Below are 57,671 nucleotides of genomic sequence, written 5' to 3'. Positions count from 1 at the left end.
CCCGGCCGGGCCTCCGCTCGGAGCGGATTGTTCCGGGACCACGGTTCCTCCGCGTCTCGCGGGAGGCAACCTCGGAAGCGCGTTCGTGCGTCTGTGGTCGACAGGACGAACGCGGAAAGTGGGGAGACGCCGGTGCGTGTCACGTTGGGTGAGGAGATCATGCTGTTGTCGCTGGACGACGAGTCCGGTGCGACGCAGGACTGGTCCTCCACGGGCTGGGGGGTCGCGGGCGGCATCCTGCTGGATCTGGTCATGGCGGGCCGCGTCGCGGTGGACGACGGACGGCTGACGGTCGTCGACCGCACCCCGACCGGTGTCCCCCTGCTCGACGGACGCCTGGAGCGGATCGCCGACTGGCTGGGGGACGGGGGTCGGAAGAAGACGTCCGGCTGGTTGACGAAGGACCAGCCGAAGGCCGTGGCGGACGCGGTGGACAGCCTGTGCGAGCGCGGTCTCGTCGCCGAGCGGCGCCACCGCGTGCTCGGCCTCTTCCCCGTGCGGCGTTATCCGGAGGCGGACGGTTCGGTGGAACGGGAGGTGCGCGAGCGTCTGGTCTCCGTGGTCGTGGACGGCGCGGAGCCCGACGACCGCACCTGCGGACTGGTCGCCCTGCTGCACGCCACGCGCCTGTACCGGCAGGCGTTCCCGGATCTGCCCCGCAAGCGGGTCGAACCCCGGATGGCGGAGATCGCCGAGGGCAACTGGGCCGGTGAGAGCGTCCGCGGGGCGATCCGCGACGTGCAGACGGCGGTCGTGGTGATCATGGCGGCCACCGTGGTCACGACGACGTCCTGAGAGCCGACCTCGGCTCCGTTCCCGTTGGGCTCCCCACGGAGGCGTGGTGGCGCGCCCGAACGGCGAGGGGCCGGGGAGACGTCCTTCCGTCTCCCCGGCCCCTCGCCGTGTCCCGCCCTTCCGGCCTCGCGGCTCCGGCGGCTCAGAACAGGCCCTTGTAGCCTCCCCAGCCGGCGGAGATCTCGTACCGGCCGGTGAAGGTGCCGTTCCCCTTGCCGTTGTTGCGGTACAACACCCCGGCACGGTCACGCACCACGATGTCGGCGTGCCCGTCCCCGGTGATGTCGCCCACCCCCACCAACGTGTCGTAGGACAACCCCCAGTTCGCCACCAACAGCACCCGGTCCTCCAACAGACCGGTACCGGTGCCGTCGTAGCGGAACAACGCGCCGTCCCCACGGTGGGCGAGCACCTCACCGTGACCGTCACCGTCCAGATCACCGACCCCGACGATCTTGGTGTACGACGTCCACGCCGACCGGATCTTCCGACCCGCCGCCAGCGTGCCGTCGCTCCGACCGGCGAACAGCTGGATGTCGCCGGTGGCGGACCGCCGCCCCAACAGATCGGCGCGCCCGTCCCCGGTGATGTCACCCGGCGAGGTCAACACGTCATAGGCGTTCCACCCGGTGCCCAGGCTCGTGTACGGCGTCTCCGGCCCCACCGGATCACCGCACTCGGGCCGGTACCCCCGCAACTCGCCGCCGTCCGTCCGCACCAACACGTCGTTGCAGCGATCCCCGTCCAGATCCCCGAACGAGACCACCAACACCGAGTTCGACCACCCCAACGCCGAGGTCTTGCCCGAGAAACCGCCCGCACCGTCCCCCTGCTGGAACGTCAACCAACCACCGGTACTGACCGTGATCATGTCCGCCACACCGTCCGGCTGCTTCGCGCCGGCGTGGTCGTGTCGCACCTTGTTCGCGCCGCGCAGCACGACCGTTCCGTCGTACGACAGGGCGGCGCCGAAGCCGTCCGCCGCAGTGACCGACAGCGTCCAGTCGTACGCGCCGTCCGGGAGGAACACGTCGCTGGTCAGGCCCGGATGGAGCCCTCTCCAGCCGACGGAGAGCCTCCCCTTCGCCGAACCGCCCGTGACCGTGTCCACCGTCCGGCCGGTCACGGCGTCGCGCACCGTCAGCGTCCAGCGGTCGGCCGGCTTGGACAACAGCACGGAGGTGACCCGGGACGGTGTGGCGTCGGCGGTGGCCGCCCACACCTCGGGGGCGTTGTCGGGAGCGCCGAGCGCGGCCAGCGGCCGGGTCGGGACCCCGGAGGGCACGAGGTGCACGCGCTCTTGGTCGTCCACCCACGCCACGTGCCCGCCGAACTCGTCCACGGTCCAGCGCACGTTCCGCTGCGAGGTTCCGGTGTCGGGCAGCTCCGCCAGGACCCGGCCGGAGGCCGTCCCTCCCGCCACGGAGGTGAGCGTCAGCTGCCCCGAGGACCGGTCGTGGGTGACGACGTAGCCGTCGCCGAGCAGCGCCTCACCCGACGGCACGGTCACGGTCCTCTTCGCCGCCGGGTCGTGGACCACCGACGGCCCGTCCCCGGCGCAGTCGACGTACAGCCGGCCTCCCACGGCCTGGAGTTCCTCGGGAACGCAGCCCGCCCCGGTGTCCACCGTCCGCACCGTCTCTCCCGTGCGCAGGTCGTACGCAGTGACCGCGCCCGCCGTGCCGCTCGGGCTCCACAGCAGATCGCCCCAGACGGCGGCGGCGCCCGGGGCACGGGTGAGGACCGGGCCGGCGTGGTGACCGATCCGGTGGACCGTCTGCTCCCCGGGGGCGGTGTGGACCAGGTACTCCCCGGACACGTCCGTGATCCGGCCGCCCGTCCGCACGGAGTAGGAGAAGTCCTCGTACGTGCCGGGGCCGTCGACCCGGATCGTGTCCCGCCCGTCCGTCCCCCGGTCCAGCCAGACGATCCGTCCGTCCGCGAGGCCGTGGACGCGCGAGCACTCGGCGTCCTGCTCCGGACAGGGGGCGAACCGCGTGGCCGAGTCGGTGAACAGGGTGCGCTCGCCGAACTCGGGGGTGCCGGTCTCGGCGACCGTCCGTTGCCAGACCTCCCGCCGCCCACGGCTGTCGTCGGCGACCATCAACCGCCCGTGGGCCAGCGACACGCCCCGGATCGTGACGCCCGGACGCGGGAGCGGCTTGACCGTGACGACCGTCGGCCTGCCGTCCTCGCCCTCGACCACGCGGTGGACGCCCCAGTCGTCCTCGTCCTCGGTGCCGGTGCGGCCGACGACGACGGCGGTGTGACCGGGGGCGGCGGAGATCTTCGGGCGGACGTCCGTGAAGAGCGTGACCGCCTCGCCGCCCTCGGCCGGTACGGCCCTGACGGGTGCCGTCGCGTGGGAACGCCGGTAGAGCAGCCAGTCCCCCACCGCCGTCAGGTGGTGGGCCGGATTGACCGAACCGCCCTCCAGCTCCACCTCGACCGGGGCGGCGGACGGGTCGGCGCGCGGCACCACCAGGAGGGCGTTCTCGAAGGTGCTGTACAGCACCAGGTGGCCGGAGGTCAGGACGGCGTACTGGTAATCGACGGGGACCGGAGCGGTCCAGCCCCGGACCCGTCCCGTCCCGCGGGCGACCAGGGCGATCCGCTGCCGTCCGTCCACCCTGACGAGGAAGGCGATGCTCTCCTCGTCGGCCACCACGGGCCGGCCGATCTGCGATCCCGCCGGCAGCCCCCCGACCACCGTGTCCTCGGTGGTGCCGCCGGCTTCCGGGGTCAGCAGGTGCACCTCCCTGACGACCGTCCCGTCCTCGGCCGTGACCGTTCCGAAGGTGACGACCGTGGTCCCGAAGACGCCCAGGAACCCCTGTTCCCCGGGGATGTCCACCGTGTGGGTCGTCCCCTCGGGCACATCCCGCAGGGTGACCCGGTTCCCGTCCCGGTGGGCGAGCACGTCGTCGCCGGTGGACTGCGGCGCGGGCAGGTCGTCCCGGTCGGGGACGGGGACGGTCTCCCCGTCGGAGTAGCGTGTCCACTGACGGCCGGAACGGCCCTCCAGGGTGTGGAGGACGCCCCGCGCTCCGGCGCCGTCCGTGCTCCACGGGGATTCCGCGCCGTAGAGGACCGCCGAGACGTCGGAGGTGCGTTCGGTGGCCGGCACCACCGTCTCCCGCGGGACGTCCGTCGGTGCCGCGAGCGCCGGCGGGCCGAGCGCGGCGACCGTGGCGGCGGACACGACGGCCGCGACGGCGGCGACCGCCGCGCGTCCGACCCGTCGACCGCGCGCGAAGGTGTGGCGGGCCACAGAGATCCCCTCCCCGAAGAATCCGGCCGCGTGGGGAGGGGAACGGTCACCGTCGAGGAGACCGGAGCCCCGGACGAACTCCCGTACGAACCCCATGCGTTGTGTGCCGGGATCGTAACAGTGTTCGGAGGGTCCACGGCTGTCGACGGACCGCGCGAAGGCCCCTGCCGGACGGGGTGGCCCCCGTCAGCCGGCCGGGAAGTCCACCACCCGGTCGCACCAGCGCTCCAGGAGCACCCGATCGTGACCGACCGCGAGGAGCGCGGCGCCGTGCTCCCGACGGTACCGCTCCACGGTGGCGACGAGGGCGGCGGTGGTGGAGGCGTCCAGCATCGCGGTCATCTCGTCGCAGACCAGCAGTCCCGGACGCAGCACCAGCGCGCGGGCCAGGCAGGCGCGTTGGAGTTGGCCGTCGCTGACCTCGTGGGGGCGGCGGGTGAGGAGGTCGTCGCCCAGGCCGACGGAGGCGGCCAGTTCCGGGAGGCGCTCGGGGATCTCGGCCCGGCGTCCGGTGGCGCGCAGGGGTTCGGCGATCAGGTCGGCGAGGGTGAGGCGGGGGTCGGCGGCGAGGCGGGGCTGTTGGAAGACCACACCGACACCGGTGCGCAGCTCGCGGGGGGCGCGGTGACGGAAGCCGCGCGCCGTCCGGCCGGCCAGCCGCACGGTGCCCGACCAGGGGCGGTGGAGCAGGGCGGCGACACGGGCGAGGGTGGACTTGCCGCAGCCGCTGGGGCCGAGCAGCCCGACGGCCTCACCGTCGGCGACGGTCAGGGACACCTCCCGCACCACGGGCACGCGGCGGTCGTACCCGGTGGTGATGTCGCGCAGTTCGAGCGCCGGGGCGGACGCCGGTTCGAGCGCTGTGTCAGGCATCGGCGGTCTCCGGTTTCCGGGAGTGCGCGTGGTGACAGGCGACCGCCCGGTCGAGGCCGCCGGACCCGGCCCTCAGGGCGGGTACGGCGGCGCAGGCATCGGTGGCGCGGTCACAGCGGGGGGCGAAGGCGCAGCCGTCGGGCAGGGCGTCCAGTTCCGGTGGCATGCCGGGGATGGGGACGAAGGAACGCTCGGGCAGGGCCTCCAGCAGACCGCGGGCGTAGGGGTGTCCCGGCCCCGGCTCGCCGAAGAAGTCCTCCGCGGCGGCGATCTCGACGACGCGGCCGGCGTACATCACCGCCACCCGGTCGGCGACGCGCTCGGCGGCGGCCAGGTCGTGGGTGATGACGAGCAGTCCGTGGCCCGCGTCCACCTGGCGGCGCAGTTCGTCGACGGTGCGGTCGACCAGGTCGCGGTCCAACCCGGTGGTGGGCTCGTCGGCGATCAGCAGGGGGGCGTCGCCGACGAGGGCGAGGGCGGTGGCGGCGCGCTGGGCGAGACCGCCGGAGAGCTGGTGGGGGTGCCGGTCGAGGTGGTCGGCGGGGAACGCGGCGCGTTCGGCCGCCCGCTCGACGGCGGCGCGCAGTTCCGGTCCGCGGGCGTCGGTCAGCTCCCGCACCGTCTCCTCCAGGTGGGAGCGGACGGTGCGCACCGGGGTGAGGTGGGCGGCGGGGCTCTGCGGGATCAGGGCGATGCGGCGGCCGCGCACGGTGCGGGCCAGGGCGCGCTCACCGGCGGTGAGCAGGTCGAGGCCGTCCAGCAGGGCGGCGCCCCGCGTCTGCGCGTTGCCGGGCAGCAGGCCCAGCAACGCCGAGGCCAGCACCGACTTGCCGCACCCGCTCTCGCCGACCAGGGCCAGGCACTCCCCCGCGGCCAGGTCGAAGGACACGTCCGTCACGGCGGCGACGGTGCGCCCGCCGCCCATGCGGAACCGTACGGACAGCTCCCGTACGGAGAGGTGGCAGGAGTGCGCTGTCACAGCATCAGCTCCGATCGGCGACGCGGGTTGATCCGCTCACGCCAGGCGCCGGCGAGCCCGGCGACGGCGAGAGTGGGGACGACGATGAACAGCCCGGGCCAGAGGGCCGGCCACCAGGCGCCGGCGAGCAGGGTGCCGCGCGCGGACTCGACCATGGTGCCGAGGCTGGCCTGGTGGGCGGGGATGCCCAGGCCCAGGAAGGAGAGCGCGGACTCGTGCCAGATGGCGTGCGGGACCATCAGCACGGCCGCCAGCCCGGCCTGCGGCAGCACCCCGGGCAACAGGTGCCGTACGGCCACCCGCCGGCGCGACGCACCGCCGGAGATCGCCGCGTCGACGAAGGGACGGGTGCGCAACGAGTGCACCTCGGCACGGACGATGCGGGCGGTGGACAGCCAGTGGGTGAGGCCGACGGAGGCGATGACGGGCCAGACGCCGGGCCGGAACATCGCGACGATGAAGATGCCCAGCAACAGGTGGGGCACGGCGGCGAAGACGTCCACGATCCGCATCACCAGCCGGTCGACGCGGCCGCCCAGCGCCCCGGCCAGGCCGCCGACGGCGATGCCGACGACCGTGGCGACCAGCGCGGCCACCACCCCGACCAGCAGGGAGACCCGCAGTCCGTAGACGCAGCGCAGCAGCAGATCGCGCCCCATCTCGTCGGTGCCGAAGGGGTGGTCCGGGGAGGGGGGCCGAAGTTTGGCGGCCAGGTCGACGGCCTGTTGGTCCAGGGGGAAGAGCGGCGGTACGAGCACCACGGCCAGGACGGTGACGGCGACAAGCGCGGCCGAGCCGCGGGTGCGCAGCGTGCGGGCGCGGGTGCGGCCCGGACGTCCCCCGTCGGCGGGGGTGTGCCAGTCGGCCGGGGGCCGGGCGGGCCCGGTGGGCCCAGTGGGCGCGGACGAGGACGGGGCGGGGGCGGTCACATCGCCTCCAGGTCGATCCGGGGGTCGGCCAGCGCGTACAGCAGGTCGGCCAGCAGGTTGCCGGCCAGCACGGCGGCGGTGGCGAGCACCGTGACCGCCGCCAGCAGCGGGAAGTCGCCGGCGGTGGCGGCCTTCACGGTGGCCGAGGCGATGCCGGGCCAGCTGAAGACGGTCTCCACCAGCAGGGCGCCGGTGATCAGTTCGGGGATCCGGGTGCCGACGAGGGTGAGCACCGGCAGCAGCCCGGAGCGCAGGGCGTGGCCCAGCAGGACGGTCCGCTCGCGCAGGCCGCGGGCGCGGGCTCCGCGCGCCGGGTCCTCGTGCAGGGCGTCGGCGACGCCCTGGCGCACGTAGAGGGCGAACCAGGGCAACTGGGAGAGGCCGAGCACGGTGGCGGGCAGCACCAGGTGGCGGATCAGCGACCCGGCGGTGACGGTGTCCTCGCCGGTGTCGGTGAGTCCTCCGGCGGGCAGCACGCCGAGGTGGAGCGCGAAGAACCACACGGCCAGCAGCCCGAGCCAGAACGGCGGGGCGGCCTGCAGGACGTACGCCGCGCCGGTGACGCAACGGTCGAGCCATCCGCCCTGGCGGCGTGCGGCGGCGACGCCGAGGGCGGTGCCGAGCGCCACCGCCAGGGCGAACGCGACCGCGCACAGCAGCATCGACCAGCCCAGCCGCTCGCCGACGACCTGGGTGACGGGCTGGCGCAGGGAGATCGACTGGCCGAGGTCGCCTCCGAGGGCGGAGGTGAGCCAGCGCCACCAGTGCTCGGTGAACGGGCCGTCCGGGGCGAGGTTCTCGCGGAGCTGGTCGAGGGTGTCCTGGGAGGCGCGCAGTCCGGCGCTCCCGGCGTACTGGCGCACCGGGTCGAAGGGGGAGGCGGCGGCCAGCGCGAACACGCCGAGCGTCACGGCGACCAGGACGGGGACGGCGGCCAGGGCGCGCCGTCCGACCAACCGGGCCATGGGGACCCAGGCCAGCCCCGCGCGGGGGCGGCGGCCGTGCGCTCCCGGTTCCGCTCCCGCCGGCGTCGGGGCCGGTTCCTTCACGGGCGATGTCACCGCTTGGGCCGCCAGTCCTCGACGTTCCACCAGGGGCCCGCGCCCAGGCCGTGGTCGTGGGGCTCGACCTGGGTGGTGACGCCTTCCCAGGCGTCGTCCATCACGTACACGTGGTCGATGTGGGTGAGGAAGGTGTAGCCGGGGTTCTCGGCCAGTTCGCGCTGGACGGTGGCGTAGGCCTCGGCGCGGGTGTCGCGGTCGCCGGAGCGGCGGCCCTCCTCCAGCGCGCGGTCGACGGTGGGGTTGTCGTAGGCGGCCATGTTGTTGAAGCCGTCCAGGGCGAGGGAGGAGTGCAGCAGCGGGTAGAGGTCGAAGTCGGGGTCGGCCGGGCTGCCGCCGCCGGAGAGGACGGCGTCGTGTTCCATGCGCGGCTCGATGACCTCCCAGGTGCCGGACTCGACCGTGATGTCGATGCCGATCCTCTTGGCGTCGGAGGCGTAGGCGAGGGCGTGCTCCTGGCGGAGCCGGTCGCCGGAGGGGTACCAGAGGGTGAAGGCGGCGCGCCGGCCGTCCTTGCGGCGCACTCCGTCCTCGCCCGGCTGCCAGCCGGCCTCGGCGAGGATCTCCTCCGCCCGCTCGGGGTCGTGGCGGCGCTCGGTGCCCTTGGCGAACCAGGGGCTGTCGGTGGGCACGGGCCCGTAGGCGGCCCGCCCCGCGCCGTTGAGGACGCTGTCGACGATGGCGTTCCGGTCCACGGCGACGTCCAGGGCGCGGCGGACGGCCCGGTCGCCGGTGACCGGGTTCGCGGTGGGCAGGGTGACGGCGCGGAAGTCGGCGGTCCTCGCCCGTATCACGCGCTTCCCCCCGTCCTCGCCGAAGGTGTCGGCGAGGGCGGGCGGCAGGACGGCGGCGTCGAGGTCGCCGGAGCGCAGTCGGGTGGCGCGGACGTCGTCGTCCTTGATGATGGCCATGGTGAGCTTCTCGACCTTCGGCGCACCGCCCCAGTAGTCGGGGTTGGCCTCGAAGGTGAGCTTCTCGCCCTGACTCCAACCGGTGAGGACGTAGGGCCCGGTGCCGATCGGATCCGTGTTGTACGGGCCGGTGTTGACGTCCTGTCCCTCGACCGCCTCCTTGGAGACGATGGGCAGGACGGTGCGCTCGGCGAAGGCCGCGTAGGGGTACTTCAGCCGGAAGACGACGGTGTTCTCGTCCCGGGCGGTGACGCTCTCCAGGGCGTCCAGTTCGCCCTTGGAGGGGTTGTTGGTCTTCTCGTCGAGGATGGTCTCGTAGGTGAAGACCACGTCCTCGGCGTCGAAGGGGCTGCCGTCGCTGAAGGTCACCCCGTCGCGCAGGGTGTAGGTGTACGTCAGGCCGTCGTCACTCACCTCGGGGAGCTTCTCGGCGAGGGCGGGGCGCAGCTCCATCTCGGCGTCGTGCCGCAGCAGTCCGTCGAAGATCTTGGAGTTGCCGTCCTTGCCGTAGCCGAGCAGGGGGCTGAGGGTCTCCGGTTCCTGGGCCATGCCCACGACCAGGGAGGCGCCCGCTCCGTCGGCGCCTCCACCGCCGCCGGACGGCGCGGAGCAGGCTCCCGTGCCCGCCAGCACCGCCCCGGCCACCGCGGCGACGGCGGTCGTCCGTATCGCCCGGACTCGCATGATCCACACCCCTGTTGCCCTTGGTCTCCTGTTGCAAGCAGGTTGCAATTAAACATCAGGAACGCGCCACCCCGCCCGCCACCCCTCCCCGCCCGTGCGACGCGCGGACGGGATCGCGACGCTTTGATCACCCTCCGGTCACCCGACGGTCACAAACGGGATTCCGAACCGGTTTATCTGAGCCGGCTTTGGACTAGACCTTGACCCCCTCATTGGTGTGTGCCAAATCTGTGCAGGCCCCCCACACGCCCATGTACCACGGCAACCTCCAGGGGACTGTCATGCCCGTTCGCCAGCCCGTCCGGCCCCTCGCCTCCGTCCTCGCGTCCACCGTGCTGCTGCTCGGCGGCTGCGGCCTGCTCGACGACACCGCCGGGGACGAGAGCAGGACCCTCGACGTCTGGTTGATGCGGGGCAGCCTCTCCGAGGACCTCACCGACGGCCTCGTCCGGGACTACGAACGGCGCAACCCCGGCGTGGAGGTGAAGGTCACCGTCCAGGAGTGGCCCGGCATCGACAAGAAGGTCACCGCGGCCCTCGACTCCGGTGACGCCCCGGACGTGATCGAGGTGGGCAACACCCAGGTCGCCCAGTACGTGGAGGCCGGCGGCGTCCGCAACCTCACCATCGAGGTCGGCGACCTCGGCGGCGACCACTGGATCCCCGGCCTGGAGGAGCCGGGGAAGATCGACGGATACCAGTACGGCGTCCCCTTCTACGCCGCCAACCGCGTCGTCATCTACCGCGAGGACCTCTTCGAAGGCGCCGGCATCACCTCGCCGCCCACCACCCGCGAGGAGTGGATCGAGGTCACCGAGCGTCTCGACCGCCCCGGACAGCAGGGCATCTACCTGCCCGGACAGAACTGGTACGTCCTGGCGGGCTTCATCTGGGACGAGGGCGGCGAGCTGGCCACCGAGCTCAGCGGGCAGTGGTCGGGGGCGCTCCACACTCCCGAGGCGCTGCGCGGGATGGAGTTCTACAAGCAACTCCAGGCCCTCGGCGCCGGCCCCGTCGACTCCGACGAGGCCGACCCCGAGCAGCGCGGTGTCTTCGCCGAGGGCGGGATAGCGCAGTTGATCGACGTGCCCGGCGCCGCGGAGCTGATCACCGAGGCCAACCCCGAGCTGACCGGCAAGCTCGGTTTCTTCCCCATCCCCGGCAAGACGAAGGACGAGCCCGGCGCGGTCTTCACCGGCGGCTCGGTGCTGATCATCCCCGAGAAGGCCGCCGACCAGGAGGAGGCGTACTCCTTCGTCAAGCTGGCCACCGGCGAGAGGTGGCAGCGGGAGTTGGCCCGGACGATGAGCGTGGTGCCCAACAGCACCGAGCTGACCGACGCGCTGCGGGACGACCCCGGCGCGGCGGCGATGGCCCAGGGCGCGCGCAACGGCCACGCCACCCCCAACTCGCCGCGGTGGGGCAGGCTGGAGGCCGACAACCCGATCAAGGAGTACCAGACGAAGGTGCTGCTGGGCGCCGACCCGGCCACCGCGGCGCGCGAGGCGTCCGAGGAGATCACCAGGATCCTGGGCGGCCGCCGCTGAGCCGGCCTCCCAGAACCCCTCGTCCTCCGGGGCCGGGCCCGGCCACCGCGGCGGCCGGGCTCCCGGAGGTCAGGCCGTCAGACCGCGCTCCCGCAGCCACAGCAGTTGCTCGTACGGCTGCGAGGCGCGGCCGCCGCCGTGGTCGCCGAAGTGCCAGACCCGGATGTCGCGGTCGGTCCCCGCGTAGCGGTGGTAGGCGGCGAAGACCGTCGAAGGCGGGCAGACCGGGTCCATCAGGGCGACGCTGAAGAGCGCGGGAACGGTGGCGCGGGGCGCGAAGTGCAGCCCGTCGAAGTAGTTCAGGGTCGCGAAGACGGACTCGGGATCGGTGCGCTGGTGCACTCCGAGGTAGTGGGCGATCTCCGGGTAGGGGCCGGCCGAGGCCACTTCGGCGCTGCGCCGGTAGTGACACATGAAGGGCACGTCCACCAGCGCCGCCGCCACCTGCCGCGACGCCAGCCCCGCCACGGCCAGGGCCAGTCCGCCGCCCTGGCTGCCGCCCGCGACCACCACCCGCTCCGGGTCCACCGCGGGGTGGTCGCGCACCGCGTCCACCGCGCGCACGCAGTCGGTCACCAACCGCCGGTAGTAGTGGTTGGCCGGGTCGTCCAACCCGCGCGTCATGAACCCGCCCACGTACTGCGGGGTGGTCGCCGGCTCCGGGTCGGGGGTGTCGTGGCCCTGCCCCCGGCTGTCGACCACGAAGGTGGCGTAACCGGCCGCGCTCCACAACAGGTGCTCGATGTACAGGCCGCGGCCCCCGCCGTAACCGATGTAGTTGACCACCGCGGGCAACGGCCCGTCCGCGCCGCGCGGCAGGATCAGCCAGGCGGCGACGGGCTGGCCGCCCCAGCCGGGGAAGCGCACGTCGAACACCTCGACGGTGGTCAGCGGCGCGTCCTCGACCCGCCGGTACTCCGCCGGGCCCGACGCGGCGGCCCGCGCGGCGGCGAGGGTCTTGGACCAGAAGTCGTCGAAGTCCTCGGGTTCGGCCACCTCGGGTCGGTAGTCGCGCAGTTGGTCCAGCGGAAGATCGGTCAGCGGCATGCGGGTGTCCCGTCCCCTCGTAGCGACAAACGACAGAAAGCGCTTTCCCCGGAGAACCTACGACCGGGCGCGTCCCAGGTCAACGACTACCCGGGGCACCACGGGACAGGCCGGTCTCCGACGTCCGGCGTCGGCGCGCACGGCCCCCGCGAGCGCTCCGCGCCGCTCCCGCGCTCCCCTGAGGTCCACGGTGCCTCCGCCCAGCCGTTCGAACCGACGGCTGTGGGATCGACCACGCGTCCCGCCCCGTCCTGGTCATCCGGGGACCGCCCTGCCAGGATCACTGCCATGGCCAACGATCTCCTCCGTGATGTGTATGTGGTGGATGCGGTGCGTACCCCGGTGGGACGGTACGGCGGGGCGTTGGCGGGAGTGCGCCCGGACGACCTGGCCGCGCACGTGGTGCGCGCACTGGTCGACCGCACCCCCGACCTGGACCCGGCCCGCGTCGACGACGTGGTCTTCGGCAACGCCAACGGCGCCGGCGAGGAGAACCGCAACGTCGCCCGCATGGCCGTCCTCCTGGCCGGCCTGCCCGTCACCGTCCCCGGCGTCACCGTCAACCGCCTGTGCGCCTCCGGTCTGGAGGCCGTCGTCCACGCCGCCCGCGCCATCGCCGTCGGCGACGCGTCGGTCGCCATCGCCGGGGGCGTGGAGTCGATGACCCGCGCCCCCTGGGTGATGCCCAAGCCCGACCGCGGCCACCCCGCCGGCCACGCGCAGATGTACTCCACCACCCTGGGCTGGCGCATGACCAACCCGAACATGCCGCCCCAGTGGACCGTCTCCCTGGGCGAGGGCGCCGAACAGGTCGCCGACAAGCACCACATCACCCGCGAGGACCAGGACGCCTGGGCCCTGGCCAGCCACCACAAGGCCGCCCGTGCCTGGGCCGACGGCCACTACGCCCGCGAGGTCGTCCCCGTCGACGGCGTGGACCTGGACCGCGACGAGACCATCCGCGACAACACCTCCCTCCAGGCCCTGGCCCGCCTCAAGCCCGCCTTCCGCCCCGAGGAGGGCACCGTGACGGCCGGCAACTCCTCCCCCCTCAACGACGGCGCCGCCGCCCTGCTGCTGACCGACGCCGCCGGTCTGAAGGCCACCGGACGCGAGCCCCTGGCCCGCGTCCGCGCCTCCGCCACCACCGCCGTCGAGCCCAACCTCTTCGGCCTGGGCCCCGTCGACGCGGTGCACCGGGCCCTGGAGAAGGCCGGCCGCGCCTTCACCGACCTGGCCACCGTCGAGCTCAACGAGGCCTTCGCCGCCCAGGTCCTGGGCTGCCTGGCCGAGTGGCCCGAGCTGGACCCGGCCCTCGTCAACCCCCACGGCGGCGCCATCGCCATCGGCCACCCCCTGGGCGCCTCCGGCGCACGCCTGGCCGGCGCCGTCGCCCACCACCTGGCCGCCACCGGCGGCGGCACCGGCCTCGCCGCCCTGTGCATCGGCGTCGGCCAGGGCCAGGCCCTCGTCCTGGAACGCTGAGCGCGCGGGGCCGACGGTCACCCGTACGGCCCCGCGCCGCGCCCGGTGCCGCCGCATGACGGCGGCACCGGGTGGTATCCATCTGCGCCATGGAGTGGTTCGCGGCACCCGAGTACTGGCTGAGCCGGACGGTCCTGCAACGGGCCCTGGCCGCCGTCTACCTCGTCGCGTTCGTCTCGGCCGCCCTGCAGTTCCGGGCGCTGATCGGCGAGCGCGGCCTGACCCCGGCCCCGGCCTTCCTGCGTCGGGTCCCCTTCCGCGCCTCCCCCAGCCTGTTCCACCGGCACTACTCCGACCGCTTCTTCGCGGCCGTGGCCTGGACCGGCGCCGCGCTGTCGGCCGCGGTGACGCTGGGCGCGGCCGACCGGGTGCCGCTCGCGGTCTCCATGGCGATGTGGGCGCTGCTGTGGGTGCTCTACCTGTCGATCGTCAACATCGGCCAGACCTGGTACTCCTTCGGTTGGGAGTCGCTGCTGTTGGAGGCCGGCTTCCTGGCGGTCTTCCTGGGCAACGCGGGGGTGGCGCCGCCCCTGCCCACGCTGCTCCTGCTGCGCTGGCTGCTGTTCCGGGTGGAGTTCGGCGCGGGGCTGATCAAGTGGCGGGGCGACGCCTGTTGGCGCAGGCTCACCTGCCTGGACTACCACCACGAGACACAGCCGATGCCGGGCCCGTTGAGCTGGTTCTTCCACCATCTGCCCAGGCCCCTGCACCGGGTCGAGGTGGCGGCCAACCACGTCACCCAGCTCGTGGTCCCGTTCCTGTTGTTCGCCCCCCAGCCGGTGGCGACCGGCGCCGCCCTGGCCGTGCTGGGCACCCAGCTGTGGCTGGTGGCGTCCGGCAACTTCTCCTGGCTCAACTGGCTCACGATCGTGCTCGCCCTGTCCGCCGTGGACACCTCGTCGGTCCACGACGCCCCCGCGCACGGCCCGACGCCCCTGTGGTTCGAGGTCGCCGTGATCGCGGTGACGGTCCTGGTGGCGGTGCTCAGTTGGTGGCCGGTGCGGAACATGCTCTCGCGCCGTCAGGAGATGAACCGCTCCTTCAACCGGCTCCACCTGGTCAACACCTACGGTGCCTTCGGCAGCGTGACGCGGCTGCGCCACGAGGTGGTGATCGAGGGCACCGACGAGGAGGAGGTCACCGACACGACGCGGTGGCGGGAGTACGAGTTCCGCGGCAAGCCCGGGGACGTGCGCAGGCTGCCGCGCCAGTGGGCGCCGTACCACCTGAGGCTGGACTGGATGATGTGGTTCGCCGCCCTCTCGCCCTCCTACGCCGCCCCGTGGTTCACGCGGCTGCTGCGGAAGCTGCTGGAGAGCGACCGGGACGTGCTGCGGCTGTTGCGGACCGATCCCTTCCCCGACGCGCCGCCCGCCCATGTGCGCGCCCTGCTGTACCGCTACCGCTTCACCACCTGGCGGGAGCTGCGGTCCACGGGCGCCTGGTGGGACCGCGAGTTGGTCGGGCCGTACGGCCCGCCGGTCTCCCGGCGGGCCTCGGAGCCCGGGTGAGAGCGGGCCTCAGGGCACCACCACGATCTTCCGTCCCGCTCCCGCCGCGAACCGCTCCAGCGCCTCCGGGTAGCTCTCCAGCGGCAGCCGGTCGCTGATGAAGACCTTCGGGTCGATGATCCCCGTCGCGAAGAGCTCGGCGGCGCGCTCGTAGCTGTGGAGCACCGCCATGGAGCCGGTGATGGTGATCTCCTGGTTGTAGATCCGGTACGGCTCGATGGTGGCCGTCGTGGCGTAGTCGGAGACCCCGAACTGGAGGAACGTGCCCGCCTTGGCCACCCGTCCCAGCCCGTCCTGGATGGCCGCCGCGTTGCCGGTGGCGTCCACGACGACGTCCCAGCCCCGGGGGCGGTCGAACTCGTCGGCCCCGAGCGCCGCGCCCGAACAGCCCAGCGCCCTGGCGGTGGCCAGGCGCTCGGGGTTGACGTCGACGACGTCCACGCCCGCCGCGCCCGTGCGCTTGGCCAGCTCCAGCATCATCAGGCCCATCGTGCCGGAGCCGTAGATCAGCACGTGGGCGCCCATCCGCGCGGACAGCACGTCGTAGCCGCGCACCGCGCAGGACAGCGGTTCGATGAGCGCCGCGTCCTGGACGTCGACGTGGTCGGGGAGCCTCACGCAGTTGGCCACCGGAGCGACGGCGTACTCGGCGGCGCCGCCCGCCACGGTGACGCCGATGGCGGCCCAGCGGTCGCACAGGTTGTTGCGGCCGTTGCGGCAGTAGCGGCACTCGTGGCAGTACAGCGAGGGGTCCACCGCCACCCGGTCGCCCACCGTCACCTCGGTGACCTCACCGCCGACGCCGACGACCTCACCGGCGAACTCGTGGCCGGGCACGATCGGCAGCGAGGGCGCGAACTCCCCCTGCATGATGTGCAGGTCCGTTCCGCACAGTCCGCAGGCGGCGACCTTCACCACCACCTCGCGCGGCCCCGGGGCGGGGTCCGGGACGGTGGTCAGGACGGCCTTGCCGACGGACTCGATGACGGCGGCTTTCACTTGACGGCTCCTAGCGACAGGCCCTGGACCAGCTTGTCCTGGGCGGCGAACCCCGCGGCGAGCACGGGCAGGGAGATGGCGACCGAGGCGGCGCACACCTGCGCCAGGAACAGCCCCTGGCTGGTGATGAACCCGGTCAGGAAGACGGGCGCGGTCTGCGCGGTCACCCCGGTGAGGACCCGGGCGAACAACATCTCGTTCCAGCTGAAGATGAAGCAGATCAGCGCGGTGGCGGCGATGCCGGGCCCCACGACCGGGGCGATGACCCGGCCCAGGACCGTGGGCAGCCGCGCCCCGTCGAGTCGGGCCGCCTCGATGAGGGCGACGGGTACCTCGGCGAGGAAGGACTGCATCATCCACACCGCGATCGGCAGGTTCATCGAGGTGTAGAGGACGACCAGCAGCCAGATGTTGTCGAGCATGCCGACGTTCCTGGCGAACAGGTACACCGGCAGCAGACCGGCCACGACCGGCAGCATCTTGGTGGACAGGAAGAAGAACAACACGTCCCGCCACCTGCGCACCGGCCGGACGGACAGCGCGTACGCCGCCGGGAACGCCAGCAGCAACACCGCCGCGGTGGAGAACACCGAGGCCATGGCCGAGTTGATCAGCGGCGGCCAGGGGCTCGCCCCGCCCGTGGCGCCGAAGAACTCGCGGTAGCCGTCCAGGGTGAGGGACGCGGCGACGGAGGGCGGGTTGGTGGCGGCGTCGGCCTCGGAGTGCAGCGAGGTGAGCACCATCCAGGCGACCGGCAGGAAGAACGCGATTCCCACCAGCCAGGCCAGCACCCCGAGCGCGGCGCTCCGGCGCCGGGCACGGCGTACGGCCGGCGGCACGGCGGTGGCCCGGGCGGGGGCCGGGGAGGGCGCGGTGACCGTCATGACCGGGATGCCTCCTCACCGAACAGGGACGAGACCACCCGCAGGGCGAAGGTGGCGATGACGATCGAGCCGATGACGACGAGGACGCCCGCGGCGGACGCCAGTCCGTACTCGTGGGCCCGGTAGAAGGTGTGGTAGATCGTGTACGGCAGGTTGGCGGTGTCCAGCGCCCCGGCGGTGATGGTGAACACCGCGTCGAAGTGCTGCACGATGTGGATCGACCCCAGCAGCGCCCCCAGCTCCAGGTAGCGCCGCAGGTGCGGCAGCGTCAGGTGGCGGAAGATCTGCCAACTCCCGGCACCGTCCAGCCGGGCCGCCTCGACCATCTCCGGTGACCGGCTCTGCAGTCCGGCCAGCAGGACGAGCATCATGAACGGCGTCCACTGCCACACCAGCGCCGCCTCCACCGCGGCCAGCGGCAGGTCCGAGATCCAGTCGGGCTGGACGGGGCGCTCCACGCCCACCAGCGAGGCCGCCCAGGACAGGGAGCCGTTGAGCAGCCCGTACTCGGGGTTGTACAGGGCGTGCTTCCACAGCAGCGCGGCGGCGACGGGGACGATCAGGAAGGGCGCGATGAGCATGGTGCGCACCACGCCGCGGCCCCGGAACGCGCGGTCCATCAGCAGCGCCAGGGCGAGTCCGAGGGCGAGAGAGACCAGGACCACGGTGGCGGTCAACAGCGCCGTGGTGACCACCGAGGACCGCATGGCCGGGTCGGAGAGCACCGAGCCGTAGTTGGCCAGGCCGGTGAACTCCCGGGCGGCGGGGTCGAGGGCGTACCAGTCGAAGAAGGAGATCACCAACGTCGCCGCGAACGGCAGTTGGGTGACCACGACCAGGAAGACCAACGCGGGCATCAGAGGGGCGCGGCCGGCCCAGGCCCGCAACCGTCCACCGGGGGCGGGGGACGGCCGCGCCGGGGCGCGGGGCGGAACGGCGGTGGGCGAGGAGGGCGCCGCCGGGGGTGTGGTGGTCGTCATCGGTTCCGGTACTCCCCACCGACCTCCTCGGCCAGCCGCTGCGAGGCCCTGAGCGCCTCGGCGACGGACTGACGCCCCGCGATGGCGGCGCTGATCTCCTGGGAGACCTTGGTGCCCAGATCGGTGAACTCGGGGATGCCCACGAACTGGATGCCGGGGGCGGGCCGTTCCTGCACTCCCGGGTTCTCCGGGTCGGCCCCGGCGATGGCGTCGCGGGTCACGTCGGCGAAGGCGCCGGCCGCCCGGCGGTACTCGGGACGCTCGTAGGTGGAGGCGCGCTTCCCGGCGGGAACGTTGGCCCAGCCGATCTCCTCGCCGACCAGCTCCTCGTACTCCTTGCTCGACGCCCAGGAGATGAACCTCCAGGCGGCGTCGGGGTTCTCGGAGGCCTTCTGCATGCCCCACGCCCAGGTGTAGAGCCATCCGGAGCCGTCCGTCCTCTCCACGGGGGCCGGCACGTAGCCGATCTTCCCCTTGACCGGGGAGCCGTCGGCCTCCAGCGACCCGGCGCCGGCGGTGGCGTCGTACCACATGGCGGTCTTGCCCTGGGTCATGTTGTTGAGGCACTCGGCGTACCCGGCCTGGGCGGCGCCCGCCTCGCCGTGCTCGCGCACCAGGTCGACGTAGAACTCCACGGCCTCGGTGGTCTCGGGCGAGGTCAGCCGCGCGTTCCAGTCCTCGTCGAACCAGGTGCCGCCGAAGGTATTGACGACGGTGGTCAGCGGGGCGATCACCTCGCCCCACCCGGGCAGGCCGCGCAGGCAGATGCCCTCCATGTCCTCCTCCGCGGCGTCCACCTCGGCGGCGAGGTCGGCGACCTGCCGCCAGGTGGGCTTGTCGGGCATGGTCAGGCCGTGCTTGTCGAAGACGTCCTCGCGGTACATCAGGAAGGACGACTCGCCGTAGAACGGCTGGGCGTAGAGCCTGCCGTCCTCCCCGGTGAGCGAGAGCCGCATCGGCGCCAGGATGTCCTCCTGGTCGAACTTCTCGTCCTTCTCCACGTACGGGTCCAGCGCGTGCAGCCAGCCGTTCGCGGCGTAGATGGGCGTCTCGTAGTTGCTGATGGTGGCGACGTCGTACTGGCCGGCCTGGTTGGAGAAGTCCTGGCCGATCTTGTCGCGGACGTCGTTCTCGGGCAGGACCGTGAAGTTGACCTCGATGCCGGTCTCCTCGGTGAAGTGCTCGGCGGTGAGCTTCTGCAACTCGACCATCGGCGGGTTGTTGACCATCAGCACGTTGATGGCGTCGCCGCCGGACGAGCCGGTCCCACCGGCTCCGCTACAGGCCGCGAGGAGGGTTCCGGCCGCCGCTGCGGCGGTCAGCGCGCGTGCCGCGTGTCGGGTCTGTCTGCGCATGACGGTGCTCCTTGCCTGGTGGGGAAGTGCCGGTCGCGGGCGTGCGGTGCCGTGCCGCCCGCGGGGTGCTCGCGTGCGGTACGGGGGTCGGGATGTGGGGATCGCGGCGTGGAGGTGTCGGAGAGGGGTCAGACCCGGATGACGTTCGGGCCCATGAGCGAGTAGCGGTGGGCCTCGGTGGGGGGCAGCGCGACGCCGGTGACGATCGTCTCGAAGTCGGTCACCTCCGCGAACCGGCAGAAGCCGACCGCCCCGAACTTGGTGTGCGTTCCGACGAAGATCCTGCGGCGCGCGGACCGGACGGCCGCGGCCTTCACCTCGCCGACCGCCGGGTCCGGCGTGGTGAGCCCGTGGTCGCGGGAGATGCCGTTGGCCCCGACGTACGCCAGGTCGATGACGAACCCGGAGAGCATGCGGGTCGTCCAGTGGTCGACGGTGGCCAGGGTCCCGCCCCGCACCCGGCCGCCGAGGAGCAGGACGGTGAAGTTCTCCTCCTTCGCCAGCGTCCCGGCGGTGACCAGGGAGGTGGTGACGACGGTCAGCGGGCGGTCGCGCGGCAGCGCGTCGGCGATGAGCTGCGGGGTGAAGCCCTCGTCGACGAAGACGGTCTCGGCCTCGCCCAGCAGGTCGGCCGAGGCTGCGGCGATCCGCCGCTTCTCGGGTACGTGCAGGGTGGTGCGGAAGGCCAGGGTCGTCTCGAAACCGGCGCTCTCCACCGGGTAGGCGCCCCCGTGGGTGCGCCGTACCAGACCGTGTCCCTCCAGGATCCTCAGGTCGCGCCGGATGGTCTCCCGGGCGACGGACAGCTCCTCGGCGAGCGCGACGACCTCCACCGAGCCCGCGCGGCGGGCCCTGGAGAGGATCTCCCGCTGCCGCTCCTCGGCGTTCACCCCGCACCTCCCTGCGTCGACTTCCCTCCGAACACACGGTCCCGAAGGCGCCCGTTCGGGCCCGTGGGGAGATTTGTACAGTCCGTGGGAGGGCCTGGCCAGGCTCCTCCCCACGGGGATGGTGACCGTTTGTGCCCGTTTCGCGGAGACCTCTCGTCGACGAATCCGCAGCCGAGGCGCGCCGCGCGACATCCGGGCGTGCCCGCATGCCCGCCCGCGGGTGCCCGATCCGCGCCCGTTCACCGTCCACAGCGCGACACACGGATGCCCGCCGCGGGCCGTTTCCGGCCCGCGGCGGGCATCCGTGGCACGGGCGGGGTCCGCCGCCCCACCTGCTTCCCTACCGGTTCCGTGCGGCGGTCCCTCCCCCGCCGGGCAGCCGGGCCGTCTCGGGCGAGGCCGTGTCCAGCGGCACCGACCAGGCGTCCAGCACCCCCAACTGGACGGCCTGCCGGCGCTGCACGGCGTCCAGCAGCCAGTCGGTGGCCACCCGTACCCGGTTCCCCGGCATCGCCGCCAGGTGGTAACCGCGGGTGACGAGGCTGGCGATCGGCCCCGACAGCGGCACGCCCAACGGGTTGGCGGCGGCCTGGAGACCGCCGAGATCCACCACGAACCCCAGATCGCTGTGCTTGTACGGGCGGCGGGCACCGACGCCGTAGGAGGCCAGGATGTTGTTCGCGGCCGTCTTGCCCTGCCGGTGGGCGTGCTGGGCGGTCATCGCGGTGTACTCACCCGGCTTGGTCAGATCCGGCACGGCGGCCGCGTCGCCGCAGGCGAACACCTCGGGGTGACCGGGGACGTTCAGGTACTCGTCGACGATCAGCCGGCCCTTCTCGGTCGGCAGCCCGAGCTGCTCCACCAGCGGGTCGGGGCGCACACCCACGCACCAGATCAGCGAGCGGGTGGGGACGAACTCCCCGGTGTTCAACAGGACCCCGTCCTTGGTGGCCTCCTTCACCGAGGTCCCCGTCCGTACCTCCACCCCTCGCTGGCGCAGCACCCGGTCCGCCGTCCGCGCCAGCTTCTCGTCCAGTCCGGGCAGCACGCGGTCGGCGATGTCGAGCAGCATCCACCGGGGCCTGGCGTCGGCCCGCATGCCACCGGGGCTGCGGGAGTGCTGACGGGCCAGGGAATCGGTGAACATCTTGCCGTGCGCGGCGACCTCGGTGCCGGTGTAGCCCGCGCCGACGACCACGAAGGTGGTGCGCGCCCGGCACTCCTCCGCGTCCTCGGCGTTGGCGGCGAGGGCGACCTGCCGGCTGATGTGGTCGCGCAGGTACAGCGCCTCCGGCATGCCCCGGAACCCGACCGCGTGCTCCGCCACACCGGGGATGGGCAGCAGCTTGTTGACGCTTCCGACGGTCAGGACGAGACGGTCGTAGTCCAGCCGCCGCTCGCTCCCCTCGGGGTCGGTGTAGGTGATCGTGCGTCCGTCCATGTCCACCCCATGGACCTCGCCGAGCACCAGCCGCACCTTCGGCAGCGTCCCGGCCAGGGACACCGAGACCCGGCGAGCCTCCAGAAGCCCGGCCGAGACCTCCGGCAGCAGCGGCAGATAGAGGAAGTAGTCGTTGGGGTTCACCAGAACGATCTCGGCCGCCCCGCGGAGTTTCCGCGACAGCGTCCTGGCGGTCTGGTAGCCGGCGAAGCCGGCTCCGACGATCACAATCCGGGAACGGCTCACGTGCGAACTCCAGTCCTCGGGACCAACGGGCCAGGGCAACCGCGTTTCCCACCAGAGCCAGGGCAAACCAGACGGAAACACCGTCGACGACAACGGCGTCCCGACCGGACACACACCGTGACCACTCGGGGGAACCGCTCCCACGCCCGGCCGGGGCGGTGGGGCCGCGCCCCTCCGCCCCCCGGTGATCGCCACCGGGCGCGCCCCGCGCCCGTGCCCGAGGAACGACCGCCTCCGCGATCGCCCCGGGCCGCGAGGGCCGACGGGCACTCCCGCGCCACGGCCGGGAGAGGTGCCGCTCAGGGCGGTCCCGAAGACGTCCGCGATCTTCCCCTTCCCGCCCCGGGCGTGCACGAGCACCCCGCGGAATGCGGTATGGTTTCTGTGCGCGCTCGGCGAGGGGCAAGATCCCGAACCGAGGGAGCAACGGGACGTGGCGCAGCTTGGTAGCGCACTTGACTGGGGGTCAAGGGGTCGCAGGTTCAAATCCTGTCGTCCCGACATTGTGACCAGCGGGTCCACCGGATACGGCGGGCCCGCTGTTTCGCGTTCGGGTGACGGTGATGCTCAGGTGATGCCACCGCCCAGGTCGGCCGGTCACCCGTCATCGTCCGGCGCCGCAGCTCACGCGGCCTGGACCGCTCCGGTCGGCCCGTGGTCGCGGTCGGCGCGCTCCAGTGCGCGGCCCAGGGCCCGCACCGCGTCTCGGGCGGCGTGGGGCAGCAGGTGGCCGTAGAGGTTGACCGTGGTGGACAGCGTCGAGTGCCGTAGCGTCTTGGAGACCACCGCCGGCGGTACACCGGAGCTGATCATGATTGTGGCGGCCGTGTGCCGCAGGGTCACCAGCACCTGCTGAGGACGCAGCGGTGAGCCGTCGGGCCAGCAGAACACCAGCCCCTCCAGCGGAGCCTGCGGCCCCAGCGCCGCGCGGGCGGCCTCGGTCCCGGCGCGGGTCGCGGAGCCGCTACGACACCGCCCGCGGCGGCGACCACCCGGCTGCGGCAGGGACACTGCGAACGCCCACGAGTCGTATCTGACCCCCGCGTGTAGCCGCCAACAACGAGTCCCCGGCTGTCCGCCGTCCGCATCACGACAGCCATAGCGCCGGTACACCGGCCGCCCGCAGCCTGGTACGCCACCGGACTCGCCTCCATGGTCGAGGACGCTCTCTCGCCATGTGGGCAGCCGCCTCCTGGGACAGAGAGTGGACCACGGCGCGTGCAACGCGATCACCCCGCCCTGCCCACTAGTACCACCAGGGTCACCCCCTTGACGGATGTGAGGGGATGCGCTGCTGCCCACTGCTCAACGTGTCCGGGTGCAGCGGCCGGACAGCAGGGCCTCGCGCACACTGCTACCGGCGCGCGCCAGATTCCTTGTCTTTCAGCAGATTGATCGACACGCGCCCTCGCCTGGCACCATCGAGTTGCGAAAGCTCTGATCGGATCGTTGGATCTCGGATCGAGGCCGCACACCGTTGACCATGGGCGCGTCTGGCGGTCAGGGCTGGTGCATCACGATGCCGGCGGAAAAGGCTTGTCGCGGTGGGCACGGGGATGGCAGTCTCCTGGACATGATCAAGAGAATCGAGTCCTCCGTCCGCCGGTGAGCAAGACACCCGGGATTGAGCTTCCCGGATCCAGGACCGCGCTGTCCGAGCACACCCTCCGGCTGCATCAACTGACCCCCGGCGCCCCGCTGCCACGTGACGGCGAGCCGCACCCGACGAGGAGCGCCGCCGCCATAGGCCGCGACCGGAACAGCCACGCGATCGTGAGCAGGTCGGGGCCGAGGTCGCGGACATCCTCGGTGAGCACTTCACCGATCGCACTCCGTATCCGGTCGACCAGTGCCGCATCAGGCAGTGTTTGTCCTGACGACCACGGCGCTTAGAGGTCGTTTTCTCCTGGTGTTTCATCCCGGAATATGCAGTTGGTGCGGCTTTGTGGGGTCGCGCCAGGAGATGGTGTTCTCGCCGGTGAGGCGGCGGGCCATGAGGTCGGTCATGGCCAGGTGGATCATGGCTTCGGAGCGGATGGGCAGGGTTTCGTAGTCGCGGGCGAGGCGGCGGTGGAGCATGAGCCGGCCGTAGGTGCGCTCGACGGCCCACCGCTTCGGGATCGGGATGAAGCCCCTGGTCCGCGGTGCGCGTGCGCTGATCTCCATGTCGATGCCGAGGGCGGCGGCATGTTCGACGAGGTGTTGGCGGTAGCCGCCGTCGACCCAGGCCTTGCGGATGCCGGGGGGGCTCGGCGGCAACCTGGTCCAGGAGACGGGTGCCGGCCGCGGAATCCTGCACACTCGCCGCGGTGACCAGCACCGCGAGCAGGAGTCCGAGCGTTTCGGTGACGATGCTCCGTTTGCGTCCCATGATCTTCTTTCCGGCATCGGTGCCCTGGCTGGAGACGGGGACGCTGGTGGAGGTTTTGACGCTCTGGGCGTCGATCACGCAGGCCGATGGCTCGCCGTCCCGTCCTTCCTTCTCCCGTAGCAACTGCCGGAGCAGGCCGTTGAGCTGGGCGAATACGCCGTCCTGCCGCCACTTGGCGAAGTAGCCGTAGACCGTGTTCCAGTGCGGGAAGTCGTGCGGCAGGTAGCGCCACTGCACCCCGGTACGGTCCACGTACAAGATCGCGTTCAGGGTCTCGCGCAGCTCGTGGGTGGGCGGGTGGCCGATGGCAAGGGCATGCCGGCGTCGCTCGGCCTGCCAGGCGGTCAGCACTGGCTCGATCAACGCCCAGCGGGCGTCGGACAGATCACTCGGATACGCACGACGCTCGGCCATGCCCCGGACATACCGCCGCTCGGGGGCGTACGCCCAGGCGTGCGGTGCGACCGGCGGGAGCACGCTCTGCCAGCGTCTTGGGATGAGACAGGCGCAAGCCACACTCCGCCTCAGCTGTCACCCCGCCCAGCCCTTGAGACCCACTTGCACCGACAGTCTCACCCACACCACGCCATCGCACCGCAGAAACCAGAAAAAGCAGCCCATCAAAGATGAAACCGAACGCCGGGCAGCGCTTCCCGACTGGCTGGACTGATACAACCACCACCGGCCCCACACCGGCATCGGCGGCCACACACCAGCCGGCCGCGTCACCAATGCGCGGTCAGTGCCCGCAGGCCATCGGCGAGCTGGCCGGCGGCCTTCTTCTTGCGGTTGGCGGTCTGGTCGCTCTCCGGGACGACGGCCTTGATGTTCCGTCTGCGCAGGCGCGCGGCTGGTGCAGGAACCACCACCGTCTACCGCTACGTCCGTGAAGCTGCCGAGTTCTTGGCCGCCCTTTCGCCGACTCCCGCCGAAACGATGAAAATCACCTCCACCAAGGCATCCGTGATCCTGGACGGCACGCTGCTACCGATCGGCCGGATTGCGGCAAGTGGTCCTTCCACTCCGACGAACACATCAAGCACGGTATGGAGCGCAGGTGATCACCGATCCTGCGTGGCGGCTGCGGTGGGCCTCGCCCGCGCTGCACTGCGCGGCCCACGGCATCAAGGCCGTGCGGACTCACGGCATCGTCGATGCCCTGGAGGAAGCCGGCGTAGAGGGCTGGACTGGGCCGGGCTGCCGGGACGCCGGCGGCGCCCTACCCGGACCGCTGGGAGACGCTCTCCGCAGGACAGCAGGCCGTCGATCACTCGCACGCGAGGATTCGCGTGTTCATCAAGCAACCTGTGGCCACTCTGAAGACCTGGCGAATCCTGCGCAGGCTGCGACGCTCCACAACCCGCATCACCGGTTTCGTCCGGACCATTCTCACCCTGCGCTTGGCCCCTCAGACTGAGGTTGGAAACAGCTCACTGCCCCGGCACCGTGGCCGCCGAGGGGGGACGCTGCTCTGGAAGTTCGCGGATGACACTGACGACGGCCCGGGCCTCCTCATGGCGTCCCGTCTGCTCCAGCCAGGTTCGGAGGTTCGACAACGACCGCGCCAGATCCGGCTCATGAGCCGCAGGGTTCTCCGCCACCAACCGCCGCCGAATCTCCAACGCCTCCTCCTCCCACCTCAACGCCTCCTCACGCCGCCCCACCTGCGCCAACCGCACCCCGAAGTTCGACAACGACCGCGCCAGATCCGGCTCATGAGCCGCAGGGTTCTCCGCCACCAACCGCCGCCGAATCTCCAACGCCTCCTCCTCCCACCTCAACGCCTCCTCACGCCGCCCCACCTGCGCCAACCGCACCCCGAAGTTCGACAACGACCGCGCCAGATCCGGCTCATGAGCCGCAGGGTTCTCCGCCACCAACCGCCGCCGAATCTCCAACGCCTCCTCCTCCCACCTCAACGCCTCCTCACGCCGCCCCACCTGCGCCAACCGCACCCCGAAGTTCGACAACGACCGCGCCAGATCCGGCTCATGAGCCGCAGGGTTCTCCGCCACCAACCGCCGCCGAATCTCCAACGCCTCCTCCTCCCACCTCAACGCCTCCTCACGCCGCCCCACCTGCGCCAGATGGTTGGCAAAATTCGATGCCGACGTGGCGTAGTCCGCCTCGAAGCGCACGGGATCTTCAGTGGCAAGGCGCTGCCGGACACCAATGGCGACCTCTTCGGTGGCGAGTGCTTCGATGTGCCGCCCGACCTCCGCCAACCTGACGCCCAGATTGGACAGCGCCTGAGCGAAGTCGGGCCGGTGCGTCTCCGGAGCCTGGTCGACGAGCTTCCGGCGAATCCACACCGCTTCCTTCGCGCACTCCAGGGCCTCTGCGTAGCGGCCGACCTGCGCCAGCCGATTGCCGAGGTTCGATAGTGACGCTGCCAGGACGGGCTCGTGGAGGTTCGGATCCTCCCCTACGAGACGCCGACCGATCTCCACCGCAACCTCTGCGGTGCTCACAGCCTGTTGATACATCCCTGCGTAGGCCTGTCGCGTGGCGAGCGAGCTGTGCAGACTGGCACGTTCCGCCAGATCGCTAATGGCGTGGAGACGGCTGCTGATGAGCTTACTGGTGATGGCGGCAATGCCCGCATCTAGTTCGACATGCCGATGATCGGGGAGAAGGGCGACCACCTGCTCCAACACCGTCGCGGGCAGTCCCGGCACCTCGGTGAGCGCCGTCAGCGCAGATCCGCCCGTGTGCAGCATCAGTTCCGGATACTCCGTGAGGACCGGCACGAGATGCCCGCTCACGAGGTGCGGCCAACGAGCCGCAGCGGCGATCAGTGTCGTGAGCGCCGGTTTGGTCCAAGGATATACGCCGTCCTGTCCGGCGCCCGGTACCAATAGCCGGTGCAGCGCACCTTCCGCCCAGGGGTCGGACGGGTGATCGAGTGGATGCCCGGGCGTGCAGAGAGCGATGAAGTCCTCGGCCAGAAGATCCGGGTAGAGCGGTTCCAGCACCGTGCCCGCGTCGTGGGACGGGAACAGCAGGGAGTGGTCGTAGAGCGCCTGGTCGCTCTGCGCTGCGGCACACGCTTGGATCGCGGCGAGGGCGGCGAGCCCCTCCTGTTGGGTGACCGTACCTGTGAGCGCGGCGGTGAAGACGACCTTGGCCATCACGCTGTCGCTGGTGGTGATGCGCTTGTTGGCGTGCAGGGTTCGCCAATGGTCCCGTTCCCGCGAGAGCAGGTAGCCGGAGACCGTGCCCGGAGCGTCCATCACTCCCTCGCCTGTCTCCCCGCGGCGGTGTCGGTCGACGGCGACGAGAGCCGCCATGTGGACGGCCAGGACATGGCGAGTTCCGGGATCGTCGGACAGTATCGCGGTGGGCACCGGAAGGCGGTGTGTCCCCGACACATCCAGCGCGTGGGCGAAGTGATCTCGTGCCTCGGTGTAGAGCAGGATGGGGCTCGTGTGCTGGTCTTCCATCAGAGGCGGCAGGGCGAGCGACGTGGTGGCCACGTCCATTCGGTCGAGACGATTGGCGAGTGTCTGCCACCACACGCCGGCCGGCCTGGCGACGAGCAGTATCCGGGCCCTCCCACCGGTGTTTGCCGCATCTCGAACGAACCCCAAAAGCTCGTCGACCGGCCACCGCTCGGCGTAGTCGGCGATGATGAGCTCACCGGCAAGGTGTGCGTGCTCGCCGGCCTCCCTTACAACCGCCACTGATGGGGGGTCACTGATATGCCGTGCCTGCCGCACCTGCCACCCGTCGGACCGGCTCTGCTCCGCGAAGTGCATGGCCAGGCGGGTCTTGCCCTGGCCTCCGGCACCATGGAGGAGAAGGACCGAGATCGCTGCGTCGCCGTCCCGCCATGCGGTGAGCACCCGGAGTTCGGCGACACGTCCTGTGAAGGGCACAAGCTGGTGGCGTGCGTGCAGCAGTCGGGCCGGCTGTGCTCTGGCACCTTGTGCGGTCAGCGGTGCAGGAGCGGGCGGCAGGGCGTCTACCCGGTACCGAGGAGTGCCCACAGTGACGTGTACGTTCCCTCCTGCTTCCCCAACCATGATCGCCGGGCCGCCCACCGTGGAATCGGTGATCTGTTGACCGAACGCCGCCGGTGCACTCCGTGAATCGAGCGGTGCCGGAAGGCTCTGACTTGCCGACTCCGGAGCGGCGGCCGTCTCGCGTCGCCCCTTGAACCAGCTGAACCAGGACGCACCGGTCATGAATCTCGGTGGATCTCGACGTCACCGCGGGCGTCGTGAACCTGGTCGACCGGGCCGTGGATCCGGCTGTCCGACACCGATTGTCCGTGTAACCGCCGTTCACCAACCCGGAACTCTGGTAGGAGCGGCGGCTCGGCGCCCGCATTCCCGTGGCCGATGCGGACGTTGCCAGCGCCAGAGATCTGTGTGACGCCGCCGCCAACGCTCGAACCGTGCACCGACTGATCACCACCGGAAGGAGTCGGACGCCGCAGGCCCACGACCGAGACTCCCACCCCGACAAAGGCGACGAAGAGACCAAGGACACCAGCCCACTTACTGGCGGCGTCCAGCCCGACCGAAACGAGATACCAGACCAGCCCACCGGTGGAGAGAGCGGCGACCGCACCCCCGCACCATGCCTGCGCCCGGCCAGTCATGCGCGACACCATACCGAAATCGTCACACATCGCAGGGTCACCAGGCGACGTGAAGTCCGAATCAGGCTTCGCGGTTCCGGCGAACGGCGCCTCTGATGGTGACGAGCGCCGGCTACTGCAGTTACCACACTGATTGAAGACCCCGGGACCGTCTCCGTAGACGCAGGGAGCATATCGGACAACACACAAGCAGCCTCCAATATTGCACTTCAGATCAATTAAATATAATTAGACACACCGAACGCTTCTCATCCTGTGGTCCGTGGGTGATGGCGGCTGGTGGTCGGGGACCGTAACGTGGCAGGGCTCCTGGTCGTTGCGGCTGGTGATCTCACTCGCCAACGTCTCGACCCAGGAGCCCTGTTGGCCCCGTATCGTGCCATGCTCGACGTCCCTCACGAGGTCGTGGAGCACGTTTCCTGGCTCATCTACGCCCGAAGGTGTGAGCTGAACTCCCGCCGGCGGAAGCTGGGCTGCTTCCGCCGGGCCCTGCTGGTCCTGGTACATCTGCGCAAGAACGCGACCCTGGCCCAGGCCGCGGCGGGGTTCGGCATCTCCACCGCCACCGCTGGCCGGTACGTGAGCGAAACGGTCGACCTCCTCGCCGAGCGTGCCCCGAGCCTGCACGAGGCCCTGCGCGAGCTGCCGCCGGAGGGGTTCGTCATCCTCGACGGCACTTTGATCACTACCAACCGCATCGCGGCGGACGAGCCGTGCTACTCGATGAAGCACCGCCGTCACGGGATGAACGTGCGGGTCGTCGCCCGCCCGGACGGCACCCCGCTCTGGTGCTCCCGCGCGACGCCGGGACGCATGCACGACCTGACCGCAGCCCGCGCACACGGTGTGATCCAAGCCTGCCTGTCCCGTCGGCTCCTCGTCCTGACCGACCGTGCCTACCAGGGCGCCGGCGCGACCGTCCGCACCCCCTACTACCGCCACCACGACCTGCCCGAGCACTACCAGCAGTACAACCGCGACCACGCCCGGCTGCGTGCCCCGGGCGAACGCGCCTTCGCCCGCCTCAAGCAATGGCGGATCCTCCGCAAGGCCCGGTGCAGCACCAACCGCATCGGTCGCACGGTCGCCGCCGTTCACACCATCGAGATCGCCTGGCGCTCAGGATGAGAAGCGTTCAGTGATGAGGAGTTCCACGACACGTACGGGTTCGTCGCCCTCGTCCTTGGGGAACCGGCCGGTGTGAACCAGCGATTCCGACTCCGTGACGACGGCCGTCGCCTGCCCGGACAGGATCCTCCCGCGGGCCGACGGGTCAGCGGGTTGGAAGCCCAACAGGCCACCGCTGAGGTGATCGCAGTCGAGCCGGCCCCCTCCCCCGCCGCCATCACGGTCGCGCACGGAGTGGAAGACCTCTTCCGCGACGCAGCCGTCGTCCCTGCGGTGCAGGACGAGCACGAAGCCGAGATCGCCCCGGTCCAGACATCGGCGACGACAGGGCCGTCGTCGAAGCTCATGTCGAGAGGCGCGGTGGAAGGGCCCGCGCCGAGTCCCTGCCGCGCGATTTCGGCCATCGGTCGTCTCATGGATCAGGTGCTCCCTGCCTCTGATGCTGCGGCTTCCCGGGCCCGCGGGGCCGCCGGAGGACGGGGGTGGCGCGCCCCGACGTGGCGCGCCACCTTCTCAACCGCGGACCACGCGGGTCACTTGGCTATGCACGAGTCGGTCATGGTGGCCACGTAGCCGTTCCGTCCCCACACCCTGACCCTGCCGCCGGTCCGGACCCGAGTCCCGGGCTTCGCCTGGGTGTTGTGGTGGACCGCCCACTGGATCTTCCACGGCGTGTACCAGCTCTTCTTGCTTTGGGCTTGACCATCTTCCCGCTCCGGCCCGCGGCTTGACGCCCCAGGTCTCGGCCTGCGTCGCGTTCTTCGCGAAGTAGCGGTTGGCGAAACCGGTCACCTGCACGTTGATGTAGGAGCCCATGTACCGGTAGCCGTTCTTCGCCACACCGCCACCACGTCGACCGGTGAGGATCCGCATGCCGTAGCCGTTCCCGATACGGCGCTTGCCGCCCCTTGGACGCAGGCCGTCGGTGTCGGAGGCGTCGCACGGATCGGCGTTGGAGTAGTCGTAGGCGTTGGCCGATCCACCGTGGACCGGATCGGTCCGCAGGAAACGGCCGCGGGTCGGGGCGTAGAGGCGCACCCCCGTGAGGGTGAGTCCGGTGAGGGTCTCGGCGGAGCGCTGCTGCGGGCCCAGCCGGCCGTACCGCACGGCGGACCGGCCAGTGCGCGGGTTGCCGTACTCATCGTTGTCCAGGGCCACCGGTGCCTTGCCCGCGCCGAGCGGCAACCGGAGCGCCACGTCACCGTGGATGTCGGTGAGGTGCAGCACGACCTCGCCGGGTGGTGGCTTGTTTCCGTCGCTCTGCCGGCCGGTGGCTCGGCAGCTTCCCCGGCCTGTCGGCGGTCCGGCACCACATCCGTTACCGTTCCGGTCCGATGGGCTGATTGGTCGCCCTGATCCGACCAAGACCCAAGAAAACAGGGTGCGGTATGAGATCGCGTCGAATATGGGGCACGGCCGCCGCGGTGGCGGCGGGGGTTTCGGGGGTGCTGGTGCTCCAAGGGGTGGTCGGCTCTCCCGTCGGGGGCTCCGATGACGACGGGAAGGCCATGGTGTCGGGGAAGCCGGTTCGGACCGGTCTCCACTCGGCCACGCTGAAGGTGACCGACGACGGCCGGGCCGCGGAGTCGGGGCGGCGGGAGGTGAAGCCGTTCAGCCTGCTGGGAGTGACCTGGACCGATCCCGCCGCCCGCGTGGACGGCACCGTGGAGGCCCGCACCCGCAGCACGGCGACGGGCCAGTGGTCGCGCTGGCTGGTGCTGGACGGCGACAGCGGGCAGGGCGAGCGGGGCGCCGAGCGCGGCGGTACCGAACCGGCCTGGGTCGGCCCCTCGGACGGGGTCGAGGTGCGGGTGCGGGCCAAAGGGAAGTCCTCGGCCGGTCTGCCCGGGGGACTACGGCTGGACATGGTCGACCCCGGCGGCGTCACCACCACCGGCATGGAACCGGCCGCGTTCTCCGAGGACGACCCCGCGAACGATCCCTCCCCCTCCGCGGAGCCGGACGGGTCGGAACCGGCCGACCCGGAGCCGGACGGGTCACAGCCGGCCACCGGGCCGGCGCCCGAGCCGCCGGCGACGCAGAGCGCTCCGGCCACCGACGCTCCGGCCACCAGCGCCCCGTCGACGAGCACGCCGCCCACCGCGTCCGCTTCGCCCACCCCGCCGCCCTCCAGCACGCCGCCGCCGGCGAGCCCGTCGCCCTCGGTGAGCGGCCCGCCGGCTCCGCCGTCCACCGCGCCGCGCCCGCCGATCACCGACCGCGCGGGCTGGGGGGCGGACGAGTCCGCCAGCCCCGAGGAGCCGGTCTACCTGCCCGGGGGGAAGATCAAGGCGGTGGTGGTGCACCACACCGCCGAGTCCAACTCCTACACCTGCGACCAGGCCCCGTCGGTGGTGCGCGGCATCTACGCGTACCACGTCAGGACACTGGGCTGGCGGGACATCGGCTACAACTTCCTGGTCGACAAGTGCGGCAGGGTCTACGAGGGCCGCAAGGGCGGCGTGGACCGCCCGGTGATGGGCGCGCACGCCTACGGCTTCAACGCCGAGACCACCGGCATATCGGTCCTGGGCACCTACACCGACACCGCCGCCTCCACCGCCGCGCTGACCTCGGTCGCCCGCATCGCGGCGTGGAAGCTGGGCCAGTACGGCGTCGCCCCCAACGGCACCGCCACCCTCACCGCCGGCGACGCCGGCCGCAACTACTTCGGCAAGACCTGGGCCAAGGGCGCGCGGCTGTCCCTCCCCGCCATCCACGGGCACCGCGACGGCCACAACACCCAGTGCCCCGGCAACCGGCTCTACGACCGGCTCGCCACCGTCCGCACCTACGCCGCCGGCCCGGTGAGCGGCCTGGCGGTCACCTCGATCACCGGCGCCGGGCAGTCGGGAACGGCCTACTACACCAAGGCCGCCGTCACGGTGAACTGGAAGGCGACCACCCCCACCGCGCTGGTCTCCCGGTACGAGCTGCTGGTCGACGGCAGGATCGCCGCCACCGCCGCGAACACCGCCACCTCGGCCAGAGCCACCCTGGCCCCGGGCACCCACACCGTCGCCGTCCGCGCCGTCCACATCTCGGGCAAGACCGCCACCACCGCGGCCGCGACCGTGGTCGCCGAGACCACCGCCCCCACCTTCACCACCAAGCCGAACCTGGCCCTGCGCACCGGCACCGTCGACACCGGTGCCGTCCCCGTCACGCTGAAGTGGAAGGCCACCGACACCGCCGCCCTGAAGGAGGTCAAGCTGACCCGGCCGGTGGCCAGGACCTACGGGCCGGCCACCACCAGCGCCGCCCACACCGCCGCTTCGGGCAAGGCCACCACCTGGTCACTGACCGCCCGTGACCAGGCCGGCAACACCGCCACCGCCTCGGTGGCCGGCACCCCGGTGATCCTCCAGGAGTCCTCGGCCACGAAGAAGGGCACCTGGACCACCAAGTCCTCCTCCAGCTACCTGGGCGGCAAGTCCTCCTCCAGCTCCACCAAGAACGCCTCGCTGACCTGGACCTTCACCGGCCGCTCGGCCGCCTGGATCGTCTCCCGCGCCACCGGCTCCGGCCAGGCCCACATCTACGTCGACGGCACCAAGGCCGCCACCGTGGACCTGAAGTCCTCGACGACCAAGTACCGCCAGGCGATCTGGACCAAGACCTGGGCCGGCAGCGCCAAGCACACCGTCAGGATCGTCGTCGTGGGCACCAGCGGTCGGCCCACCGTCACCACCGACGGACTCGTCTACCTCAAGTAGGTACGGACGCGGCCGACCCCACCGCCGTGTGAACGATCCCGGCCGGCATCCGGCCGGAGTGCCGGGTGTCAGCCGGACGGGACCGACCGGAGAGCGTCACGTCAACCGCACGGGTGAGGCTTGAGGGCACGGAGCCGCCGAAACCGGCTTCGGGATTCCGGGGTGGTCCTGCCGGCGAGGGTGGCGAGGTCGGTGACGGTCGGGGGTCGGGTTGGGAGCGGTCACCGAGACGGCGGCCGGGGCGATCGGAGGCGCCGCCTACCCGACCGGGACGCGGGGCTCGGGCAGGCGGCGCCGTTCGCCCCGAAGCACTGGACATCGCTTCCACCGAGCGCCGTATGGTGGCCGGAGGAGCTCGACACCTGTCCGACCACCGGCCGCCGGGCCGACAGCGCCGAAGCCGCCGGCACCTCCCGGCCGCCACCCCGGTGAACGGTCACAGGGATTCGTCAAACAATCATTTTTCCGACAAGACGGCAACGCCGCTCCTCTTCCCTTTCTTCGCGTTAGCACCTGATACTTCGTCATGTGACTTCCACGGGGGGAGTGTGAACAGGGCATGATTCGTGAACAGAGGTCTGTGCTGGTCGCGGCCGGTGCGGTAGCCGTCGCCTCGACGCCGGTGGTCTGGCTGCTGGGTGATCCGGACACGGGGCAGATGGTCGGTGCCTCGGTCCAGGCCGGAGTCGGCATCGTGGCGCTGCTCATGCCGATGCTGCGGCGATCGGACCGGCGGGGACCGCAGGTCGAGGCCGTCGGCACCGGAAAGGCCCGGGCAAGCGGCGGCGGATCCGCGAACAGCGGTGTGCGGCTGGACGGGAACGCGGACCCCGTGTCGGCGCGGGCCGAGCGGACCGGTGACGCCGTCGCCGAGAGCGGCGGCCATGCCAACTCCGGCATCACCAAAGCCTGAGCCTGCGATGAGCAGGGGGGAGATCCCCGAGGGGAGCGGAACGCCGGAGCGGCAGCGGCCCGCGGCGTCCGCGTCCGGGACGGGTGGCGCGAAGGCGAGTGACGGCGGCACGGCCGTCAGCGGCACCGTCTTCCGCAGCAGCATCAGCAGCACGGCGATCGGCCACCAGTACACGCTGCTCTGGGAATGGGCCGCCGGCTGGAGCGTCCTCCCGGTGGCCGTCGGGTCGATCACCGCTGTGGCGCTGGCCAGAAAGCCCGAGGGCCGTACGAGTCAGTTCGTGCTGCCGTACACGCTCATGGCCGCCACCGTACTGGCGGCCGTGCTGCTCGCGGTCCTCGCGGGGGAATGGGGTGGCCGGGGACGAGCGGCGGAGCGCCCCACCCGGAAAGGAACAGGCCCTTCGCTCGGGATCCGGGTGGCGATGGTGGTGATGTGCCTGGCCGCCGCACTGTCCGGGCTGCTGTGGATGGAATACCTGCGCGAACACGGTGAGGTGGACGTCACCCGCCGCGTCGTCCTCGAGAACCACAGCGGAGTGGGGGACGGGAAGTCGGCGACGCTGATCCTCGACGGCAGGCCGGAACGGGATCACTTGAGAGTCACCGTCTCCGTCGAGGACGAGAACCCGGCTGCGGGGGCCTGCGCCCGTGGCACCGAAATCGACGTGGCGCTCGAAGGAGAACCACTGCGGGGAGCCAACAAAGCGCTCGTGGACGGGGAGACCGCCGAGCTGGAACTCGGCGGCGGAAACGAGGTCCGGGTCCGGCTGACCGTCCACACCGTCTCGGGATGCCATGTGGAACTCGGGGTCACCGATGTCTTCCTGTACGGCTGAGGAGTTGCGAATGAACGCGTGGCGCGAAACGAGAACACGGGTGACGGCGGCCCTCGGGGCTTTGATGCTCCTCGCGACGGCCACGGCGTGCGGTGAGGAGGCGCCGACATTCCTCGGCCGGGATCGCCTCAACGTCGCCTACAAGGCCGACCAGCCGGGCACCTCCTACTGGGACGGGGAGAAGTACGGTGGCTTCGACCAGTTCATAGGAGCGCATGTCGTGGACGAGCTGGGGGTCAAGTACGCTCCCAGGCTGCTCACCTCCAACATGCGCGAGACCGAGATCACCGAGGGGATCTCCGACCTGGTGATCGCCACTTACTCGATCACCGAAACCCGCGCGGAGGACGTCGCGTTCGTCGGTCCGTACGCGGTGACGCCTCAGGGATACATGGTGGGGCCCGGAAACCCGGACATCGACCGGGAGGAAGATCTCAGGGACAAGCGCATCTGCACCATGGGCAGCACGACCGCCGAGGAGTCCCTGGTGAACAGGGGACTGAAGAAGATCACCATGGTGACCACGGCTTCCGAGTGCGTGCGGCTGCTGCTCGCGGGTGAGACCGACGCCTTCTTCATGGACAAGATGATTCTGTACGGATTTCAACAGAATCACCCTGCCGAGGACCTCCGCGTCCTTCCGGAGAACGCCGGTCAGCCGCAGCTCTACGGCATCGGCCTGCCGAAGGGGCACCAGGAAGACTGCGAGCAACTGAAGGAGATCGTCAAAACCTATGTGAGAAGCAGCAAGTGGAGAGCGGACTTCGAGGCTTCCCTACCGGACTTCACGAGGGAACACTCGAACGAGGTGGACCAGTATCGCCCCAACGACACACTCGTCGACAAGTACTCGTGCGTGGAGTGAGCGCCCCCCGCACCGGGGCCCGCCGGGCCTTGAGCGCCGTCTCCGTCACGTGCGTGGAGGCGTCCGGCGCCTTGGTGAGCGTGCCGTGGCCCAACGCCTCCCCGGCGGTCCGGACGCCCACCTCCCGGGTCGCCGGGCCGGTGAGCATTGACGCGTGGGACGAGCACTCAATAGGTTCTGGGCGTGCCCAACCCGTATCGCTTCAGTCCTGGTTTCATCCACCGCTGGGAGACCCGGCTCAAAAAGATCATTTGGATCGGGTTCGCCGCGGGAGCGGCCCTGGTGCTCGTCGGCCTGGGGCTGGGCGGGATGTTCGACGGCCGTGTGTCCGACGACGATCCCCTGTGGTCGGTGGTGTGGGGCGTTCTGTGGGCCGGTGTGGCGGTGGCGGGTCTCGCGCTCCTCGTTCCGCTGCTGATCGCGTGCCTCCTGGGAGGGCTGGCGATCCACCGCCACGGCTGGGTGCCCGGACTGTTGACCTACGTCGGGATCCTCGGCGTCTCCGTCGGCTCGACCTTGGGAGGGTGGCTCGTCTACGCCGGCGTCGGGGCGCTGGTGGCGGGCGTTCTGGGCTTCTTCCTCGTCGGCCACCTGGCCAAGGTGCCGATGTCCATCGGGCCGTTCCGCGTGGGTTCCGACTGACGAGTCGGTACGGGTCTGCGGGCGCGGCCGGCCGCGGGCCGGCCTCGGAGGCCGAGTGGACACCACACGGTGTTCGAGGGACTCGGAGCCACCACGAGCCCGTGTGTCCCTCGCACCGGTCCGGGGGACGGCGTCCACGCCGGACGCCGAAGGTGGCGCGTGCCCGGACCGCACCGTGCCCTCACCCGGCCGCACGCCGAGGCGCTGCCCGTCGGCCCGACGGTCACCGCTCGGTGTCCTCCCCGACATCGCGCAGGGAGCTGCCGGAGCCGGCCTGGGACCGGGGGATCACGCTGAAGCTGCCGTCGGTCTCCAGCACCACCGCGGTGACGTCCTCGACCGCGCCGATGCCCTGGGAGCGGACCGCCTGGCGTACCTCGCTGGCCGTGACCCGCTGTCGGGCCATCGCCTCGGTGAGCATGCGGCCGTCGCTCAGCAGCAGGGTCGGCTCGGATTTGATCAACCGCCGGAAGCGGCGGGAGCGCACCGCCGTCCGGGCGTTGACGAGTTGCAGGGTCACCAGGAGGACCAGTGCGAGGACTCCCTCGGTGAGGGAGACGGTCCGGTTGAGCAGGATCGTGGCCAGCGTCGAGCCCAGGGCCACGGTGACCGCCAGGTCGAAGGCGTTCATCTTCGCCAGCGTGCGTTTGCCCGACATCCGCACCGCCACGATCAGGGCGGCATAGGCGCACGCGGTCATCACGGCCACGCGCAGCAGGTCGTACCAGGAGTCGAAGAACATCGCCCACGACTACCCGTCGATCGCGCCCTCACAACACGGCCCCTCCTCCCCCGGTGAACGCCCCGTGTCACCGACCGCCGCGGGCCCGGTCGCGGTTCACGGCGCGGAGCGGCCGCCCGATGTGGCGGCGGCTCCGCGCCGGGTTCCCGCCGTGAGGGGCGGGAACCCGGCCGGGGTTCGTCGACGGGAGTCGGAGCCCCGTCGGTGGTGGCGTGGGTGTCAGCGGTTGGGTTCGGTGGCACTGATGTCGCTCAGCGCGGAGCTCGGGTCCCGGTCGACGGCGAGGTCGCCGATGCTGACCACTCCCACCAGCTCCTCGCCGTCCAGCACCGGAAGCCGGCGCAGCGCGTGCTCACGCATCAGCCGCACCGCCTCGGAGACGTCGTCGTTCGGTGAGCAGGTGACCAGGTCGGCGCTGCAGACGTCCTGCGCCGCGGTGGCCTCGACATCGCGGGCTTCGGCCATGGCCCGCACCACCAGGTCACGGTCGGTGACCAGGCCGCGCAGCCGGTCCTCCTCGGCGACCAGCACCTCGCCGATGTCCTCCTCCTTCATCAGGCGGGCGACCTCGACGATCGGGGTCTGCGGTGTGACGGTGGTGGGGTCGGCCGTCATGATCTCGTTGACCTGCTGGGCCATCGATTCCTCCAGAGCGGTTCGGGATGGCTCGACGGCGTGTGCCGCCGGCTGCCAGGAGTACCCGGCACGGCTTCTGCCATGTCCGGTGCTCCTCCTCGCTCCGGGCCGCGCGGGCGCCGTCCACGCCCGGGGCGGGAATCGCGTGGCCGAGCCTCTCGCACCGTCCGCCGCCTCGGCGGCCGGTTCGCGGAGTCGGCGGTCGCCATGCGGAGGGCGGCCATGTCTGGGATCATGAACGCATCAGTGGGAGGAATCGCCATGCAGCAGGACAAGCACCCTGAATACGGCCCCGTGGTCTTCCGTGACAAGTCCGCCGGATACGCCTTCCTGACACGGTCGACCGCGCGCAGCGACCAGACCATCGAGTGGGACGACGGGCAGGTCTACCCGGTCGTCGACGTGGAGATCTCCTCGAAGAGCCACCCCTTCTACACCGGCAAGGCCCGCGCCGTCGACACGGAGGGCCGGGTCGCCAAGTTCGAGCAGCGCTACGGCAAGCCGGGACAGGCCCCGAACGCTTGATCGACTCGGGTGTGGGTGGCCGTCGCGGACCCTGTCCCGCGGCGGCCGGGGTCCGCCGCGCCTCGGAGCCGGACACACCCCGAAACAGTTCCGGAAGCCCATCGGAAATTTCGGCGCCACGCCTCCGGTGATGATCTCTGCTACGGGTCCACACACGGCCATTCTTGGAGCAGATCGGCAGAGCGGGCCCATTGATCAGGCAGAACGCTCCCTCTGGAAACCCCTCGGCAACAGAGAGTTTCCGTAATCATTGCGGAAACCGTTGACAACCCAACGGAGCGATTCAACACTGTCGGCGTCGACAGGCCCCACCGCTGTCGACCCGGGTCGCCCCCGCGACCCGCTCCTTCGGTCGTCGACCGAACGACGACCGGTTGAGCCCCACCGTCGTCGTACGACGCCGGCACGCGGTGGCCGTCCCCACACCGGCCGCCGAGCACCCCGCCGCGCCGTACGCGCTGCCTGGCATCACGCCGGCCCTCAGGAAGAGGAGGCACGCACGTGAACGACGCTCCACCCCGCCGGAAGAGACGCGGACTCGGCCTCACCAGGCTGCTGCCCAAGAGGCGCGGATTCGGTCGCCTCAGGCTGCTCATCGGCAGTGCCTGCGCCGCGTTGATCGCGACCGCGGCGCTCCCGCCCGGAGCCGCCCACGCCCAGACCATCACCTCGAACCAGACCGGCACCCACAACGGCTACTTCTACTCGTTCTGGACCGACGCCCCCGGGACGGTCTCCGCGACCATGGGATCCGGCGGCAACTACAGCACCTCCTGGCGCAACACCGGCAACTTCGTCATCGGCAAGGGCTGGAGCACCGGCGGACGCCGGACCGTGACCTACTCGGGCAGCTTCAACCCGTCCGGCAACGCGTACCTGACCCTCTACGGGTGGTCGAGGAACCCGCTCGTGGAGTACTACATCGTCGACAACTGGGGCACCTACCGGCCCACGGGGACGTACAAGGGCACGGTCACCAGCGACGGCGGCACCTACGACATCTACGAGACGACGCGGTACAACGCTCCTTCCATCGAGGGCACCAAGACCTTCAAGCAGTTCTGGAGCGTCCGGCAGTCGAAGCGGACGGGCGGAACCATCACCACCGGCAACCACTTCGACGCGTGGGCCCGTCACGGGATGAACCTGGGCAGCCACGACTACATGATCATGGCGACCGAGGGCTACCAGAGCAGCGGCAGCTCCAACATCACCGTGGGCGGCACCGGCGGTGGTGGCGGCGGTGGCGGCGGTGGTGGCGGTGGCGGTGGCGGCTGCACCGCGACCCTGTCCGCGGGAGACAGGTGGGACGACCGGTACAACCTCAACGTCTCGGTGTCCGGCTCCAGCAACTGGACCGTGACGATGAACGTCCCGTCCCCCGCCGAGATCATCGCCACCTGGAACATCAGCGCCAACTGGCCCAGCAGCCAGGTACTGACCGCCAGGCCCAACGGCAACGGCAACAACTGGGGCGTCACCATCAGACACAACGGCAACTGGACCTGGCCGACGGTCTCCTGTAGCGCGGGCTGACCCCCGCCCCCTGAAGCACCGCACCCGTGGCGCGGCGGCCCCGAGCCGCCGCGCCACACCGCTTCCGGCGCCCGCGCCGTCGGTGCGCCCGCGCTCGGACGGATCGGCGCGGTCGGCGCGCGTCCGGGCGTCTCCGCTCCCTGTGGTAATTTGCCGAGGCCAGTCGAACCCACGTGCGTGGGTCAGGGAATCCGGTGCGAATCCGGAGCTGACGCGCAGCGGTGAGGGTGACGGGTGGGGCATCGGCCACTGGACGGCTGTCGCGGTCCGGGAAGGCGCCTCGTCCGGGTGATCCCGAGTCCGAAGACCTGCTGGCGGCCTCCGCCCGGTACGTCCCGCGGTGGAGGGGCACTGTCCGACGGGGCTTCGCGTACGAGCCCCCGACACCTGGGGAAGTTCCGTGCCGATCGCGCGCCTCGTCCGCCGTTCCGTCCTGCTCCTGTCGGGAGTCGCGCTCCTGGCCGGCTGCGCTCAGGGCGTGTCCTCGCCGCCTCCGTCGTCGCCGCGGGGGGAGAGCGGCCACCCGGTGACGCTCGACAACTGCGGGCGGACGGTGGAGATCGCCGCCGCACCGCGGCGAGCCGTCTCGTTGAACCAGGGCACCACCGAGATCCTGCTCTCCCTCGGTCTCGCCGACCGGATGGTCGGCACCGCCACCTGGACCGACCCGCTACCCGAAGCGCTGGCGACGGCGGGCGCGGCGGTGCCCAGACTCGCCGACGACACCCCGTCCTTCGAGAAAGTGCTGGCCGCCGAGCCCGACTTCGTCGCCGCCTCCTTCGCCTCCACGCTCGGCAAGGGGGGCGTGGCCACCCGCGAGCGGTTCGAGGACCTCGGTGTGCCCACCTACCTCTCCCCCGCCGACTGCACCGGCAAGGACAACAGCGGCGACGGCGACGGCGTGCGCACCGCCCCGCTGACCCTGGAGACGGTCTACGGCGAGATCCGCGACCTGGCCCGGGTGTTCGGGGTCGAGGAGCGCGGCGAGAGGCTCGTCTCCGACCTCAGGGCGCGCGTCGAGGAGGCCACCTCGGGCGTCGACGCCTCCGGCGTGACGCTCCTGTACTGGTTCGCCAACTCCGAAGCCCCCTACATGGCGGGCTGTTGCGGCGCCCCCGGTGTCATCACCCGCGCGCTCGGCGCGGAGAACGTCTTCGACGACAGCCGCGAGGAGTGGCCCCAGGTCAACTGGGAGACCGTCGCCGACCGCGACCCCGACGTCCTGGTGATCGGCGACCTCACCCGCAGGTCGCAGACGGCCGAGAGCGCGGAGAAGAAGATCGAGTTCCTGGAGTCCCACCCGGTCACCCGCACCATGGACGCCGTCCGGAACAAGCGGTACGTCCTGCTCGGCGGCCAGGCCATGAACCCGACCGTGCGCACCGTCGAGGGCGTGGAGAAGGTGGCCGCGGCGCTGCGCGCGTACGGGCTCGCCGAGTGACCGGCGGCATACCTCCGATCGGACGGACCGGACGCGGCGTCCTGGTGTGGGCGGTCGGGCTCGCCGCGCTGTGCGCCTCCGTCGCCGTGACCGTCACCATCGGTCCGGCGGCCATCGGCGTCGGCGACGTGTGGTCGGCGATCGCGGCCCGCCTGGGCTGGGGGACCTCGCACCTGACCCCGCTGCGGGACGGGATCGTGTGGGACCTGCGGCTGCCGCGCACCCTGCTGGCGGCCGGGTGCGGGGCCGGACTGGCCGTGTGCGGGGCGGTGATGCAGTCGCTGCTGCGCAACCCGCTCGCCGACCCCTTCGTCCTGGGCGTCTCCTCGGGGGCCTCGACCGGAGCCGTGGTGGTGGTCGTGCTCGGCGCCGGGGGCGGCGTGTTGTCGGTCTCCGGCGGGGCGTTCGCGGGCGCGGTCTGCTCCTTCGCGCTGGTGCTGCTGCTCAGTCACACCCTGGGAGGCGGCACGGACCGGGTGGTGCTCTCCGGTGTCGCGGCGATGCAGTTGTTCTCGGCGCTCACCTCCTTCGTGGTGATGACGGCGGCCGACGCGGAGACCACCCGTGGGGTGCTGTTCTGGCTGCTCGGCTCGCTGGGCGGCGCGGGCTGGACGGACGTGTGGCTGTGCCTGTCCGTTCTGGCGGTGGTCCTGCTGGTGTGCCTGGGGCACGCCCGCGCCCTGGACGCGTTCGCCTTCGGGCAGGACGCCGCGGCCTCGCTCGGGGTCTCCGTCGCCCGCACCCGGCTGGTGCTGCTGTGCGCCACCGCCCTGCTGACCGGCGCGCTCGTCAGCAGCGCCGGAGCCATCGGCTTCGTCGGCCTGGTGCTGCCGCACGCCGCCCGAGCGCTGACCGGCCCCGGCCACGGTCGGCTGCTGCCGGCCTGCGCGCTGGCCGGGGCGGTGTTCCTGGTGTGGGCCGACACCCTGGCCCGCACCGTCCTGGATCCGCAGGAGGTGCCGGTGGGGGTGGTGACCTCGCTGGTCGGCGTCCCGGCGTTCGTCCTCGTCCTGTACCGCACCCGGGGTCTGCGGGGGGCGTCGTGACGCTCCGCGCCGAGCGGATCTCCCGCTCGGCCGGCGGGCGACTGATCCTGGACGGGGTCGACCTCGCCCTGCGCCCCAGGGGGACGACCGGTGTGCTGGGACCGAACGGTTCGGGCAAGTCCACGCTGCTGCGTCTGCTCGCCGGCGTCCTCGCCCCCGCCTGTGGGGTGGTCACGCTCGACGGACGTCCGCTCGGCGAGCTGAGCCGCCGGGCGATCGCCCGGCGCGTGGCCGTCGTCGAGCAGCAGGTCGACACCCAGGTGGAGTTGACCGTCGCCGACGTCGTGCGCCTGGGCCGCGTTCCGCACCGACGTCCCTGGGCGCCGGCCTCGCCGGCCGACGAGCGGGCCGTCCGCACCGCTCTGGAACGGTGCGGGCTGACCGATCAGGCGGAACGCGCCTGGCGCACCCTCTCCGGCGGTGAGCGCCAGCGCGTTCAGATCGCCCGTGCCCTCGCCCAGCAGCCCCGCGAACTCCTGCTGGACGAACCGACCAACCATCTGGACGTCCAGCACCAACTCGACCTGCTGACCCTGGTGACCGCCCTGCCCGTCACCACCGTCGTCGCCCTGCACGACCTGAACCTGGCCGCGATGTACTGCGACGACCTCCTGGTGCTGCGGCAAGGCCGCGTGGTGGCCCACGGCACGCCCGGGGACGTCCTCACCGAGGAGCTCATCGCGGACGTCTACCGCGTGCGCGCCACCGTCGCGCCCCTGGGACCCGACGGCCGTCCCCACGTCCGGTTCCTGGGCACGTTGCCGCCCGGCTGACGTCCGGTGACGCCGCCCCCGGGGGCGGCGTGGTCGTCGACCGGGCCGGGTACGCATCCTCTCGCCCCTGCTGCAAGCCGACCGCAACAACGGTCGATGCGCAGCAGGCGTGGGCGTGGGCTCTCGACGGCGTCGGATGCCGCGCCCCGCCGGGCGGGACCGCCGAGGACGCGCCTCCCCCGACGGTTCCCCGGTGCCGTGCGAGCCGCCGACCGGAGCCACGAACGACAGGAGCCCACACCGTGCCGACCCCACCCGCACCGGCCGCCGCCTTTGGACCCACCCCGACGCGCCGGCGGTCCGTCCTGCGCGACGTCGCCTTCCTGCGGCTGTGGTCGGGCGCCACGGCGTCCGGCCTGGCCACCTGGGCCCTGCCCTTCGTCCTGGGGCTGGCGGTCCTCGACCGGGCGCTCACCGCCGCCGACCTCGGCCTCCTCCTCGCCGCCCGCACCGTGGGGTTCCTCGTGGCCGTGCCCGTCGGCGGCGTCCTGGCCGACCGGCACTCCCGCCGCCGCGTCATCCTGTGGGCGGGGCTGGTCGCGGCGGCCTCGTCCCCCCTGCTCGCCGCCGGGTTGGGACGTTCACCGCTGGCCGCGGCCACGGCCGCCGCCCTGGCCGGCGCGGGACAGGGCGCCTGCCGGCCCGCTTTCCAGGCCCTGACCGCCGAGGTCGTCGACGTCGACCGCAGACGGCAGGCCAACGCCGCCATGACCCTGGCCGTGCGCGTCACCACACTCGCCGGACCGTCGCTGACCGCCCTGCTCGCCGCCTTCCTCGACACCCGGGCGCTGCTGCTGGGGATCGGAGGGCTCTGGTGCGTCGCCGCCCTCGCCCCGGGGGGCGGGGCCGGGGGCGCGTCCGCCGCCGGGCGGCCTCGGCGGGTCCCGTTCACGACCGAGTTCGCCGACGGGGTACGCGAGGCCCGCGGGCACCCCTGGTTCGTCGCCGGCCTCGCCGCTCTGACGACCGTCATCGCCACCGGTTACTCCGCCACCGGCGTCGCCCTGCCCCTGGTCAGCCGTGACGCGTACGGCACCGAGGTGGTGCTGGCCGGTGCCATGACGGCCTACACCGCGGGCGCCCTGGCGGGCGCGCTCGTCGTCGCGCGCCGGCGGCCGCGCTCCCAGGGCTGGTCCGCCCTGGCCGGGTTGGCCGCCTACGGTTTCGCCCCGCTCAGCCTGGTGTTCCCCGTCCACCCCGCCGTGGTGATGGCCGCCTACGCCGTCGCCGGGGTGGGGATCGAACTGTTCAACGTGCCCTGGTTCACCGCCACCCAGCGCGAGGTGGCGCCCGACAAGCTGGCCCGGGTCTCCTCCCTGGACTTCCTGCTCTCCTACGGTCTCGCCCCGTTGGGGCTCGTCCTGATCGCCCCGGCCATCGACGCCTTCGGCGCCCGGCAGGTCCTCCTCGGCTGCGCGTTGGCCTGTTTCGCCGCACCGGCCGCGGCCGCACTGGTGCCCGGCTCCCGCCATTTCTCCCGCCGGCCGGGCCCGGTGCCCGAAGCCGCCCCGGAGGCCGGGGCCGCCGGCTGAGTCCGCGCCTTGGCGGCGCACGCCCGCCGCCGGGGCAGCGAACGGCGCGGAGGGCCGGGCCGGCGCGTCTCACGTCCCCCTTATTGCGCAACCATCGCATGTGCACAACCATGTCATCAGCTCTTCGGGCGCCCGCGCGCGTGGCTCGTCATCGCTCCGCCCGCCGCCGTGCGCTGCCGTACGCGCACCGCCGCACCCCCGCCCGCCGCACCACCTTCACACGCCCCCCCACGCACGGAAGGTGTTCGATGCCGCCCCAGTCAGACGGCAGACCTCCGCCCCGGGTCTTTTCGGGGGTGTGCCACGGCACCCTGGGCGAGCTGTTCCAGGGGCCGCTCCCCCGGACGGGCGAGCCGGAGATCGCCCTGGTCTCCTTCCCCGTCGACCGGCACTCCTGGGTCTATTTCACGCCGGATCCCGAAGGACCGCGGAACCCGCTGCCTCCCGGCGAGAAGTCCGCGAAGGCCGTCGAACTGTTCCTGGCGCACCACGGTCTGACGCTGCCACCGGGCAGGTGGAGCGTCCGCTCCGAGTTGCGGGTCGGGGTGGGCATGGCCAGTTCCACGGCCGACGTCGTGGCGACGCTGCGCTGTCTGTGCCGGGTCTTCTCCCTGCCGTACGACCCGCGTGTGGTGCTCGGGGTGCTGTCCGCGATCGAACGGGCGGACAGCGTCTTCCTCGACGAGTTCGCGCTCTACCTCAGCGGCCGGCACCGCCTGGTGCGGCGGTTGGGCACCGCCGTCGGCTTCCACACCGCCTTCGTCACGGAGGCCGGCGCCGTGGACACCGCCGCCGTCACACCGCTGCTGGTACGGCACTACCGACGGCGGGCGCCGGAGTACGAACGCTGCCTGGACGACCTGCTCAAGGGGTTCTCGGCGGCCGATCCGGCGGCCGTGGCCCGCGCCGCGACCACCAGCGCCGTCCTCTCCCAGGAGGTGCTGCCCAAGGCGACCTTCGAGCCCGTGCTGGCGCGCCGGGAGGAGTTCGGCGCCGACGGCGTCTTCGTCGCGCACACCGGCTGCCTGGTCGGCTACCTCTTCACGCGCCGTCCCGCCCCCGCCCTGAAGGGGGAGCTCTCCGCGTTCTTCCACTCGCTCGGCCACCAGTGTTCCTTCGCCCCGGGAGGTTACGGGTGACACACGCCCACATCGCCGATGCCCTCAAGACGCCGACGCTGGTCCGGCTCTCCGAGGGGACGGTCCTGGCCCGTTTCGAGTCGATGAAGATCTACTCCGCGCTCGCCGCCGTGCGCCGGCTCCTCCAGGAGGGGAGGATCCGGCCCGGACAGACCCTCCTGGACAGTTCCAGCGGCATCTACGCCCACGCCCTGGCCCTGGCCTGCCACCGCCATGGCATGCGCTGTCACATCGTGGCCTCCACCACCGTCGACGCCACCACCCTCGCCCAACTGGAGATCCTCGGCGCCACCGTCGAACAGGTCGAACCGTCGGAGAACCTCAAGCTCGACCAGGAGTTACGGGTGCGGCGCGTACGGCGGATCCTGCGCGAACGGCCCGACGTCCACTGGATGCGCCAGTACCACGACGACGTCCACTACCTCGGCTACCGCGAGGTGGCCGACCTCGTCGCCGCCGAGGTGGCCGCGGAGTTCCCCGGCCGGCCCCTGACGGTGGTCGGCGGCGTCGGCTCGGGCGCGTCCACCGGGGGGTTGGTGGAACGGCTCCGGCACCACGACCCCTCGGTCCGGCTGGTGGGCCTGCAGCCCTTCGGCAGCGTGACCTTCGGCAGCGAGCGCCATCACGACCCCGAGGCGATCATCGCCGGCATCGGCTCCTCCATCCCCTTCGACAACGTCCGCCACCACCTGTACGACACCGTCCACTGGATGGACTTCACCCACGCGATGGCGGGGGCCGTCGCGCTGCTGCGCGAACACGCCGTGTTCGCCGGACTGTCCACGGGCGCGGCCCACCTGGCCGCCTCCTGGGAGGCCCGCCGGTTTCCCGACCGGCTCCACCTGGTGATCGGCGCCGACACCGGTCACCGCTACGTCGAGCGGGTCTTCGCCCGCCACCGCGAGGCGCCGGACCCGGCCGCGCTGAAGCCGGTGGAGATCGCCTCGCCGGCGGAACTGTCCATGCCCTGGTCCACGATGGCCTGGAACCGCGCCCCCTGGCCGGCGCGGCCCAACGACCGGAAGGAGCCGACGCCGTGACGGTGGTCTGCCTGGAATCCCTCACCTTCGGCCTGGGGAACCTGGTGCGCGCCGCCGGATCCCTCGGGGAGCGGCTGCGGTTGCTGACCCGTGACCCCGGCTGGTACGCCCACGAGTTGGGCCGGCTGTCCGACGACGCCCTGGACGTGGTCGAGATCGACACCTTCGACACCGAGGCCGTGGCGGCCGAGCTGTCCCGCACCCCCCGACTGCGCGGTCTCATCAGCTCCACCGACACCTGGGCCCTGATCGGCGCCGAGTTGACGGCCCGCTTCGACCTGCCCGGCCCGGACCCGGCCGTCCTGCGGCTGACGCGGGACAAGGCGAAGGTCCGCGACCTGCTGTACGCGGCCGGTCTGACCCGGTCCCGGGCGACGGAGGTGGACCCGGGCCGCGCGGACGACGAGCTGCCGGCGCTGCTGCGCAAGGAGATCGGCCTCCCCGCCGTCCTCAAGGACACCGCGGGCACCGGCAGCCGGAACGTGTGGCTGGTCCGCGACGAGCGGGAGCTGGAGACGGCGCTGCGCGAGGCCGCCGAACGCACCCTGTTCGGGCGCCTGTTCGCCGAACCGTACTTCTCCGGGCCGGTCTACAGCGCCGAGACGCTCACCTGGCGGGGGCACACCCGGCTGCTGGGCGTCTCCAGCAGGCTGATGTCGCGCGAGCCGTACTTCCGCGAGGAGGTCACCGCCTTCCCCGTCGCCTTCCCCGAGGAACAGCGCGCCTCGCTGGAGCGGTGGCTGGACGAGGTCCTCGCGGCCGTGGGGTACACCGACCGCTTCGCCCACGTGGAGTTCGCCCTCACCCTCGCGGGCCCGGAGATCGTCGAGATCAACCCTCGCATCGGTGGGGCCCTGGTCGCCGAGGGCATGTGCCGCTCCCTGGGCTGCAACGTCTACGAGGCGATGGTGGAGACCGCGCTCGGCCGCCGTCCCCGCCTGATCGACGCGGAGCCGCCCGGCGGACCGGCGGTCGCCTTCGTCCTGGGCTACCCCGAACGGCCCGGGGTGTTCACCGGTGTCCAGGGGCTGGAGAGGCTGGCGGACATGCCCGGCTCCCCCACCTGGTACCCGACCAAACGCGTCGGCGACCGCATCGAGCACCTGACGGACAGCCGCGGCTACGCGGGCATCGTCCACGCGGAGGCCGAGACCGCGGAGTTGGCCACCCACCGCGCCGTGGCCGCCGCCAACGCCCTGCGCGTCCTCACCGAGGAGGCGCGGGACGGATGAGGAGGCCGGCCGTACCGGCACGCTCGCCCCGCCCCGCCGGGTGGCGGGACCCCGAACCGCACCACGGAAAGGACGAGTCCCGATGACACGGACGGACGGGTTCGAGGACGACGACTTCTGGACCGGTTTCTACGACTTCCTCTTCCCCGAGCAGCGTTTCGCCCAGGCCGAGGAACTCCTCGCCACCTCTCCCCTGCTCTCCTTCCCGCCCGGGTCCCGCACGCTCGACCTGTGTTGCGGGCCCGGCGTGTTCACCGTCCCCCTCGCCCGCCGCGGCCTGGAGGTCACCGGCGTGGACCGCAGCCCGGCCATGCTGGAGAAGGCGCGAAAATCCTGCGAGGCGGCCGGGGTGGAGGCCCGGTTCGTACGGGCCGACGCCCTGCACCACGTCGAGGCGGGCGCGTACGACGTGGTGCTCAACATGTTCACCTCCTTCGGTTACTTCGAGGATCCGGACGACAACGCCCGGGTGCTGCGCAACATGCACGACTGTCTGGTGCCCGGGGGCAGGCTGGTGCTGGACGTGGCCGGCAAGGAGATCCTGGCCCGCAGGGTGACGCCCCCGAAGGTCGTCCGGCGCGGCGAGGACCTGCTGGTGCAGACCGACACCGTGCTGGACGACTGGGCCCGGTTGCGCAGCGACTGGGTCCTGGTGCGCGGGGACCGCGTCGACCGCGCCGGCCTGGTGTGGTTCGTCTACAGCGCGGTCGAGCTGCGCGAGATGGCCGAGGAGGCCGGTTTCGGGGAGGTGGAGGTCTTCGGCGGCTTCGACGGCCGTCCCTACGACCAGGAGGCGGAGCGGCTGGTGCTGCGGGCCGTCCGCAAGGGGTGAGAGCGGTGGGCGCCGGGGGCGCGCGGCGCCCACCGCACGCTCTTTTGCGAATCGTTCGCAAGTACGTACCATCAGCGGGTCATCGCCGCGACGGGTGCCAGGAAGCCGGTGTGAGTCCGGCACGGTCCCGCCACTGTGACCGGGGAGCACACGCCTTCGAGGAGCCACCGCGCGAGCGGGAAGGCCGGGGGAGCGTCGATCCGGGAGTCAGGACACTGTCCTGTCGCGGGCCCGTCCGAGGAGCGAGGACTCCGTAGGAGGCACCACGTGTACGACGGAACGTTCCCTCTGCCGCCCCTCCCCCGCGGCCGCGCGCGCCGGAGAACCGCGCGCGGTCCGGCCCTCGCACTGGTCGCCGTCCTGGTGACCGGCTGCGGTGCCGACGCGGGTTCCGACGACCGGACCGCGTCCGAGCCCGCGTCCGCGGGGGGTTTCCCCGTCACCGTCGACAACTGCGGCGTCCGTACGACGTACGAGGAACCGCCGTCCCGGGTCGTCACCATCCACCAACACCCGGCGGAGCTGATGCTCTCCCTCGGGCTGAGGTACGTCATGGTCGGCACCGCCTTCCCCGACTCCGCGGTGCTGCCCGCCCTGCGGAAGGACTTCGAGAGCATCCCGCGACTGGCCGAGAGGGAACCCTCCTTCGAGACGGTCCTGGCGGCCGAGCCGGACTTCGTCTACGGCGGCTACGGCGCCGCCTTCGCCGAGAACGAGGGCCGTTCCCGCGAGGCGTTCGCCGACGCGGGCATCGACACCCACCTCAACCGCGAGTACTGCGGCGAGGGCGAGGTGACCATGGACGACGCCTACGAGGAGATCCGCACCCTCGGGAGGATCTTCGGCGTGCGGGAGCGCGCCGGGGACCTGGTGGCCGACCTCCGAAGGCGGGTCGCCGAGACCACCGAGGCCGTCGAGGGCGCCCCCACCGTGCCGGTGTTCGTCTACGACAGCGGTGACGGGTCCGCCTACACCGCGGGGGGAAGGGGCCTGGGCACCGAGATCATCCGGTTGGCCGGCGGACGCAACGTGTTCGACGACCTGGACGAGGTCTTCGGCGACGTCTCCTGGGAACAGGTCGTCGAGCGCAGGCCCGAGGTCATCGTGATCCACCACTACCGCGGTGCGGGCAGCGTCGAGCGGAAGAAGGAGTTCCTGCTCTCCCAGCCCGCCCTCGCCGATGTGCCCGCCATCAGGAACGAGCGGTTCGTCGTGCTGCCGCTGACCGCCACCCTGGTCGGCGTGCGTCCCCCGCACGCCGTGGCGGACCTGGCCCGCGCCCTGCACCCCGAGCGGTTCCGGTGACGGCCCACCCGGCGGCGCCGGACACCCCCGTGGCCGACCGGCCCGGCGGAGGCGCCCCGGCTCCCCGCCCTACCCGCTGCTCCTGGTGCTCCTCGGCGTGCTCCTGTCGGTCTCGCTGACGGCCGGGCTGGCCATCGGCTCGGTGCGCGTCCCGCCCGGCCAGGTCTGGAGCGTCCTCGCGCACCACCTGGGCGCCGGTTGGGTGGAGGCGGACTGGCCCCGGGCGCGCGAGACGATCGTGCTGGAGGTGCGGGCCCCCCGCGTCCTGTTGGGCGCCGTGACCGGTGCCGGGTTGGCGGTGGTCGGCACGGTCATGCAGGCCCTGGTGCGCAACCCGCTGGCGGACCCGTACCTGCTGGGCGTCTCCTCGGGCGCCTCGCTGGGAGCCGTGCTGGTCATCGTCTCCGGCGTCGGCGTCTTCGGCGCGCTGTCGCTGCCGGTGTCGGCGTTCGTCGGGGCCCTGGTGACGCTGCTGCTGGTGTACGCGACCGCGCGTGCGGGGGGACGCATCACCTCGACGCGGCTGGTGCTCTCCGGTGTCGCCGTCGCCGCCGTGCTGACCGCCGTCACCCACCTGGTGCTGTTGACCGCCGAGCGGGGCAACCAGGCCAGGGAGGTCCTCTCCTGGACGCTCGGCGGCCTCGGCGGGGTGCGTTGGAGCACCCTGTGGCTGCCCGCGACCGTGCTGCCGGCGGCCGTCGCGCTGCTGCTGACGCGGGCCCGGCCGCTGAACCTGCTGCTGGCGGGCGAGGAGGCGGCCACCACCATGGGGTTGGACGTGGCGCGCTTCCGCGCCCGGATGTTCGTCCTGCTGTCCCTGGTCACCGGCGTCCTGGTCGCGGCGGCCGGGCCCATCGGCTTCGTCGGCCTGATGCTGCCGCACGTCGTGCGGCTGTTCACCGGTGGGGACCACCGCCGCGTCCTGCCGGCCGCGGCCCTGGCGGGGGCGGTGTTCCTGGTCTGGGCCGACATCGCGGCCCGCACCGTCGCCGCTCCACAGGAGATCCCCGTCGGAGTGTTGACGGCCCTGTGCGGCGGCCCGTTCTTCCTGTGGCTGATGCGCCGGGACGCCCGGCGGGGCGCCGACCGGAGGGATCGATGAGCGCGGCCGAACTCGGTGTCGAGAACCTCACGGTCGCGGCCGGGGCCCGCCGGCTGGTGCGGGAGGTGTCGCTGACCGCCGCTCCCGGCGAGACGATCGGCCTGATCGGCCCGAACGGCAGCGGCAAGTCCAGCCTGCTGCGCGCCGTCTACCGCGTGCTGCGTCCCGAGGCCGGGCGGGTGCTGGTGGACGGGGCGGACGCCTGGTCCGTGCCCGTGCGTCGACTGGCGCGCACCCTGGCGGCGGTGGTGCAGGAACCCGGCGGCGACCTGGATCTGACGGTGCGCGAGGTGGTGGCCATGGGGCGCACCCCGCACAAGCGCCTGCTCGACGGCGACGGCCCCGACGACACCCGGCTGGTGGAGGAGTCGCTGGCCCTGGTCGACGCGGCGGAACTGGCGGACCGGCCGTTCGACCGGCTCTCCGGCGGCGAACGGCAGCGCGTGCTCATCGCGCGGGCCCTGACGCAGCAGCCCGCCCTGTTGGTCCTGGACGAACCGACCAACCACCTGGACGTCCGGCACCAGTTGGCGGTGCTGGGTCTGCTGCGCCGCGTCCCGACCACCGTCCTGGTCGCCCTCCACGACCTGAACCTGGCCGCCTGCCACTGCGACCGCCTCTACGTCCTCAAGGACGGCGAGGTGGTGGCGGCCGGGCCGCCACGGCAGGTGCTCACCGCGCGGCTGCTGGCCGAGGTGTACGGCGTGGCCGGGGAAGTGACCCTCCATCCCCGCACCGGGGCGCCCCATGTCGTCTTCCTCCCGGAGGGGACCACACCGAGCGTCCGGGCGGGTGCCCGGGCGGGCGCCGAAGCGGGCGGGGACCGGCCGCCCGTTCGCGTCCGCGGCCCGCGCGGTGGGTGCCCGTCGCGGGAGGGGACGTGAGTCCGGAGGCCGAGCGTGCCGTCCTCGGCCGCGCCCGGACTGCAACCGGTGACGCGCCACCGGTACGACCAGCTCGTCACCATCCACGGCACGATCATGATGCTGCTCTTCGCGACCCCGATGTTCGCCGGGTTCGCCAACGCGGTGATGCCCCTGCGGATCGGTGCCCCGGACGTGGCGTTCCCCCGGATGAACGCCTTCACCTACTGGCTGTTCCCGTTGGGCGGTCTGACGGTCGTCGCGGGATCCCTCACCCCCACCGGCGCGGCCGCCCGGCGCGCTCGTCCGCTCGACAGCACCATGACGCCCCTTCCCGCCTCGTCGTGCGCTGTCGTGCGCTGCCCACCAGTGCCCGTCGATCGGTGCGCCGAACACCGGGCTTCCGGCGCCGTGGAGGGCGGGGGCCGCGTCCCCGGACGGCGCGGTGGGCCGCGGCCGGCTCCCGCTCCGTCCCCGAAAGCCCGGTGGCGGAGCGCTTATCGACCCTGTTCCTCCCGGGGGTCCTTCCCGCCGGGGAGGAACTCCTGCACCTTGGCCTTGACCCCCTGACGGACCACCGAGCCCCGGTCGCTGTCGCCGCGGAGGATCGCGGAGGCGGTGGCCTCCATCTGGTCCCAGGTGGCGTGCGGGGGAATCGGCGGCACCGCCGGGTCGGTGCGGACGTCCAGGACGAAGGGACGGTCGGCCGCCAGTGCCCTCTCCCAGGCGGGGCGGACGTCCTCGGGCTTCTCCACGCGCACGCCGTCCAGGCCGAACCGGATGGCGATGTCGGCGTAGGGCAGGTCGGGGATGTGCTGGGACTCCTCGAACTGCGGGGCGCCGCTCATCGACCGCATCTCCCAGGTGACCTGGTTCAGGTCCCCGTTGTTCAGCACGCACACGATCAGCCGCGGGTCGGACCACAGGGAACGGTACTTGGCGGCGGTGACCATCTCCATCAGGCCGTTCATCTGCATCGCCCCGTCCCCGACCAGGGCGATGGCCGGCCGGTCGGGGTGAGCGAACTTCGCCCCGATGGCGTAGGGCACGCCCGGCCCCATGGTCGCCAACGTGCCCGACAGCGAGCCGCGCACCGAACCCCTGAACCGCAGGTGACGGGCGTACCAGTTGGCGGCCGAGCCGGAGTCGGCGGTGACGACGGCGTCGTCGGGCAGCAGGTCGTCCAACGCGTGCACCACGTACTCGGGGTTGACCGGGTCGGCGTCCAGCGCGGCGCGCCGCCCCATGACCTCCCACCAGCGGGAGACGTTCCGCTCGACGGTCTGCCGCCAGGAGCGGTCCTCCTTGCGGTGCAGCAGTGGCAACAGCCGCGCCAGGGTGGCACTCGCGTCGCCGACGAGGTTCACCTCGAAGGGGTAGCGCAGGCCGACCATGTGCGGGTCGATGTCGATCTGCACCGCGCGTGCCTGGTCCAGGTCGGGCAGGAACTGGGTGTACGGGAAGCTGGAGCCGACCACCAGCAGGGTGTCGCAGTCGCGCATCAACTCGTAGGAGGGGCGCGTGCCCAGCAGCCCGATCGCGCCGGTGACGTACGGCAGGTCGTCGGGGAGGGCGTCCTTGCCCAGCAGGGCCTTGGCCACGCCCGCGCCGAGCACGTCGGCGATCTGTTCGACCTCCGCCCGCGCGCCCCGGGCGCCCTGCCCGATCAGGACGGCCGGCCTCTCGCCGGCGTTGAGCACCTGCGCCGCCCGCGCCAGGTCCTCGTCCGCCGGGACCGGCGCGGCCCTGCCCAGCCCGAGGCTGGAGGGCACCATCTTGAACTCGTGGCCGGGCGGGGTGTACTCCAGTTCCTGCACGTCCGCCGGGAGGATGATCGCGGTCACCGTGCGCCGGCCGTAGGCGGTGCGGATCGCCCGGTCGATCAGGTTGGGCAACTGCTCGGGCACCGTCGCCATCTCGCAGAAGTCCGAGGCCACGTCCTTGTACAGGCTGACCAGGTCCACCTCCTGCTGATAGGAGCCGCCCATCGCGCTGCGGTCGGTCTGGCCGACGATCGCCACCACCGGCACGTGGTCGAGCTTGGCGTCGTACAGCCCGTTGAGGAGGTGGATCGCGCCGGGGCCGGAGGTCGCCGCGCACACCCCCACCCTGCCGGAGAACTTCGCGTACCCCACCGCCTGGAAGGCCGACATCTCCTCGTGCCGGGACTGGACGAACCTCGGCTCGTTCTCCGCCCGCCCCCACGCGGCCAACAGCCCGTTGATCCCGTCGCCCGCATAGCCGAAGACGCACTCCACGCCCCACTCGCGCAGCCGCCGCAGGACGTGGTCGGCCACCTTCATCTTCGCCACTCGCTCTCTCCGTTCCCTGTGTCGAGGAAGCGTCCGGCCGGCTCGTGTCCGTGGACGTCCGCCGTGGGCGGTGGACCCCCGTTCGGGTAACCGTGTCGCTCCGGTGGGAAACATCGGCCTCCGCCCACCGGCGCGGCTCCGCCTCCCACGGCGCCGGTCCGGGGCCTCGCGCCCGACCCGGCGCGCCGGGCCCCGGCTCCGGGGTGTCCGTCGGGACGGCGGGGGCCGCCGTGTGACGGCCCGTGGGGCCCGGGTCAGCCGTTGGTTCCCGCGGTGGTGGCGGCTCCGGTGCCGGCGGCCTCGCCCAGCCCGGGGGCGATCGAGCCCCGCCCGTCCGCCCCCAGGGCCACCTTGGTCCAGCCCGCCTCCCGACGGTCGAACGTCCGGTACGCCTCGACCGCGTCCGTCATCCCCTCCCAACGGGTCACCAACGGGGTGGGGTCCAGCTCGCCGGAGGCGACCAGGGACACCAGACGGGGCAGGTAACGGCGGTGGTGGCAGTTGCCCGACCGCAACGTGAGGTTCTTCATGAACGCCTCGCCGAACGGATAGCGCTCCACCTGCGGCGGATAGACGCCGACGGTGCCCACCGTGCCCGCCTTGGCCGCCATCCGCACCGCCCAACGGGCCGCCAGGGACGGGGCGTCGCCGGGGACCCAGGTGTCGCCGTCGGGCCGCTGTTCGGGGGCGATCTCGTCGCGTTCGCGGTCGAACTCCTCCGCCCGCTCGGCCAGGGCCTCGGCGGCCGGGCCGCGGGAGGGGCGCTGCGCGTCGACGCCGACCGCGTCGATCACCCGGTCCACCCCGATGCCGCCGGTCAGGTCCACCACCGCCTCGACGGGGTCCTCGGCGTTGAAGTCGACCGTCTCGGCGTGCTGGTCGCGGGCCAGGTCCAGCCGGTCGGGAACACCGTCCACCACGATGATCCGCCCGGCCCCCTGCAGCCGGGCGCAGGCGATCGCGGCCTGGCCCACGGGACCGGCACCCAGGACCGCGACCGTGTCGCCGTCCCCGACCTCGGCGAGCCGCGCGCCGAACCAGGCCGTGGGGTAGATGTCGGAGAGCAGGATCGCCTGGGCGTCGTCGACGGTGTCGGGCAGGGGCACCAGGCCGACGTGCGCGTAGGGGATCCGGGCGTACTCCGCCTGCAGTCCGTCCAGGCCGCCGGCCGCCTCGGGGCCGCCGAAGAAGACCGTGCCCGCCCGCTTCCCGCCGGGGTTGGCGTTGTCGCACTGCGCGTAGTAGCCGGCCCGGCAGTAGCTGCACGTGCCGCAGGCGACCGTGGAGGGCACCACCACCCGGTCCCCGGGGCGGAAGTCGCGCACGCCCGGCCCGACCTCCTCCACCACGCCGACGGCCTCGTGCCCCAGGATCCTGCCCTCCTTCATCCCCGGCATCGTGCCGCGCACGAAGTGCAGGTCGGTTCCGCAGATCGCCGAGGAGGTGATCCGCACGACCGCGTCGTGCGGATCCCGGATCCCCGGCTCGGGGACGTCCTCGACCCGAATGTCGCCCACGCCGTGCCACACCACAGCCTTCATGAACCCTCCTCCTCGTCCATGGGCCCGCTCGTGTACCTCCGAACGGGTCGCGGGTGCCCGGGGCGGCACCGGCGAAACGGAACACGCGGCGGGCCGGACGCCCGCCGCGGCGGTCACGCCGTCCGTCGCCGCGGAGTTCCGCCGGTGGTGTGCCGAGGAGCGCGTCGGCCTCTTCGGCCTCGACGTCTTCCGTGTCGGGGGTCGGGGCGTGGGCTCGGTGTGATCGTTCAGTCGTGGGCGGCGAGTCTGCCGCGGAGGGTGGCGGCGAAGTCCTCGGCGGCCATCAGCCGGGCGCGCAGCGTCTCGCAGCGGGCGTCGGCGACCCTGCGGTAGGCGTCCAGGCGTTCGCGCAACCGCTCGCGCTCGGCCTCCGCCAGGGATCCGGCATCCGAGAGCCGGTCGGTGATGGACAGCAGGTCGCGCATCTCCTCCAGGGAGAAGTCCAACGGCTTCATCCGGCGCACCACCATCAGCCGGTCCACGTCGGCGGCGGTGTAGAGCCGGAAGCCGCCCTTGGTGCGGGCGGAGGGGACCACCAGGCCGACCTCCTCGTAGTGCCGGATGGTGCGCAGCGACAGGCCCGTCCGCTCGGCCACCTCACCGATCCGCATCCGCCGCTCGTCCGTCACTGCCGCGTCCCCTCTGCCATCCGAACGGTTTTCGGATCCGTAACCCCCAACCCTACCGGGTGAGGCGAATCACAAGCTCCCGCGCGCGGTTCACCTGGGATTCACAGGACCACGGCCGCAACCATCCCTCACGTCAGGGTAGAGTTTGTTCCCGGACGGAACACCGCCCACCCGGATCTTGTTGGGCAATGACGCCCGACCGGAAGTCACGTCCGACTTCCGCCCCCGATCGCGCCCCCGTCACCGACGACGGCGCGGCACGACCGGGTCCCCTTGCTCCCGCACGAAAGTCGCGCACGCTGCGCGCGCACGCCCCGCCGTCTGCGCGCCCGACACGGAAACGGATGCATGTCCGCTGACACTCCCGCGGTCCTCCGACTGCGCCCCTCCCGCCCCGAGTGGCTGTCCTCGGCGAAGGTCTTCCGCACCGAGGTGCTGGCCGGCCTGGTCGTCGCCCTGGCGCTGATCCCCGAGGCGA

At 72.0% G+C, this 57,671-nt stretch carries 47 protein-coding genes, 1 tRNA gene, 5 pseudogenes and 2 riboswitches (1 of these 55 only partly in view); of the genes and pseudogenes, 28 read left to right on the top strand and 25 right to left on the bottom strand.

Annotation, left to right across the window (positions count from 1 at the left end; translation table 11 throughout):
• Positions 1-132: 132 nt before the first annotated feature.
• Positions 133-795, top strand: coding sequence for a GPP34 family phosphoprotein (locus F0L17_RS22885; protein WP_162466587.1), 663 nt, complete (start codon positions 133-135; stop codon positions 793-795).
• 142 nt (positions 796-937) lie between these two features.
• Here the strand turns inward: F0L17_RS22885 and F0L17_RS28375 are convergent, their stop codons facing one another.
• The 6 genes from F0L17_RS28375 to F0L17_RS22855 all read right to left on the bottom strand — a co-directional run bounded on the left by F0L17_RS28375 (position 938) and on the right by F0L17_RS22855 (position 9,503).
• Complete coding sequence (locus F0L17_RS28375) at positions 938-4,066, bottom strand: FG-GAP-like repeat-containing protein (RefSeq protein WP_338018182.1); 3,129 nt, start codon at positions 4,064-4,066, stop codon at positions 938-940.
• Between the two features lie 186 nt (positions 4,067-4,252).
• On the bottom strand, positions 4,253-4,939 hold the full coding sequence (locus F0L17_RS22875; RefSeq protein ID WP_155072521.1) for an ABC transporter ATP-binding protein: 687 nt from the start codon (positions 4,937-4,939) through the stop codon (positions 4,253-4,255).
• On the bottom strand, positions 4,932-5,918 hold the full coding sequence (locus F0L17_RS22870) for an ABC transporter ATP-binding protein (protein WP_420802447.1): 987 nt from the start codon (positions 5,916-5,918) through the stop codon (positions 4,932-4,934). Before F0L17_RS22870 ends, F0L17_RS22875 begins: the two co-directional genes overlap by 8 nt.
• Entirely contained in the window at positions 5,915-6,727 is an 813-nt protein-coding gene (locus F0L17_RS22865; RefSeq protein ID WP_155074056.1) for an ABC transporter permease, read from the bottom strand. Before F0L17_RS22865 ends, F0L17_RS22870 begins: the two co-directional genes overlap by 4 nt.
• A gap of 116 nt (positions 6,728-6,843) precedes the next feature.
• Positions 6,844-7,812, bottom strand: a complete 969-nt coding sequence (locus F0L17_RS22860) for an ABC transporter permease (RefSeq protein WP_155074054.1) — start codon at positions 7,810-7,812, stop codon at positions 6,844-6,846.
• Positions 7,813-7,904: 92 nt separating this feature from the next.
• Positions 7,905-9,503: an ABC transporter substrate-binding protein gene (locus F0L17_RS22855; RefSeq protein WP_155072520.1), complete on the bottom strand. Its 1,599-nt coding sequence runs from the start codon at positions 9,501-9,503 to the stop codon at positions 7,905-7,907.
• Positions 9,504-9,784: 281 nt separating this feature from the next.
• Here F0L17_RS22855 and F0L17_RS22850 point away from each other — a divergent pair, with 281 nt between their 5' ends.
• The gene (locus F0L17_RS22850) at positions 9,785-11,050 is read left to right on the top strand and encodes an extracellular solute-binding protein (protein ID WP_155072519.1); all 1,266 of its coding nucleotides are present in this window, start codon (positions 9,785-9,787) and stop codon (positions 11,048-11,050) included.
• Between the two features lie 69 nt (positions 11,051-11,119).
• Here F0L17_RS22850 and F0L17_RS22845 read toward each other — a convergent pair whose 3' ends face one another.
• Entirely contained in the window at positions 11,120-12,097 is a 978-nt protein-coding gene (locus F0L17_RS22845) for an acetylxylan esterase (protein ID WP_155072518.1), read from the bottom strand.
• Between the two features lie 288 nt (positions 12,098-12,385).
• On the opposite strand from F0L17_RS22845, the gene F0L17_RS22840 reads away from it, so the two are divergent.
• Entirely contained in the window at positions 12,386-13,582 is a 1,197-nt protein-coding gene (locus F0L17_RS22840; RefSeq protein ID WP_155072517.1) for a thiolase family protein, read from the top strand.
• A gap of 89 nt (positions 13,583-13,671) precedes the next feature.
• Complete coding sequence (locus tag F0L17_RS22835) at positions 13,672-15,093, top strand: lipase maturation factor family protein (RefSeq protein ID WP_155072516.1); 1,422 nt, start codon at positions 13,672-13,674, stop codon at positions 15,091-15,093.
• A 9-nt stretch (positions 15,094-15,102) separates the two neighbouring features.
• On the opposite strand, the gene F0L17_RS22830 is transcribed toward F0L17_RS22835, so the two are convergent.
• From F0L17_RS22830 to F0L17_RS22805, 6 genes are all read right to left on the bottom strand, one after another.
• Positions 15,103-16,092, bottom strand: coding sequence for an alcohol dehydrogenase catalytic domain-containing protein (locus F0L17_RS22830; RefSeq protein ID WP_162466585.1), 990 nt, complete (start codon positions 16,090-16,092; stop codon positions 15,103-15,105).
• Positions 16,089-16,976 (bottom strand): carbohydrate ABC transporter permease, encoded by an 888-nt coding sequence (locus F0L17_RS22825; protein ID WP_155072515.1) that lies wholly within the window; start codon positions 16,974-16,976, stop codon positions 16,089-16,091. Before F0L17_RS22825 ends, F0L17_RS22830 begins: the two co-directional genes overlap by 4 nt.
• Positions 16,973-17,956, bottom strand: coding sequence for a carbohydrate ABC transporter permease (locus tag F0L17_RS22820; RefSeq protein WP_155072514.1), 984 nt, complete (start codon positions 17,954-17,956; stop codon positions 16,973-16,975). Before F0L17_RS22820 ends, F0L17_RS22825 begins: the two co-directional genes overlap by 4 nt.
• A complete protein-coding gene (locus tag F0L17_RS22815; RefSeq protein WP_155072513.1) occupies positions 17,953-19,311 on the bottom strand; it encodes an ABC transporter substrate-binding protein in 1,359 nt (452 codons plus the stop codon). The genes F0L17_RS22820 and F0L17_RS22815 overlap by 4 nt, the downstream gene beginning before the upstream one ends.
• Before the next feature lie 128 nt (positions 19,312-19,439).
• Positions 19,440-20,201 (bottom strand): DeoR/GlpR family DNA-binding transcription regulator, encoded by a 762-nt coding sequence (locus F0L17_RS22810; protein WP_338018181.1) that lies wholly within the window; start codon positions 20,199-20,201, stop codon positions 19,440-19,442.
• A 340-nt stretch (positions 20,202-20,541) separates the two neighbouring features.
• Positions 20,542-21,888, bottom strand: coding sequence for an FAD-dependent oxidoreductase (locus F0L17_RS22805; protein WP_162466584.1), 1,347 nt, complete (start codon positions 21,886-21,888; stop codon positions 20,542-20,544).
• Positions 21,889-22,315: 427 nt separating this feature from the next.
• On the opposite strand from F0L17_RS22805, the gene F0L17_RS22800 reads away from it, so the two are divergent.
• Positions 22,316-22,389: transfer RNA gene (locus tag F0L17_RS22800), tRNA-Pro, on the top strand.
• Between the two features lie 123 nt (positions 22,390-22,512).
• On the opposite strand, the gene F0L17_RS27795 is transcribed toward F0L17_RS22800, so the two are convergent.
• Positions 22,513-22,899: a tyrosine-type recombinase/integrase gene (locus F0L17_RS27795; protein ID WP_338018180.1), complete on the bottom strand. Its 387-nt coding sequence runs from the start codon at positions 22,897-22,899 to the stop codon at positions 22,513-22,515.
• Positions 22,900-23,802: 903 nt separating this feature from the next.
• Positions 23,803-24,673: pseudogene (locus tag F0L17_RS22790) on the bottom strand (IS5 family transposase).
• Positions 24,674-24,902: 229 nt separating this feature from the next.
• On the opposite strand from F0L17_RS22790, the pseudogene F0L17_RS22785 reads away from it, so the two are divergent.
• Positions 24,903-24,992, top strand: a pseudogene (locus F0L17_RS22785) (integrase core domain-containing protein); the annotation flags it as partial.
• Here F0L17_RS22785 and F0L17_RS26855 read toward each other — a convergent pair.
• Positions 24,985-25,125: a hypothetical protein gene (locus F0L17_RS26855; protein WP_162465599.1), complete on the bottom strand. Its 141-nt coding sequence runs from the start codon at positions 25,123-25,125 to the stop codon at positions 24,985-24,987. The pseudogene F0L17_RS22785 and the gene F0L17_RS26855 overlap by 8 nt on opposite strands.
• On the opposite strand from F0L17_RS26855, the pseudogene F0L17_RS27790 reads away from it, so the two are divergent.
• Positions 25,112-25,665: pseudogene (locus F0L17_RS27790) on the top strand (transposase family protein); the annotation flags it as partial. The gene F0L17_RS26855 and the pseudogene F0L17_RS27790 overlap by 14 nt on opposite strands.
• Positions 25,666-25,689: 24 nt before the next feature.
• Here F0L17_RS27790 and F0L17_RS22780 read toward each other — a convergent pair.
• Entirely contained in the window at positions 25,690-28,446 is a 2,757-nt protein-coding gene (locus F0L17_RS22780) for a tetratricopeptide repeat protein (protein ID WP_155072510.1), read from the bottom strand.
• Complete coding sequence (locus F0L17_RS22775; protein ID WP_155072509.1) at positions 28,443-28,865, bottom strand: hypothetical protein; 423 nt, start codon at positions 28,863-28,865, stop codon at positions 28,443-28,445. Before F0L17_RS22775 ends, F0L17_RS22780 begins: the two co-directional genes overlap by 4 nt.
• A 381-nt stretch (positions 28,866-29,246) precedes the next feature.
• On the opposite strand from F0L17_RS22775, the gene F0L17_RS22770 reads away from it, so the two are divergent.
• Entirely contained in the window at positions 29,247-29,993 is a 747-nt protein-coding gene (locus tag F0L17_RS22770; protein ID WP_155074051.1) for a transposase family protein, read from the top strand.
• Here F0L17_RS22770 and F0L17_RS22765 read toward each other — a convergent pair.
• The gene (locus F0L17_RS22765; protein WP_155072508.1) at positions 29,985-30,281 is read right to left on the bottom strand and encodes a hypothetical protein; all 297 of its coding nucleotides are present in this window, start codon (positions 30,279-30,281) and stop codon (positions 29,985-29,987) included. The genes F0L17_RS22770 and F0L17_RS22765 overlap by 9 nt on opposite strands.
• Before the next feature lie 630 nt (positions 30,282-30,911).
• Positions 30,912-31,229, bottom strand: a pseudogene (locus tag F0L17_RS27785) (RHS repeat-associated core domain-containing protein); the annotation flags it as partial.
• A gap of 152 nt (positions 31,230-31,381) precedes the next feature.
• Between F0L17_RS27785 and F0L17_RS22755 the strand changes: the two are divergent.
• The 5 genes from F0L17_RS22755 (at position 31,382) to F0L17_RS22735 (ending at position 36,967) form a co-directional block, all read left to right on the top strand.
• Positions 31,382-33,709 carry a peptidoglycan recognition protein family protein gene (locus tag F0L17_RS22755; RefSeq protein WP_155072506.1) on the top strand — a complete coding sequence of 776 codons (2,328 nt, stop codon included), beginning with the start codon at positions 31,382-31,384 and terminating at the stop codon, positions 33,707-33,709.
• A 559-nt stretch (positions 33,710-34,268) separates the two neighbouring features.
• The gene (locus F0L17_RS22750; protein WP_238419536.1) at positions 34,269-34,622 is read left to right on the top strand and encodes a hypothetical protein; all 354 of its coding nucleotides are present in this window, start codon (positions 34,269-34,271) and stop codon (positions 34,620-34,622) included.
• A gap of 7 nt (positions 34,623-34,629) precedes the next feature.
• Positions 34,630-35,460 (top strand): hypothetical protein, encoded by an 831-nt coding sequence (locus F0L17_RS22745; RefSeq protein WP_155072505.1) that lies wholly within the window; start codon positions 34,630-34,632, stop codon positions 35,458-35,460.
• A gap of 10 nt (positions 35,461-35,470) precedes the next feature.
• Positions 35,471-36,325, top strand: a complete 855-nt coding sequence (locus F0L17_RS22740; RefSeq protein ID WP_162466582.1) for a transporter substrate-binding domain-containing protein — start codon at positions 35,471-35,473, stop codon at positions 36,323-36,325.
• Positions 36,326-36,508: 183 nt separating this feature from the next.
• The gene (locus tag F0L17_RS22735; protein WP_155072503.1) at positions 36,509-36,967 is read left to right on the top strand and encodes a hypothetical protein; all 459 of its coding nucleotides are present in this window, start codon (positions 36,509-36,511) and stop codon (positions 36,965-36,967) included.
• Between the two features lie 223 nt (positions 36,968-37,190).
• Here the strand turns inward: F0L17_RS22735 and F0L17_RS22730 are convergent, their stop codons facing one another.
• Both F0L17_RS22730 and F0L17_RS22725 read right to left on the bottom strand, forming a co-directional pair.
• Positions 37,191-37,709, bottom strand: a complete 519-nt coding sequence (locus F0L17_RS22730; RefSeq protein WP_155072502.1) for a DUF421 domain-containing protein — start codon at positions 37,707-37,709, stop codon at positions 37,191-37,193.
• A 219-nt stretch (positions 37,710-37,928) separates the two neighbouring features.
• On the bottom strand, positions 37,929-38,348 hold the full coding sequence (locus F0L17_RS22725) for a CBS domain-containing protein (RefSeq protein ID WP_155072501.1): 420 nt from the start codon (positions 38,346-38,348) through the stop codon (positions 37,929-37,931).
• Between the two features lie 258 nt (positions 38,349-38,606).
• Between F0L17_RS22725 and F0L17_RS22720 the strand changes: the two genes are divergently transcribed.
• From F0L17_RS22720 to F0L17_RS27780, 14 genes and pseudogenes are all read left to right on the top strand, one after another.
• The gene (locus F0L17_RS22720) at positions 38,607-38,870 is read left to right on the top strand and encodes a type B 50S ribosomal protein L31 (protein WP_155072500.1); all 264 of its coding nucleotides are present in this window, start codon (positions 38,607-38,609) and stop codon (positions 38,868-38,870) included.
• Positions 38,871-39,422: 552 nt separating this feature from the next.
• On the top strand, positions 39,423-40,406 hold the full coding sequence (locus F0L17_RS22715) for a glycoside hydrolase family 11 protein (protein ID WP_155074049.1): 984 nt from the start codon (positions 39,423-39,425) through the stop codon (positions 40,404-40,406).
• Positions 40,407-40,549: 143 nt separating this feature from the next.
• A riboswitch (cobalamin riboswitch) is annotated at positions 40,550-40,736 on the top strand.
• Positions 40,737-40,806: 70 nt separating this feature from the next.
• Complete coding sequence (locus tag F0L17_RS22710; protein WP_162466581.1) at positions 40,807-41,847, top strand: ABC transporter substrate-binding protein; 1,041 nt, start codon at positions 40,807-40,809, stop codon at positions 41,845-41,847.
• Positions 41,844-42,893, top strand: coding sequence for a FecCD family ABC transporter permease (locus tag F0L17_RS22705; RefSeq protein ID WP_162466580.1), 1,050 nt, complete (start codon positions 41,844-41,846; stop codon positions 42,891-42,893). The genes F0L17_RS22710 and F0L17_RS22705 overlap by 4 nt, the downstream gene beginning before the upstream one ends.
• On the top strand, positions 42,890-43,666 hold the full coding sequence (locus F0L17_RS22700) for an ATP-binding cassette domain-containing protein (RefSeq protein ID WP_162466579.1): 777 nt from the start codon (positions 42,890-42,892) through the stop codon (positions 43,664-43,666). The genes F0L17_RS22705 and F0L17_RS22700 overlap by 4 nt, the downstream gene beginning before the upstream one ends.
• Before the next feature lie 242 nt (positions 43,667-43,908).
• A complete protein-coding gene (locus F0L17_RS22695; protein WP_162466578.1) occupies positions 43,909-45,198 on the top strand; it encodes an MFS transporter in 1,290 nt (429 codons plus the stop codon).
• 248 nt (positions 45,199-45,446) lie between these two features.
• A complete protein-coding gene (locus F0L17_RS22690) occupies positions 45,447-46,337 on the top strand; it encodes a GHMP family kinase ATP-binding protein (RefSeq protein ID WP_155072499.1) in 891 nt (296 codons plus the stop codon).
• A complete protein-coding gene (locus tag F0L17_RS22685) occupies positions 46,334-47,377 on the top strand; it encodes a pyridoxal-phosphate dependent enzyme (protein WP_162466577.1) in 1,044 nt (347 codons plus the stop codon). The genes F0L17_RS22690 and F0L17_RS22685 overlap by 4 nt, the downstream gene beginning before the upstream one ends.
• Positions 47,374-48,609, top strand: coding sequence for an ATP-grasp domain-containing protein (locus F0L17_RS22680; protein ID WP_162466576.1), 1,236 nt, complete (start codon positions 47,374-47,376; stop codon positions 48,607-48,609). The genes F0L17_RS22685 and F0L17_RS22680 overlap by 4 nt, the downstream gene beginning before the upstream one ends.
• 82 nt (positions 48,610-48,691) lie before the next feature.
• Positions 48,692-49,441 carry a class I SAM-dependent methyltransferase gene (locus F0L17_RS22675; protein WP_155072497.1) on the top strand — a complete coding sequence of 250 codons (750 nt, stop codon included), beginning with the start codon at positions 48,692-48,694 and terminating at the stop codon, positions 49,439-49,441.
• Between the two features lie 59 nt (positions 49,442-49,500).
• Positions 49,501-49,679: riboswitch (cobalamin riboswitch) on the top strand.
• 29 nt (positions 49,680-49,708) lie between these two features.
• Entirely contained in the window at positions 49,709-50,746 is a 1,038-nt protein-coding gene (locus F0L17_RS22670; protein ID WP_162466575.1) for an ABC transporter substrate-binding protein, read from the top strand.
• A gap of 85 nt (positions 50,747-50,831) precedes the next feature.
• On the top strand, positions 50,832-51,848 hold the full coding sequence (locus F0L17_RS22665) for a FecCD family ABC transporter permease (protein WP_420802446.1): 1,017 nt from the start codon (positions 50,832-50,834) through the stop codon (positions 51,846-51,848).
• Positions 51,845-52,732: an ABC transporter ATP-binding protein gene (locus F0L17_RS22660; RefSeq protein WP_155072495.1), complete on the top strand. Its 888-nt coding sequence runs from the start codon at positions 51,845-51,847 to the stop codon at positions 52,730-52,732. The genes F0L17_RS22665 and F0L17_RS22660 overlap by 4 nt, the downstream gene beginning before the upstream one ends.
• 27 nt (positions 52,733-52,759) lie before the next feature.
• A pseudogene (locus tag F0L17_RS27780) lies at positions 52,760-53,005 on the top strand (cbb3-type cytochrome c oxidase subunit I); the annotation flags it as partial.
• Positions 53,006-53,208: 203 nt separating this feature from the next.
• Here the strand turns inward: F0L17_RS27780 and F0L17_RS22650 are convergent.
• The 3 genes from F0L17_RS22650 to F0L17_RS22640 form a co-directional block, all read right to left on the bottom strand.
• A complete protein-coding gene (locus F0L17_RS22650; RefSeq protein WP_155074042.1) occupies positions 53,209-55,014 on the bottom strand; it encodes a thiamine pyrophosphate-requiring protein in 1,806 nt (601 codons plus the stop codon).
• Positions 55,015-55,277: 263 nt separating this feature from the next.
• The gene (locus tag F0L17_RS22645; RefSeq protein WP_155072494.1) at positions 55,278-56,564 is read right to left on the bottom strand and encodes a zinc-dependent alcohol dehydrogenase; all 1,287 of its coding nucleotides are present in this window, start codon (positions 56,562-56,564) and stop codon (positions 55,278-55,280) included.
• Positions 56,565-56,791: 227 nt separating this feature from the next.
• Positions 56,792-57,193 carry a MerR family transcriptional regulator gene (locus F0L17_RS22640; protein WP_162466574.1) on the bottom strand — a complete coding sequence of 134 codons (402 nt, stop codon included), beginning with the start codon at positions 57,191-57,193 and terminating at the stop codon, positions 56,792-56,794.
• Between the two features lie 348 nt (positions 57,194-57,541).
• Between F0L17_RS22640 and F0L17_RS22635 the strand changes: the two genes are divergently transcribed.
• On the top strand, positions 57,542-57,671 hold the beginning of the coding sequence (locus tag F0L17_RS22635; RefSeq protein ID WP_155072493.1) for a SulP family inorganic anion transporter. The gene runs 1,373 nt beyond the window's last position; the window shows 130 of its 1,503 coding nt (coding positions 1-130); its start codon is at positions 57,542-57,544; the stop codon falls past the right edge of the window.

It is taken from the genome of Streptomyces taklimakanensis, assembly GCF_009709575.1.
Classification (GTDB): domain Bacteria; phylum Actinomycetota; class Actinomycetes; order Streptomycetales; family Streptomycetaceae; genus Streptomyces; species Streptomyces taklimakanensis.
This window is presented reverse-complemented; position numbering and strand designations above follow the sequence as displayed.

Bases quoted from the DNA above. Each gene is read 5' to 3' on its own strand.
- F0L17_RS22875 (WP_155072521.1), bottom strand. From the start codon at position 4,939: ATGCCTGACACAGCGCTCGAACCGGCGTCCGCCCCGGCGCTCGAACTG.
- F0L17_RS22860 (WP_155074054.1), bottom strand. From the start codon at position 7,812: ATGGCCCGGTTGGTCGGACGGCGCGCCCTGGCCGCCGTCCCCGTCCTG.
- F0L17_RS22855 (WP_155072520.1), bottom strand. From the start codon at position 9,503: ATGCGAGTCCGGGCGATACGGACGACCGCCGTCGCCGCGGTGGCCGGG.
- F0L17_RS22850 (WP_155072519.1), top strand. From the start codon at position 9,785: ATGCCCGTTCGCCAGCCCGTCCGGCCCCTCGCCTCCGTCCTCGCGTCC.
- F0L17_RS22845 (WP_155072518.1), bottom strand. From the start codon at position 12,097: ATGCCGCTGACCGATCTTCCGCTGGACCAACTGCGCGACTACCGACCC.
- F0L17_RS22840 (WP_155072517.1), top strand. From the start codon at position 12,386: ATGGCCAACGATCTCCTCCGTGATGTGTATGTGGTGGATGCGGTGCGT.
- F0L17_RS22835 (WP_155072516.1), top strand. From the start codon at position 13,672: ATGGAGTGGTTCGCGGCACCCGAGTACTGGCTGAGCCGGACGGTCCTG.
- F0L17_RS22825 (WP_155072515.1), bottom strand. From the start codon at position 16,976: ATGACGGTCACCGCGCCCTCCCCGGCCCCCGCCCGGGCCACCGCCGTG.
- F0L17_RS22820 (WP_155072514.1), bottom strand. From the start codon at position 17,956: ATGACGACCACCACACCCCCGGCGGCGCCCTCCTCGCCCACCGCCGTT.
- F0L17_RS22815 (WP_155072513.1), bottom strand. From the start codon at position 19,311: ATGCGCAGACAGACCCGACACGCGGCACGCGCGCTGACCGCCGCAGCG.
- F0L17_RS22780 (WP_155072510.1), bottom strand. From the start codon at position 28,446: ATGACCGGTGCGTCCTGGTTCAGCTGGTTCAAGGGGCGACGCGAGACG.
- F0L17_RS22775 (WP_155072509.1), bottom strand. From the start codon at position 28,865: ATGACTGGCCGGGCGCAGGCATGGTGCGGGGGTGCGGTCGCCGCTCTC.
- F0L17_RS22770 (WP_155074051.1), top strand. From the start codon at position 29,247: ATGCTCGACGTCCCTCACGAGGTCGTGGAGCACGTTTCCTGGCTCATC.
- F0L17_RS22755 (WP_155072506.1), top strand. From the start codon at position 31,382: ATGAGATCGCGTCGAATATGGGGCACGGCCGCCGCGGTGGCGGCGGGG.
- F0L17_RS22750 (WP_238419536.1), top strand. From the start codon at position 34,269: ATGATTCGTGAACAGAGGTCTGTGCTGGTCGCGGCCGGTGCGGTAGCC.
- F0L17_RS22745 (WP_155072505.1), top strand. From the start codon at position 34,630: ATGAGCAGGGGGGAGATCCCCGAGGGGAGCGGAACGCCGGAGCGGCAG.
- F0L17_RS22740 (WP_162466582.1), top strand. From the start codon at position 35,471: ATGAACGCGTGGCGCGAAACGAGAACACGGGTGACGGCGGCCCTCGGG.
- F0L17_RS22730 (WP_155072502.1), bottom strand. From the start codon at position 37,709: ATGTTCTTCGACTCCTGGTACGACCTGCTGCGCGTGGCCGTGATGACC.
- F0L17_RS22725 (WP_155072501.1), bottom strand. From the start codon at position 38,348: ATGGCCCAGCAGGTCAACGAGATCATGACGGCCGACCCCACCACCGTC.
- F0L17_RS22720 (WP_155072500.1), top strand. From the start codon at position 38,607: ATGCAGCAGGACAAGCACCCTGAATACGGCCCCGTGGTCTTCCGTGAC.
- F0L17_RS22690 (WP_155072499.1), top strand. From the start codon at position 45,447: ATGCCGCCCCAGTCAGACGGCAGACCTCCGCCCCGGGTCTTTTCGGGG.
- F0L17_RS22675 (WP_155072497.1), top strand. From the start codon at position 48,692: ATGACACGGACGGACGGGTTCGAGGACGACGACTTCTGGACCGGTTTC.
- F0L17_RS22660 (WP_155072495.1), top strand. From the start codon at position 51,845: ATGAGCGCGGCCGAACTCGGTGTCGAGAACCTCACGGTCGCGGCCGGG.
- F0L17_RS22650 (WP_155074042.1), bottom strand. From the start codon at position 55,014: ATGAAGGTGGCCGACCACGTCCTGCGGCGGCTGCGCGAGTGGGGCGTG.
- F0L17_RS22645 (WP_155072494.1), bottom strand. From the start codon at position 56,564: ATGAAGGCTGTGGTGTGGCACGGCGTGGGCGACATTCGGGTCGAGGAC.